Source organism: uncultured Clostridium sp. (assembly GCF_963527835.1).
In the GTDB taxonomy this organism is placed as follows: Bacteria; Bacillota; Clostridia; order Clostridiales; family Clostridiaceae; genus Clostridium.
The window spans coordinates 1-51,111 of the sequence record NZ_CAURTC010000029.1; the positions used below are offsets into that span (position 1 = coordinate 1).

The window sequence follows — 51,111 nt, forward strand, 5'->3', positions numbered from 1 at the left end:
GCCAATCTAAGCCATCTAATTTATCTAATAATTCATCAGCATAATCAGTTATTTTGAAGAACCATTGAGTTAAATCTTTTTTTATAACTTCAGATTCACATCTTTCACATAAGCCGTCAACTACTTGTTCATTAGCTAAAACTGTATTACAAGATGGACACCAATTAACTGGAGCTTTTTTTCTGTAAGCTAATCCTTTTTCATAAAGTTTTAAGAATAACCATTGAGTCCATTTATAGTAATCAGGAGAACAAGTAACAACCTCATTTTCCCAATTAAACATAGCACCCATAGATTTTAATTGTTTTTCCATAGTTTCAATATTTTTAAATGTAGAATCTTTAGGATGTATGCCTGTTTTTATTGCATAGTTTTCAGCCGGTAATCCAAAAGCATCGAAACCCATTGGTTGGAATACGTTATAACCTTGCATTCTTTTAAGTCTTGCCCATGAATCTGTTGGTCCGTAGTTAAACCAATGACCAGCATGTAATTGAGCTCCTGATGGATAAGAGAACATTTCAAGTGTATAAAGTTTCTTATCTAAATTTTCTGGTTTGAATTTATAAGTTTCATTCTCTACCCAAATCTTTTGCCATTTTTCATCGATTTTAGTACTATAATTTTCCATAGTAATCCTCCTATATAAAATGTAAATTTATCAAATTTGAACATTAAAAAAGCTCTCATCTCTAAAATTAAGAGACGAAAGCAAAATTCCGCGGTACCACTCTTATTAGAAGAAAAAATATAATTTAATCTTCTCGCTTGATATTTTTTAACGGATATTTACCCGTACTTGTTTTTAACAAGTAAGCTCCTAGACAAGTTCATAACAATGTAACACTATTTTACACCTAACAATAGCTCTCTAAAAGATACAGTTTATTATTACTACTTCTATTCACAGCAAAATATAAAATTTAGCAATATTATATATTAAAATTTGTAAAAAAGCAAGAAAACATATTAAATTTTGTTTTTATTGAAAGATATTAAGAAAATTCTCGGAATTAATATATTGGTTTTGACGATTTTGTTCTTCTTTATCAAATTATGTTATTAAAGAAATTATGGATAACTGAAATTATAAATTAGATAAAATTTATCCTAAAGAATAAAAAAGTTAGATAAAATTTATCCTAAAGAATAAAAAAGGGAGTATAGTTGGCTACTAGATTTGAAATATAAGGATAATTTAAATGATAATAATAGTATTAAATTTTTTTCATATATTATTAAAAGGATATAGTATTAACACTTTATTTAAGTAAATGTTAATTAATTCATTATGATAAATATATATATCTATGATAAAATAGAGTTTAATTTTTATGGATTTAATTAAATAATCAAAAATATTTTTTAGATATATGAATTAAGCTTTAATCTATAAAATTCTAAGACAGTATTTTATATAACATGATAAAATAGTAAATATAGACTATAAATTCAACGAAGATTTATAATATAATTATTTAATTGAAAATAATAACCTAAACAAAGGAAGTGAGAAAATATGAATATATTATTAGGGATAGGCATGATAGTTTTAATACTAAATATAATCTTTTCATTATCATTGATATTTATAGAAAGAAAAGATCCAACAACAACATGGGCATGGCTTTTAATACTAATTATTTTACCTGGACTTGGATTTATATTATATCTTTTACTTGGACAAAACCTAAGCAGGCAAAAGATTTTCAAAGAAAAAAAACAAATTGATGAAATAAAGAGAAGAAATTTAAGTAGTAGATATGGTAATAAGAGTAATTGTCATGATGGTGGAGATAAATTCTTTGATTTAAGAAAGATGAATTATAATCATTCAGGTTGTCAATATACAACTAATAATGATCTTGAAGTATATGTTAATGGAGAGGATAAATTTAGACAATTAATTAAAGATATAAAGAATGCAAAGGAATATATACATATAGAATATTATATTTTTCGTAATGATTGTTTAGGAAAAAAAATAATAGCAGAATTAACAAAAAAAGCAGAAAGTGGAGTTGAAGTAAGACTTTTAGCAGATAGTATGGGTTCATATACCTTAACAAAAGGTGCATTAAAGAATTATTTAAAAGCAGGAGGAAAATTTGCAATCTTTTTCCCAGGAATATTACCACATATAAATACGCGTATAAATTATAGAAATCATAGAAAAATAGTTGTAATAGATGGAAAATATGGGTATGTTGGAGGATTTAATGTTGGTAAGGAATATATAAATAAAGATCCTAAGGTTGGATTTTGGAGAGATACCCACGTTAGAATAAAAGGTGGGGCAGTAAATGATTTAAATGAAAGATTTTTATTAGATTGGTGCTATGCATCAGAAGAAGAAATACATGATTATAATAAATATTTATCAGATACAAATGAAGAAATAGGGGATGTGGGCATACAAATAGTTACAAGTGGCCCAGATCATGAAGAAGAATATATTAGAAATGCATATATTAAGCTTATAAATAATGCTAAAAATAATTTATATTTGGAGACACCTTATTTAGTTCCAGATTTGCCAATATTAGAAGCATTAAAAATATCTGCGTTGTCAGGTGTTGATGTAAGAATAATAATTCCAGGAAATCCAGATCACTTTTTTATGAAATGGGCCGCTAGTTCTTATATAGGTGAACTTTTAAATACTGGAATAAAAATATATTATTATAAAAATGGATTTATTCATGCTAAGGCTATGGTTGCAGATAGTACTGTAGTATCTATAGGAACAGCTAATATGGATATAAGAAGTTTCAAATTAAATTTTGAAGTTAATGCTTTTATATTTGATGATAGAGTAGCTGTTGATTATGAAAAACAATTCATGAAGGATATTGAATTCTCTGAGGAAATAACAATAAAATCTCACGAAGAGAGAAGTATATATCTTAAAATAAAAGAATCTTTAGCAAGATTAGTTTCACCAATACTTTAATAATTTTAAATTATGGATTATGTATAAAAATTATGTTTTTTACCTTAACTTCGAATAAATCTTTAAATAAAATAATAAGATATAAAAAGAGGAATGAATCATACTTAAGTTAAAGCTTAATTATGATTCATTCCGTGTATTAAATATAATTATCTATTTGTTATTAGGAGTAAAGATGGTTTGTCTACCTATTTCAACAGCATTTTCATGGATACGTTGAGATAATTCTATACTTTGTATAGCAGAAGTGTCTTTTGGTGCAACACTAGTTTTTAATTTAAATGAATAACTCTTCCCAGGAGTTATAGTTCTGCCGTCATAAGTAGTAGAGATATCTACTACAGTGTAACCATCCTCATAGCTAACTGCTCCAGTGGTGTATTCACCAGAAGATAAAGGACCATCAGTACTCTTTATATAAATTTTTGGAGTTTTTATTGTTTCAGCGCATCTTTCTACACCTTTTAAAACTGCATCAGATTCTTCTAGTTTTTCATTATTTGTTATAGTGATGTTATAACCACCACCAGTTCCCCAACTTTCAGCATATGGAGTTACTGTTGCAGTAACATTTAGATTATTATAAACTATATTATATTCAGGAAGTTTGTCATTACCGTACAATTTACTTTTTGTAAATTTAGTTAATTCATCACGCTTGTCTGATGAAGTAGGAGCATCTTGTGATGCCATCCATGCAATCATACCTCCTAAGTTATTTTCCTTTACATAATTGACTTTTTCACCTATAGATTTAGTGTTATCATAAGTGAAAAATGCACCACTGTTTTCATCATATAGATAAGGTGCTTTAGCAATATCATCCCAATATTCTTTAAGACCAGGATATGCTGCCTTTAATTTATCTAAGCTTCTGTAAGACCAAACGCCACCTGCACGTCCACTATCTCCTGATTTTAATGGTGCTTCATTTTTTGCGCCTTTTGCAGGATTACCATCAGCATCTTTTGAAACTACTTCTGCTGTACCATATAATCCAGGTGTCTTAGAATCAGGACCATTAGACACTCTTTGCCATCCACGACTATAATAAGCAGAACCAATGACTATTTTATCTGATTGAGCGCCATTGCTTAAAAGATATTTGACACTTTGATTAATTGATAAACCACTTTCAGTTAGCGGATCATTTGGATTAGCATAAAGAGCTGTTTGATGTCCACTAGTTTCATCCCAAGCACCTCTCATATCATATGTCATGATGTTTGCAAAATCAACTACGTTAAATAATTTTTTAATATCAATACCTGAATCTAATTTTGCTTTTGATGCAGGCAGAGCTACAGAAAGTTCATAGGTTTTTCCTATTTTTTCACCTTGCTTATCTAAGGCGTTTCTTAAATCTTGTAATAAAAGAATGTAATTTTCTTTATCAGCAGCAGTTGAATTTATTGTACCTTCATCATTTTTATTATCTACAAGATCTGGCTCTCTGACAGAACAAGGATATTCCCAGTCCACATCAACAAAATCCATATTAGTATATTGTACAAATTTCATAACGTTTTCAACAAACTTAGCTCTAGTAGAGCTATTAGCAACTACTTTAGAAAAATCTCCAGATTTAGACCAACCACCAAGGGAAATACCTATTTTTAAATTTGGATTTTCAGCTCTCAACTCTTGAAAAGCATTTAATAAACCTGCATTTGCATCATTCCATTGTACAGGCATTCCAACTGGAGCATCAAGTGCAGCTCCGGAATCTGTAAACTGTAAGCTTCCATCTTCATTAAAGTCTAAAAAAGCAAAATTTAAATGAGTTAGTTGATTAGCTGGTATACCTTGAGGATAAAAATTGTCTTGACCACCCCAAATAGACCAATCTCCATAATACATTACATTACGTTTAATCTGTTTAGCTTGAGATTCAGCGTTAAATTTAGTAGCCGCATTGACAGGAATTCCAGGAAAGCCAACCAATGTAGTTCCTAAAATTGATGGAATCACTGTGAATACCAAAATAGATTTTTTTAATTTGTTAAATTTTTGTTTTGACATGTAAACTCCCCCTTGTTATTTTAAAATATATTTTAAAGGATCTACCTTATCTAATAATTATGAAGATATTAAAGTGGACTTTAGAGAAGTGAAGGAAAATCCCTTATTGCAAAATATAAAGAGACTATAAAATAATGATTTTAATTTATAATGATTGTCCAGTTGAAGCTATCTTGAATTTTTTGTGAATTACAGATTAGTTGATATTTTTTCTTTTAATATACTATATAATTACAATAAAAAAAGAAAAAATATGTATTATATTCAATAAATTTACTTATGTTTCTTTAATAATTATTATATCACTTATTTAAATGTTTACAATAAAAATATAATTACAAAATATGATAAAATATTTCATTATTTTTAACAAACAATGGGAATTGAATTTAAGAATATTTGAGAAAAATGAGTTTGATTAACACATATATATAAGTTATTAAGCACAAATAGTTAATACATTAAATTTTGAGAATATAAAATATTGATAAATAATTATTTTATAAGAAATAAATATATTAATATATCAAATAATATTGACAAATCGTAATGATTTGATATAATGTTAAAAAGATTAAATTTACAATGAATGGAGAAAAAACATGAAAAAGGATATTTGTGAATGTATAATGCAAAAATTTTATAGCTTTTTTTATTTTATGTTCTGGGGCTTTTATTTTAGCGCTGGCTATTTCTTTTGCAAAAAACTAAATAATACCTTTTAATGAGTGTTTAGATTATTGGAATATTAAAAAATTATAAATAATATAGATATTTAATAGAACTCATTATAATACAATGGGTTCTATTTTTTTATAAAAAATAATCAATCAAGTTACAGAGTACAACTTTAAATTGTAAGCTGTAAACTAAATGGGGGGCATATAAAATGATCGTAATATTAAAACAAAAAGTTGAACAAGAAAAAATAGAAAAATTAACTTTAATTTTAGAAAATCAAGGTGTTAAAGTAAATCCTGTTATAGGAAGTGACATTAGCATTTTAGGTTTAGTAGGGGATACGAGTAAGATCGATAAAGAGCAAATTGAGGCTAATGAAATAGTTGAAAAAGTTATGCATGTACAAGAACCTTTTAAAAAGGCAAATAGGATGTTTCATCCGGAATCAACAATAATTGATGTGAATGGACAAAAAATAGGTGGAAATAAAATAGCTATGATTGCAGGACCATGTTCAGTTGAAAGCGAAGAGCAAATAACACAAATCGCTAAAGATGTTAAAAAAATAGGGGCAAACTTTTTAAGAGGTGGAGCATTTAAACCTAGAACTTCACCATATGCATTCCAAGGACTAAAGTATGAAGGTTTAGAACTTTTAAAAAAAGCAAAAGCAAATACAGGATTACCTATAGTTACTGAAATTATGTCACCATATGATATAGAATTCTTTAATGATAATGTTGATGTTATACAAGTTGGAGCAAGAAATATGCAAAACTTTGATTTGCTTAAAGAATTGGGAGGATTGAATAAACCAATACTTTTAAAAAGGGGATTATCAGCAACTCTCGAAGAATTATTAATGAGTGCTGAATATATAATGGCAGGTGGTAATGAAAATGTAATTCTTTGTGAAAGAGGAATTAGAACATTTGAGACATATACTAGAAATACATTAGATTTAAGTGCAGTTCCAGCTCTTAAAAAATTAAGTCATTTACCAGTTATTATTGATCCAAGTCATGCTACAGGAAAGTATTGGATGGTAGAACCACTAGCTAAAGCTGCAATTGCAATTGGTGCAGATGGACTTATAATAGAAGTTCATAATGATCCAGCAAATGCTTTGTGTGATGGACCACAATCAATAAAACCAGATAAGTATGCAAAACTTTTTGAAGAATTAAAAGTTATTGCAAAAGCAGTAGGTAGGGAAATGTAGTTTAAATAAAGCTTAATTTATACTGAAAGTGAGATGTAATTATAATATAAAGCTTATGGACTAAAGAATTTGCTTTAAGAGTTCTAAAATAAAGATTAGTCCAATTAATGCATGCTTCCAATGAAACATTGTGACAAGCAATTAATTCAACAAAGCTTTATTAAGAAGCTCGAAAAATCAAATTCCAATGCCATTTCGCAATTATATTATAATAGCAATCTAATATATTCAAGTATAAATCTTAGATCAAAACATATAAGAAGGAGTATTAAAATGAGGGAGTTAGTTGTAGATTTAAAGGAAAAAAGTTATTCAATAATAATTAAAAAGGGACTAATTAATGATTTTAGTAATGAAATAAATAAGGTTTATAAAGGAAAAAAGATTTTTATATTAACCGATGAAAATGTAAATGGTTATTATGGGGATAAGGTAAAGGATTCATTAATTAATCATGGATATGAAGTTAAGAAAATGGTTTTAGAGCCTGGAGAGGAAACTAAGTCCTTTAATACTCTTCCTAAGATATATAATGAATTTTTAGATTTCAAATTAACTAGAAGTGATTTAATTATTACACTTGGAGGAGGCGTTATAGGAGACCTTGGAGGATTTGCAGCATCTACATTTTTAAGAGGAATTGATTTTATTCAAGTACCTACTTCATTGCTTGCACAAGTTGATAGTAGTGTTGGAGGAAAGGTTGCTGTAGATTTAGATAGGGGAAAGAACCTAGTAGGAAGTTTTTATCATCCTAAAGTGGTTTTAATTGATCCAGATGTTTTAATTACATTACAAGATAAATTTTTTAAAGATGGAATGGCTGAAGTAATAAAATATGGCTGTATAAAATATAAAGATTTCTTTTACAAATTAAAAGAGTTTAAAGCTAAAGATGAAGTTATGGATAATATAGAAGATATAATTTATGCATGTTGCAATATTAAAAGAATAGTTGTTGAGAATGATGAAAAAGATAAAGGTGAGAGAATGTTATTAAATTTTGGCCATACATTGGGTCATGCAATAGAGGCATACTATAATTTTAATAAATATACGCACGGTGAAGCTGTAGGAATTGGAATGTATAAAATAACTAAAATGTCTGAAGAAAAAGGAGTTACTCTAAAGGGAAGTGCAGATGAGATAAAAGATATACTAATTCAATATTCACTTCCTTATGATATAGATATTGAAAATTTAGATGAAATACTAGAAATAATTTCTTTAGATAAAAAAAATATTAATAATGTTTTAAAGATAGTATTACTTGAAAGCATTGGAGAATCATTTTTAAAAAATACTAATATAGATTTCTTTAAATAAATTTTTATATTTTAGAATTGAATTATGTTTTGCAAAATCTATATTAAAAAATAAAATTAAATGTACTATCTCAATATTAAACAACTAAAAGGGGGACACAAATGGGAACTTTTAAAATTTATCCTGGTAAATTAAAAGGAGGAGTTAAAATTCCACCATCGAAAAGTATGGCACATAGAGGTGTTATTTGTGCAGCTTTAGGAGATGGAATAAGTAAAATAAGAAATATTAATTATTCAGATGATATTATAGCAACTATTAATGCAATGCGTTCATTAGGAGCTATAATAACAAAGCAAGATGATTACCTTCATGTTATTGGAATAAACTCTGATAAGTGTAAAAAAAACATAGAATTAAATAGAACAATAGATTGTAATGAATCAGGTTCTACATTAAGATTTTTAGTGCCAATTTCTTGTATTTTTGAAGGGAATAATAGATTTGTAGGTAGAGGTAATTTAGGAAAAAGACCTTTAGATACATATTATGAAATTTTTGATAATCAGGGAATTAAGTATTCATATAAAAAGGGGAAGCTTGATTTAAGAACAGAAGGAGTACTAAAAAGTGGAGAGTTTAAATTAAGAGGGGATATAAGTTCTCAATTTATTAGTGGATTATTATTTGCACTTCCTCTTTTAGATGGAGATTCAAAAATAATAATAACAACAGAATTAGAGTCTAAAGGTTATATTGATTTAACATTAAGTGCTATGAGTGATTTTGGAATTGAAATTATAAATAATAATTATAAAGAATTTATAATCAGAGGAAATCAAATATATAAAAGTAGAGACTATAGAATAGAAGGCGATTATTCTCAAGCAGCATTTTTTTTAGTGGCTGATGCATTAGAAAGTGATATTTTGATAACTGACTTAGATCTACAATCTCTTCAAGGTGATAAAGAAGTTATAGAAATACTAGAAAAAATGAATGTCAAAATAAAAATTATTAATGATGACATTATAGCAATACCAAGAGGAATGTTAAAAGCAACTGTTATTGATGGATCTCAGTGTCCAGATATAATTCCAGTTATTTCTCTAGCAGCTAGTTTGTGTAATGGAATAACTGAAATAATAAATGTAGGAAGATTAAGAATTAAAGAATGTGATAGATTAAATGCAGTTGCAAGTGAACTAAATAAATTAGGAGCTAATATAATTGAAAAAGAAGACAGCTTAATAATTGATGGAGTTAAAACTTTAAAAGGTGGAGTAAAAGTTTGGAGTCATAAAGATCATAGAATTGCAATGACTTTAGCAATAGCATCTACAGTCTGTGAAGAACCAATTATTATAGAAGATTATGAATGTGTTTCAAAATCTTATCCAGAGTTTTTTGATGATTTTAAAGCATTAGGAGGAAACTTTCATGAGTGGAATTTGGGGTAATAGATTAAAAATTTCGATATTTGGTGAATCACATGGAAATGCAATAGGCATAACTATAGATGGACTTCCAGCTGGATTTAAAATTAATATGGAAGAAGTCTTAAAAGAAATGTCTAGAAGAGCACCAGGAAAAAGTAATCTTTCTACATCACGAAAAGAAGGAGATAAGCCAGAAATACTTAGTGGATTTTTTGAAGGAAAAACTACTGGTACTCCCCTTTGTGCAATGATTAAAAATAGTGATATGCATTCAAAAGATTATAGTGAATTAAAAAATTTAATGAGACCTGGTCATGCTGATTATAGTGGAAAGATAAAATATAGTGGTTACAATGACTATAGAGGTGGAGGACATTTTTCAGGGAGAATAACAGCACCATTAGTTTTTGCAGGGGCTATATGCAAACAAATATTAGAAAAAGAAAACATATATGTAGGTGCACATATTAAAAGAATAGGAAATGTTGAAGATAAAGAGTTTAGTGAAGTGAATTTAAATAAGGATCTTATTTTTGATTTAATCAATGAAGAATTACCAGTTTTAATAAAAGAGAATGGAGAAAAAATGAAAAGTGAAATTCTTCAGGCTAAAAAAGATGGTGATTCAGTTGGTGGAATTATAGAATGTGGAATTATTGGCGTGAAAGCAGGAGTTGGAAATCCATTTTTTGATTCTATAGAGTCTACATTAGCTCATTTATTATTTTCTGTACCAGCAGTAAAAGGAATTGAATTTGGAAAAGGATTTGAAATGAGTAAACTTAGAGGTTCACAGTGCAATGATGAATATTATTATGATGGAGATGAAGTAAAAGCATATAGTAACAATAATGGAGGTATATTAGGTGGGATATCTAATGGAATGCCAATATTATTTAAAGCAGTTATAAAACCAACTCCATCAATATCTAAAGAGCAACGAAGTATAAATATAAGCGAAAAGAAAAATGGTGTAATTACAGTTAAAGGAAGACATGATCCATGTATAGTACAAAGAGCTATACCAGTAATTGAAAGCGTTGCTGCAATTGGATTGCTTGATTTAATGCTGTAAGTATAAAGAAGCTGAGACGTGATAGTGGAAAGTTGGAGTTAATAAAAAATTTTATAGTGAAATTTTTATATATATATTTTTAGAGAGTTTTTAAGACTTTCAACAAAAATTTTCAACTCGTATCTCTCCACTTTCAACTAAAAGAGCGTGACTTAGCTACTTTTTTAAATATTAAAAATAAGGGGATAACCATATGGCAGAGTTAGATGATTATAGAAATAGTATAGATGAAATAGATCAAAAGATAACTGAATTATTTGAGCAGAGAATGGATGTTGTTCTTAAAGTAGGCGAATATAAGAAAAAAAATAATTTACCTATATTTAATAAAAATAGAGAAGATGAAGTTATTAAGAAGAACTTAGGTTATCTAAAAAATCAAGATTATATTGAAGAAACAGAAAAATTCTTTGAAAAATTAATGGAAGTTTCAAGACAGCTTCAAAGTAGAAAGATGAAAGAAGATTTAGCAGAAGAAAAAAAAAATAATGGTAATATTTGTGTTTGCGAAGATGGAAAAATTGGATTTTATGGTGCACAAGGTTCTTTTACTGAAGAAGCAATGATTAAATATTTTGATGAGGATAGAACTTCTAAATCATATGAGGAATTTGAAGATGTATTTTTAGCAATTAAAAATGATGAAATTAATTATGGAATACTTCCAATAGAAAATTCATCAACAGGAGCAATTTCTAGTGTATATGATCTTTTATATAAATATGGATTTTTTATAAATGGAGAGATATGTATAAAAATAAATCAAAATTTAATTGGGATAAAGGGGAGCAAGTTAAGTGACATTAAAGAAATATACTCACATGCTCAAGGATTTAAACAAAGTTCAGATTTCTTAAAGAAGTATAATGAATGGAAGCTGATACCATTTCATAGTACAGCTAGTAGTGCTAAATTAATAAAAGAATTAGAAGATAAATCAAAAGCCGCTATATGTAGCAAAAGAGTAGCTAATATATATGATTTAGAAATTATTAAAGAAAATATAAACAATCAAACAGAAAATTTCACAAGATTTATAATAATTTCTAAACAATTAGAAGAAAATAAAAATTTTAATAAAATCAGTGTAGTATTTTCACTTGAAGATAAGGCCGGTACATTATATAAGTTATTAAGACATTTTGCAGAAAATAATATAAATATGATTAAAATAGAATCAAGACCAATGAAGAATGGTCCTTGGAATTATTTTTTATATATTGATTTTGAAGGTGATTTATCATCGGAAAAAGTTAAAAAAGCTTTGTATTTAATTGAACAAAGTAGTGCTTACTTTAAATTATTGGGGGCATATGAAAAAAATAAATGTTAAACAAAGAAAAGGGGGCATAAATAGTGAATTTTTATGGAGTACTAGGTGAAAAATTATCACATTCTATATCGCCAATGATTCATAATAAAATTTTTTCATTTTTAGATATTGAAGGGGCATATAAAATATTTGAAGTTGAAAGAGAAGACTTAAAGAAATTTGCAGATTCATTAAGAGTATTAAAAATTAAGGGGTGTAATGTAACCATTCCATACAAAGAAGATATAATGAAATATTTAGATGAAATATCACCTGAAGCAAAAAAAATAAAAGCAATAAATACAATATTATTAAAAGATAATAAATTATATGGATTTAATAGTGATTATTATGGATTTAATAGTATATTACTCAGGAACAACATAGAAGTTAATGATAAAGTAGCTATGGTGTTAGGAACTGGTGGGGCATCAAAAGCTGCAGTAACTTTATTATTAGATAGAGGAATTAAAAAAATATATTTAGTTTCTAGAAGTAAAAGGTTAATTTCTTTAGAAGAGGATAAGAGGATAGAGTATAGAACTTATAGTAATATAAATGATATAAAAGGTGATATATTAATAAATGCTACTCCAGTAGGAATGTATCCTAAGGTAGATTTTAAGCCAGTTTCTGAAGATATAATTAATAATTTTGATACATTAATAGATTTGATATATAATCCAAGAGAAACTCAATTTTTACGAAATGGTAAAATTTTAAATAAAAAAGTTTGTGGTGGATTAGAAATGCTAGTAGGACAAGCGATTAAATCATCAGAGATTTGGCATGACATATCTATAGACAATGATATACAAGAAAAATTATATTCTTATATTGATGAAAAATTTAAATAGGGGAGAGTATATTATGAAAAATAAAGTATTTCTTATAGGAATGCCTGGATGTGGAAAATCTACAATTGGGGAACTTATATCTAAAGAATTATTATTAAAGTTTATAGATATGGATATATATATTGAAGAGAAAACATCAAAAACAATTTCAGAGCTTTTTGAACAAGGTGAAGATTATTTTAGAGATATAGAAAGTGAAACTTGTAAGGAAATAATAAAATATGATAATGTTGTAATAGCAACTGGTGGCGGAGTAGTAAAAAAAGATATAAATATAGAAACTTTAAAGAATAATGGATTAGTAATTTTTATTGATAGGTCAGTTGAAAAAATTATTTCTGATATAGATGTTTCTAGAAGACCTCTTTTAAAAAATGGGAAAGAGAGAATTATAGGGTTATATAAAGAAAGATATGATATTTATAAGAAAGCATGTCATAAGATAGTTGTTAATGATAGTACTATAGATGAAGTTGTAGAAGAAATAAAAAGGATAATTGTTAATAACTAGAATTTAATGTTTATATTTTATGAAGGATAGTAGGATAGTAGAATTTAAAAAAATTTTTGAAGTACAGGAGGAATTTTAAAATGATTATTATTATGAAACCAAAAGCAAGTGAAGAAGAAATAGGAAAGGTTAAGTCTTTTGTTGAAAGTAAGGGATTAGAAACTCATATTTCTAGAGGAAATACTTATTATATTGTTGGTATTGTAGGAGATACAGCAATAATAGATCCTAAAAAATTACAAGTACTTAAGGGTGTAGACAGAGTAATGAAGGTACAAGAACCTTTTAAAAAGGCAAATAGAATTTTTAAACCAAATGACACAATAGTAAATATAGAGGGTTCAATAATTGGAGGGGGAAAGCTTGGTATAATGGCTGGACCATGTTCTGTTGAATCTGAAGAGCAAATAATTGAAGTAGCAAAAAGAGTTAAGGCAGCAGGTGCTAATTTTTTAAGAGGTGGTGCATTTAAGCCAAGAACTTCACCTTATAGTTTCCAAGGATTAGAGCTTGAAGGATTAAAACTTTTAAAAACAGCAAAACAAGAAACAGGTCTTCCAATTGTAACAGAGCTTATGTCAACTGATTATATTGACACATTTGTAGAAGAAGTTGATGTAATTCAAATTGGAGCTAGAAATATGCAAAACTTTGATTTGTTAAAACAAATTGGTAGAACTAATAAACCTATTTTATTAAAAAGAGGTTTATCAGCTACAATTGAGGAATGGTTAATGTCAGCAGAATATATAATGGCAGGTGGAAATGAGAATGTAATACTTTGTGAAAGGGGTATTAGAACATTTGAGACAATAACTAGAAATACGCTAGATTTACAAGCAATACCTGTTGTTAAGAGATTATCACATTTACCTATAATTATAGATCCAAGTCATGCAGGAGGATATGCATATTTAGTTGAGCCAATGGCAAAGGCAGCAATAATTGCAGGGGCTGATGGTTTAATGATAGAAGTTCATAATGATCCAGAAAATGCTTTGAGTGATGGTCAACAATCACTTACTCCAAATCAATTTGATGGACTTATGGGTAAAGTTAAAGCAATAGCAGAAATAGAAGGAAAAGAAATATAATTCTTGGAGGGCTATATATGAATGTAGTAATAGTAGGTCTTGGAGTAATAGGTGGATCTTTTGCTATGGCATTAAAAGATGCTGGTTATAAAGATGTTTATGGAATAGATAATAATGAAGATACATTATTAAAAGCTGAAAAACTAAACTTAATAAGAAGAGGATATACTGATGGAAATGAAATTTTAAAAGATGCGGATTTAATTATAATATCAATATATCCTAAGCTTGTTAAAGATTTTATTAAAAATAATATAGATAATTTTAAATATGGGGCAGTAATAACTGATGCAACTGGAATAAAAAAAATGTTTATTAATGATATAGTGAATATATTACCTTCAAATATAGATTTTGTATTTGGACATCCAATGGCTGGAAGAGAAAAAAAAGGAATAGATTTTGCTAGTAATGATGTTTTTAAAGGTGCTAACTATATTTTGACTCCAACTTCAAAAAATAAAGAAGAGAATTTGAAGTTAGTAGAAAACTTAGCATATGAGATAGGTTTTAAAAGAGTTAAAAGAATAAGTCCAGAATTTCATGATGAAATGATAGGATTTACTAGTCAGTTACCTCATTCCCTAGCAGTAGCTTTAGTAAATAGTGATTTAGAGGGAAGAGATACTGGAAGTTTTATTGGTGATAGTTATAGAGATTTAACTAGAATTGCCAATATAAACGAAGATTTATGGAGTGAACTTTTTCTTGGAAACAAAGAAAATCTATTAAAATCTATAGAATCATTTGAATGTGAATTAGATAAAATAAAAGATGCAATAAAAGATGATGATAAAGAATCTCTAAAAAAATTATTTATAAAATCAACTAAGAGACGTGAAAAATTATAATTAAAGGCTGTGTTTTAGTAACATGTTTATATATGCATAAGTAAAGGTGGACTGAGTAATTGAATTTAGGAATGCTAAAATGAGTATAGTCCCATTTTAGCTTGTTCCCAATATAAAATTGGAGACAAGCAGTAAATATGACAATACTCATTAAGAATTCTCAAAATCCAATTACAATGCCACCTTACATATTGCATATATCAACATATAGTTAAAACATAGCCTTTAATTTCTTTTAAATAAAATACCTTTTAATAAAATTCTTTTCCTGAAATAAAGACTCTTTTTATGTTAATATTATCATCGAATAATATTAAATCAGCATCGTAACCTTCTTTAATTAGTCCTTTATGATTATCTACCTTACAATGTTTAGCTGGATTATACGAAGCCATTTTTACAATTTCATTTAATGGTAAATCTGAATTATTGTAGATATTATTAACAACTTTATCAAGAGTTAAAACAGAACCAGCCAGAGAGCCAGACTTAATTCTTGCTGCACCATTTTTAACAATAACGTCTTGTCCACCTAATTTGTATTTCCCATCAGGCATGCAACATGCCATCATGGCATCAGTTATTAACAAAACATTATCTGTACCTTTTTGTTTATAAGCAATTCTCAATGCAGGATACGATATATGAATTCCATCTGAAATAGTTTCAGTTGTTATATTACTATCAAATATAGCACCTACAATTCCAGGATTTCTATGATTAAAAGGTGGCATTGCATTATAAAGGTGAGTTGAATGACTAGCACCACATTTAATTGCATCTATTGTTTCTTCATAAGTAGCTTTAGTATGCCCTAATGAACATACAATTCCATTGCCAGAAAGATATTTAATTAAATCATTAGAACCAGAAAGTTCTGGTGCTAATGTAAGTGAGATAACAGAGTCTTCACAGTCTTTAACCATAGATTCATAAGTGGATATTGATGGTGGCAAAATGTAATCAGAATTTTGAGCACCAATTGCATTTGGATTTATGAAAGGCCCTTCTAAATGAGCTCCTAAAACATGAGCACCTTCTGAACCTTTTTCTTTTAATATTTTAATAACTCTCATAGACTTATTAATATCACTAATTGAAACAGTCATAGTAGTAGGCACAAAAGAGGTAGTACCATGCTTAGCTATTGTTTTTGCAATAGTATTAATAGATTTTGTTGTACCGTCCATAGTGTCGCATCCACCAGCACCATGTATGTGAACATCTATAAATCCAGGTGAAAGGTATAACCCTTTCGCATCTATAATCTGATTAATGTCATTATTAGTAAAATTAGAGGGATTGATTTTTTTTATCTTACCATCTTGAATAATAACAGATCCTTTTTCTATTTTATCTAAATAAATAATGTTGCAATTTGTAATTAACATTTTTAAAACCTCCTAAATACTTAAAGATATTATTGAAAAAAATCTAATATGTATGTAATAAGAATTTAAAAAAGATAAAAATTCATTTAAATATTTCTCTATTTCACATAAATTGTAAGAGTGGTCATAATTCTTTAAAAATAAAATATAATTAATTTAAAAGGAGGAACATTTTTATGCAATATTTTAATTTTATTTTATTAGGAATAGTTTTATCATTCTCAACAGTATATGTATATAATATATTTGCTTTAAAAAGTGCTGGAAAGGAAAACTTAAAGGTCTCTTTATTATTAATGTTATTTAGTGCTCCTATAGCTATATGCATACTTATAGTTATGAGTTTATTCTTAAAATTGGCAAACTGGACATTACCAGTTGAAATTTCTAACTATAAAATATTTATTGTATCTTTTGCAAGTGTGTTTGTAATTTTTATTGGGGAATTTGTTATAAAGACATTTTTATCTGGTACAATAAGTAGCCATTTTACTAGAAAATATAAAAATGAAAATTTATCAGAAAAACAAATGCTTAACATAATTAGAGAGAAACATAGAATTATAGAGATAATAAAATTTATTTTAATGTTTTTAATAAGCTGCGTAATATATGGAGCATTATTAAGTATTTTAAATGTTATAGGCATTATATTTATAGTTATAGCTTCATCTTTAATTACGAGTATATTATATTTTTTTATGTTTAAAAGTAAGTAAAAAAATTTAAAACATAAGTTTATTTTAATTAAATAATATAATTAAACATGTTGACACAAAGTTTGTAAGGGTTTAATATTTAAGTATGGTAATTACCAATTATTAGAAAATTAGCTGGTATTTATAGGAGGGGTGAGAAATGCCAAACATATTAATGACTAGAATTGACAATAGACTAGTACATGGACAAGTAGGCGTTACTTGGGTAAATCACCTAGGAGCAAATTTACTTGTAGTAGCAAATGATGAGGTGGCCAAAGATCCTGTTCAACAAAATTTAATGGAGATGGTCATTCCAGATACTATAGGGATAAGGTTTTTCTCAATACAAAAGACTGTAAATATAATAAACAAAGCAGCACCAAGACAATTAATTTTCTTGGTATGCAGAACTCCACAAGATGCAGTAAGGTTAGTTGAGGGAGGAGTTCCTATAAAAAAGATAAATATAGGTAATTTACATTTCAGTGAAGGAAAGAAACAAATTTCTTCTACTGTTTTTATAGACGAAAGTGATAAACAAGCTTTTAGAAGACTCAAAGAATTAGGAGTTCAACTAGAAATAAGAAGAGTACCTGATGAAGCAATAGATGAAGATATTTATAAACACATATAAATCCATAAAATTAAAAATATTTTTATTATCAAAAAATATATTAATGAAGGAGGAATATTATGTTTGTTAAAGCTTTATTAATTGCTATTTGGGCAGGTATTGCAGGTATAGATTTATATGATGGATTACTTCATATACACAGGCCGATAGTAACAGGACTTGTAGTTGGTTTAATTTTAGGAGATGTAAAAACAGGGCTTATAGTTGGAGCTGCATTAGAACTTGTATTTATGGGTATGGTTCCACTTGCAGGAGCACAGCCTCCTAATGTAGTTATTGGAGGTATTATTGGAACAAGCATAGCTATTTTAGGTAAATTAGAACCACAAGCAGCTGTAGGTGTAGCAATACCATTTGCTGTAGCTGTACAAGCTGCTATAACATTTATTTTTACAGCATTTTCATTCTTTATGCATAAGGCAGATACTTATGCAGAAAGTGCAGATACAAAAGGAATTGACAGAATTAATTACATGGGAATGCTTTTCCTATTTATATTCTATTTTGTTATTGCATTTTTACCAATATTCTTTGGTGCAGACAAGGCAGCAGCAATTGTAAGTGCAGTACCAGAATGGATTATTAATGGATTAAAGGTTGCAGGTGGAGTAATGCCAGCAATCGGATTTGCAATGTTATTAAAAATTATGTTAAAGAAAGAATATATGGCATTTCTTATTATTGGTTTCTTATTTGTAACATACGGTCATATTTCAATTTTAGGATTAGCTTTAGTTGGATTAAGTATAGCATTATATGACTATTATTCAGCTAGTAATAAGCAAGTAGTAAAAGTTGCAGAGGAGGAATATGAAGATGGAATCTAATGTAGCATATAAAGAACCTACCCCTAAAAAGGTAATTACCAATAAAGATTTAAATCATATGGTTTGGCGTTCACTTTTTTTACAAGCATCATTTAACTATGAAAGAATGCAAGGCTGTGGATGGCTTTATGGATTAATACCAGGATTAAAGAAAATTCATACCAATAAAGAAGACCTTTCTCAAGCAATGAAAGATCATATGGAATTTTTCAATACTCATCCATTCTTAGTAACTTTCATTATGGGATTAGTACTAGCAATGGAAGAAAATAAAGAAGATAGAAGCACAATAAGAGCAATAAAGGTTGCAACAATGGGACCTTTAGGTGGTATTGGAGATGCATTATTTTGGTTGACAGCATTACCAATTTGTGTTGGTATAGGTGCTTCAATGGCTATGGAAGGAAATGTAGCCGGACCAATAGTTTTCCTAGTAATGTTTAATGCACTACATTTCTTCTTAAGATTTTTCTTAATGAAATATGGATATAAAACAGGTGTTAAGGCACTATCTTCATTAAAAGAACAAACAAAGAAAATATCTCATGCAGCTTCAATATTAGGTTTAACAGTTGTTGGTGGATTAATAGCATCAATGGTTAATTTAAAGACAACAATGGTAATTCCATTAGGTTCAGTTACTGGTGGTTCATCAATAAAATTACAAGAAGGCGTTTTAGATCAAGTAATGCCTAATATGTTAGCTTTAGGATATACATTTTTAATGTATAAGTTATTGAAGAAAGGATATTCACCAATTAAATTAATAACAGTTACAATTTGTTTAGGTTTAATTGCAAAATTTATAGAACACATTACAAAGTTCCCAATATTATAATAGATAAGTTTTAATAGATAAATTTCTGAATTTTGGATGGAGTATTAGCTCCATCTGAAATTTAGAAGTTCTTAATTTACTGCATAAACAACAATAGAACTTTCAATTCTTATATTTCAACTGAAAACTATGATATAGACATGTTATTCTCTAAAGAAATATTATATACAATTTTTAAAATATACTTAATAAATTCATATAATTAATAAGAATATGTTATAATTAGAAAAAATTAGCTTTAACTAGAAAGAGGTATATTTAAATGAATAAGATTGATAAAAGTTCTAAAATTCCATTATATGCACAATTAATGGATATTCTTATTAATCAAATAGAAAATTATATGGAAGAAAATGATCAATTAGATTCAGAAAGAGAAATTTGTGAGAAATATGGTGTTAGTAGAACAACTGTAAGACAGGCATTAGATGAATTAGAAAAGCAAAAATATATATATAAAGTTCATGGAAAAGGAAATTTTATATCATCAAGAAGAGTGGAACAGGATTTAATAAAAGTTTATTCATTTACTGATGAAATGAGAAAACTTGGGAAAAAACCAATTTCAAGATTGCTAAACTTTGAAATTGCAGAACCTGATAGTAAAATATTAAGAAAATTAAAGCTAAAAGAAAATGAGCTTGTATATAAAATAACAAGAATAAGAATAGCTGACGATATTCCAATGATATATGAGGTTACTTATTTACCATATGATAAGTTTAATGGTATGACTAAAAAAGATTTAGAAGAAAATCCTATGTATGAAATTTTTAAGAATGATTTTAAAGTTCATATAACATCAGCTGAAGAAGTGCTTGAAAGTGTTTCAATAAATAAATTAGAAAGCATTTATTTAGATGTATCACAAGGAGAACCAGGATTAAAAATTGAGAGAACAACATATGAAAATAAGCAAGTTATTGAATATACAGTAAGTATAGCAAGAGGAGATAAATTTAAATATAGAGTATGTTTGAAAAATTAGTAAAAATTTATACACACTGGTAATTACAATATAGCCAGTAAGGGAGGGTATTATGATTTTTGGAAAAACTATTGAAGAGTTAGAAAAATTAAAAGCAATAAACACATTAAAAGAAATAATGCAACAACCTGATTTATGGAAAGAAACATATAATATAATTTATAATAAAAGAGATGAAATTAAATCATTTTTAAAGAAAAATATATCAAAGAGTACAAGAATAATATTAACAGGTGCTGGGACTTCAGATTATGTAGGGCAAACAGCTTTATTGGAGATTAGAAGCAAAGTAGATGCACGAGTTGAAGCTATTGCTACTACTGATTTAGTATCAAATCCTAAGGAATATATAGAAAAAGATACTAATACTATTTTAGTATCTTTTGCAAGATCAGGAAATTCACCAGAAAGTGTTGGTGCATATGATTTATTTGAAAAAAATATTATTAACATATCACAAGTGGTAATTACCTGTAATGAGGGCGGAGAATTAGCTAAGAAGGCTAATAAAAATAACAATAATTTAGTATTGCTTATGCCAGCAGAATCAAATGATAAAGGATTTGCTATGACAAGTTCTTTTAGTTGTATGTTGTTAGCAACAATATCAATGTTTGATATAGATAATATAGAAAATAATAAAACTTTTGTAGATTTAGTGTCAGAGCAAGGAGAAGACATTCTAGAAAATAACTGGAATGATGTTTGTGATTTAGTTAATTATGAATGTAACAGAGTTGTTTATTTAGGATCAGGAATACTAAAAGCTTTGTCTCAAGAAATGGCATTAAAAAGTTTAGAACTCACAAGTGGAAAGATAGTAACAATATTTGAATCTGTTATGGGATTTAGACATGGTCCTAAGTCAATAATTAATGATAATACTTTAATTATTATTATGAATTCTACAGATAAATATACTAATCTTTATGATTTAGATTTAATAAATGAGATATATAATGATTCGGGAAATCATAAACTTGCAGTAATAAGCTATGAAAATAATGAAAAATTAAAAGATATATGTGATAAATGCATTGAAATAAATGGAGCAAGTGTACCAGAAATTTATACAGTATTTAATTATATTTTATTTGGACAAATGTTTGGGTTATTTAACTCAATAAAACTAAAAATATCTCCAGACAATCCAAGACCAGATGGGACTGTTAATAGGGTTGTTAAAGGGGTACACATTCATAAACAAAACTTTTAGTTTTTAAGATTTTAATTTATATAATTTTTGCATATATCTTAAGTGAATGTTGATATTATAGATGAAGCTCATGGACAGAGGAATTTACTTTAAGAATTGTAGAACGAACATTAGTCCAATTAATGCATGTTCCCAATCAAAGATTGCTGACAAGCAATTAATTTGACAAATCTTCATTAACAATTCTAAAAAGCAAATTCCAATGCCAGTTCGCTCTATACTACATATCAACATTGTTTTAAAACATAGACTGATTTTAAATATATGAATTAGACAAATATGGTAATAAGGAGGATAGCAATGATAGGATTGATTATTGTTGGACATGGATTTTTTCCAGAAGGAATACTTAGTTCGGTGAAAGTAATTGCTGGAGAACAAAAAGAAGTTATAGGCGTGAATTTTGAATGTGGACAAGGATCGGATATTTTAAAGGGAAATATTGAAAATGCAATTGATAATCTTAATACAGATGAAGTATTAATTTTAGCAGACTTAGCAGGGGGTTCTCCTTTTAATGTATCTGTTATTATTAGTGAAAAAAGAAAAGATAAGAATATTAAAGTTATATCTGGTATGAATTTACCGATGGCATTGGAGGCATCTTTATCAAGAAGTAATTATACTATGGAAGAATTAGTTGAATCGGTGAAAAATGCTGCCACTATAGGAATTAAAGAGTATAAGAGAAATAAAATTAAAGAAACAGTTGAAAATGATGATGAAATATAATTGCTAAAAAGTTGAATTAAGATTATATGAGAGGAGATAGGTTTATGCATAAAATACTTTCAACAAAGCAAATGTTATTAAAAGCTCAAAAGGAAGGTTATGCAGTGCCAGCTTTTAATATACACAACTTAGAGACATTACAAGTAGTTGTTGATACAGCAATGAAGATGAGATCACCTGTAATTATAGCAGGAACACCATCAACCATAGAGTATGCAGGGGCAGCTTATATAGAGGCGATGGCAGAAGTAGCAGCTAGAAAATACGATATACCGATAGCTATTCATCTGGATCATTTTGAGGATATAGATGAAATAAAAAAGAATATTGATATTGGATTTAGATCATGTATGATAGATGCATCTAAAGAAGAATTTGAAGTTAATATTACAAAGGTAAAAGAAGTCGTGGAATATGCACATGAATATGATGCAACTGTTGAAGCAGAGCTTGGAAAACTCGGTGGAAAAGAAGATGACTTAATAGTATCTGAAAAAGATTCAATGTATACAAATCCAGATGATGCAGCAGAATTTATTAAAAGAACAGGGGTAGATTCTTTAGCTGTAGCAATAGGAACAGCACATGGATTATATAAAGGAAAAGCGAAATTAGATTTTGAAAGATTAAAAGAGATAAGAAGTAAAGTTGATGTGCCTTTAGTATTGCATGGTGCATCAGATGTTCCAGATGAGTTAGTTAAAAAGGCAATTTCACTTGGAATATGTAAGGTAAATATAGCTACAGATTTGAAAATACCATTTTCAGATGCAGTAAAGGATTATTTTAAAAATAATCCTAATGCAAATGATCCAAGAAAGTATATGACTCCAGGAAAAGAAGCTATGGCAAAAATAGTAGAAAATAAAATAAAAGTTTGTGGAAGTGCCAATAGATATTGAGGTGGATACTATGTTTTAAGTGAAATGTTGATATATACATAAACAAAGATGGACAGAGTAATTTAACTTAGGAATACTAAAATGAGTATAGTCCCATTTCAGCTTGTTCCAAATATAAAATTAGGACAAGCAACAAATGTGACAATACTCATTAAGAATTCTCAAAGTCAAATTACAATGCCACTTTGCCTATTGTATATATCAACTTATATTTAAAATATAGAGCAATAAATAAATTTTATTTAAAAAGGAGCAAAATAATATGATATTAGTTATTAATCTTAATGCTTCTGTAGATAAAAGATATGAGATATCGGATATACAAAAGGGAGAGGTAATGAGGGCAAGGCATGTAGAGAATACTCCAGGTGGGAAAGGTCTCCATGTTGCGAATGTAGCTACTATTTTAAAGGAAGAATGTGCAGTTACAGGCTTTATTGGTGGAAAGAGTGGAGAATTTATTGAAGAAAAACTTAAGGATTATGGGATAAAGAATGATTTTGTAAAGATAAGTGGAGAGACAAGAGAATGTTTAGCATTTATCACAGATGATTTTGTTCAAACAGAAATACTGGAACCAGGTCCAGAGGTGACTGAAGAAGAACAAAAATGTTTTTTAAATAAATATAATAAATTGCTTGAAGAAGCTAATATAGTTGTAGCATCAGGTAGTATTCCAAGGAATGTACCTAAAAATTTTTATAGAAAATTAATAGAAGATGCTAATCAAAAAGGCAAGAAATTTTTATTAGATGCTAGTGAAGAGGCTTTAAAGGAAGGTATAGAAGGTAAACCTTATTTTATTAAACCTAATAAAGATGAGGTAGAAGCTTTAACTGGTAGAAAGATTTTATCTGCACAAGATGCTATAAATGAAATAAAACTTTTGAGTGAAAAAGGAATAAAGTTTATTACAATTTCATTGGGGTCAGAAGGATCAATTGTTGGATTTGAAGATAAAATTTATAAGATAAATATTCCAAAAGTAAAAGTTGTAAATCCTGTAGGTTCAGGTGATGCTTATGTTGGAGGTATAGCTGTAGCAATTGAAAGAGGATATGATGTTATAAATACTTTAAGATTAGCATCAGCTTGTGGAACTGCAAACGCAATGGAAAAAGAAACAGGTTTTATAAATAAGGATGTAGTAGAGAAATTATTTAATAAAATTATTGTTAAAGAATTATAGTGTAATACTAAATTATTGATTTACTACGCCAAATAAGGTTGTCTTTATAGACAACCTTATTTTATTAAATCTGTTAATAATTCTAATGAATAATAATTTACATTATTCATTGATTATTATTTTAAATTAAATTTTATATTTTTAAATATAGAATTTTTATTATATTATAGTTAGTATATAATATAATTTATAATGATTAGAAATACTAATACTAATATATTTACTAGGAGGGCAATATGTATCCAATTAAATTTAAAAATTTATACTATGATAGAATATGGGGCGGAGATGCCTTGAAAAAATTTAGAAATAATATTCCAGAAGGAGTAATAGGGGAGAGCTGGGATGTTGCATGTCATCAAAATGGGATTAGTGAAGTAGAAAATGGAAATTTAAAAGGCAAGAAGTTTGATGAGATAATTAATGAATATAAGGAAAAACTTATTGGGGAAAAAATTGATATAGAAAAATTTCCATTATTAATTAAATTAATTACATCTGGAGATAAACTATCAGTTCAAGTTCATCCTAATGATGAATATGCAAGTAGAGTGGAAAATGAATTCGGAAAAACTGAAGCATGGTATGTTATCGATGCAGAAGAAAATGCAAGTCTAATAGTTGGTACCAAAGATTGCGATAAAGAGATTTTTAAAAAAGCAATTGAAGATGGAAATTTAGATAAGTATTTAAATAAAATACCTGTTAAAAAAGGAGACTTTTTCTATGTACAAAGTGGATTAGTGCATGCTATATGTGAAGGTGTCTTAATAGCAGAAATTCAACAAAGTAGTGATATTACATATAGAGTTTATGATTATAATAGAGGCAGAGAAATACATATAGAAAAAGCTTTAGATGTTATTAATTTTTCTTTAGAAGGAAAAAATTCAAAAGGAATTTTAATAGAAAAAGAAAATTATAAAAAAACTTATCTTTGCTTAAGCGATTATTTCACAATTCAAAAATATGAAATAAATAATTATGTTAAAGAAGAAAGTGATATAAATAGATTTTATTTATTTACATGCGTAGATGGCTGTGGAACTATAAAATATAAAAATGGTGAAGAAAAGATAGCTATGGGAGATAGTATATTCATACCTGCAACTATGGGAGAATATGAATTAATAGGAAACTTCACATTATTAAAGAGTTATGTACCAGATGTAAAAAAAGAAGAGAATGAAATTTTAAATGTAGTAAAAAGATAAGGCTGTGTTTTAGTAAGGTTTTGATATATATTTAAAACAGAGCCAAAAATAAGTCCAAGATGATGATATTTAACATCTTGGACTTATTTTTTAAATTCCTTTAGGAGAATTTGGTGTGAAGCCTCTTTCTGCTAAAATATCGTAAATTGTTTGTGATGTAGTATCTTCTAGAGTGTAACCTAGTAATTTAACTACTTTATATAAATTTTCTTCAGAAGTTGTTTCTATTTCTAAATATGGAAAAGGACAAAATTTCTTTTCATTTATATCTATTTCAACTAATGAATCAAATATTTTATAGCTTTCTCTATATTTTTTATTAGATTCTTTTAATTTTAATCCTAAAGATTTAAAAATACCTTCAGCCATTTTTTTATCATTAACGATAACTTCATTTTCTTCCATAACTTTAAAGCGTTCTTGTGAAAGCATTTTTTTTGTTGTCATATAATAAACTACTTTATTATTTATGTTATCAGTTACTGTTCTTATGCGAGCATATCCTTTATTGCGTAAAAGCTTTCCATCCTCAAAGTCATAAATATCATTAATTTGATCTTCTTTTTTTATATTTTCTGCACCATTTTCTATAAGAATTTTTCTGATATTTTCTATATCTATATCCATAATTCTAGTTTCAATTTCTTGCATATATACTCCTCCTATATTAAAATTTTAATGCAAATTAAAATTTATGTTTTAAAAACCTAGTTTTATAATTTAATGTTATAATATAATTCTGAGGAATGCTAGTATCATAGGAATTATTTTGATATTTATGCGAATAATTAATTATATAGGGAGTAGATAATTATGGAATATATAAATGAAATTAATATAAATGAAGCTGTAATACATATATTAGATAGAAATGCGTCAGAACCTGTTCTAAATGAGTTTACATTGGAATTAAATGATGAGATATATAAATACTTATATAAGCATTTGGAAAAATGTTTTAAGGATGAAGAGTTAAAATCAGGTGTATTTATTCAAGGAACTAATAGTGTTAGAGAATCTGTACAAGATTATTTAAATGGAATAGATGATGACTTTATTAGTTTATCAAAAAAATTGGCAAGACAGCTATTTGTAATTATGCAAATGGATGAAAATATAGAATCATGTGATTTGATAATAGTATCAATAACTACAGATAAAGGCCCTATGATAGGTGTTCTTAAATTGGATTACATAAAGAATTTCACCCATGAAATTCAGTTTATAGATGAAAAAATAGGAATAGGAATAGTGCCTCAAAGTGCTGGACTTCCAGGTGGAGGTCAAAAAATACAAAAAGCGGCCTTCATAAAACCTTTTAGAGATGATGATAGATTCAACTTAATGATATTAGACAAACAAAGAAAAAGTAAGGAAGATAATGAACTTGGAATAAATTATTTTGTTAATGATTTTTTATATGCTAAAGTTATCACTAATGAAAGAGATATGACAAAGACATTTTTAAAAGCTACAGAAGACTGGACTAGAAAAAATATATCCAATGATGCATCAAAAGCAGAGGAAATTAGAACAACAGTTAAAAGTAAATTAAAAGAAGAAGATAGTATTAATATAGATGAATTATCAAAAGAACTTTTTAAGGAGAACTCAGAAGAAAAAGTGAATTTTTCTAGTTTTGTTAAAGGAAAGGGCTTAGATGAAGAAGTAGTAGTAGATAAGACTTGGGTAGAAAAAAAATTAAAAAGAGTTAGATTAAATATAGATAAACAAATTGATATATATTTAAATGAAGAAGTATATCATGATGATAGCAAATTTGAAATCCAAAGAAATGGTGATGGAACAATAAATTTAGTTGTAAAAAATGTTATGAATTATATAGAAAAGTAATATTAGTTTTATATATAATAGGAAATTGGATATGGAGCTGCAGAACTTTTTGAACTTAGAATATTAATAAAATATAAGGGTATAGGTTATTTTAGATAAAAATTAAAAGTAGAAAGTAGATAGTTAGAATTTATTTTTAATTATCCACTTTTTATTTTTTAAAATAATATAAATATTTTATTATTACACAATATACTAAAATAAATATTTATTATGTAGAATTTTTTTTGTCTCTTTTTTATCTTTATACATTAATTTATCAGCTCTTGTTATTAAATCGGTTATTTTATTATCTTCATTAATTTTAAAATTATCATGTCCTAAAGCTACACTTATTTTTAAAGTGGAATTTAAATTGAATTTATTAATAGAATTATATAAATCAGTAATTTTACTTTCCAAGGAACTTTGAGAAATATTCTTTACAATAACAATAAATTCATCTCCACCTATACGATATGAATTACCAATACTATTAAAAGTATCTTTTAAAATTTTAGCAAATGAAGTTATAACTGTATCTCCACTAGCGTGACCTAAGTTATCATTTACAAACTTTAAATTATTTAAATCCATTGATACACACCAAATTGAAGAAAAATCCTTTATATTATTGTCTATAAAAGTAATCTTTTTTTCAAAAGCAGCTCTATTTTCAAGTGTTGTAATTGTGTCTGTAAAAGCCATTTTTTCATAAATATTAGATTTAATAGATAACTTATAATAATAAAAGTACTTGTTGATAACATACCATAATTGTATTACTATGAATACTAACACGCCTGCTTGGAATAATATACCGTAATAATGAGGTATATAAAGATAAAATAATATTATATCTATTGATGTACCTATTATCATAGGGACTATTGAAATAGTAAAACATTTACTACTAAAAGATCTATCATGCCAAGATAAAATCATAATATAAAGTGATAATATTCCACTTAGCATTATTAATATATGAGAAATAATTAGCATACTTCTTAAATCTAATATACCAAATAAAGTTAGCGATGATTGTACGATGAAGTTAATAATCATAGAATAAGTAGTTATTAATAATGGTTTTGTGTATTTTATATTTGTAGTTTCTATCATTATCATGACTATTGGAATTCCAACTAACATTAAAGACATAAATATTAGATTATTAAGCAAATAAGTATTTGGAATTAATATCTGTATAATGTTTGTTTCTGAAATTGCATATATAGAAGATAGCAGTGAAAATATTCCTATATATAGTAAGTGAAATATATTTTTATGACTTTTATAAAATGCAATTGCCGCTATAACGAATATTGATAAAGTAAAAGTTATAAGCAAAAAAATAATCACATAATTCAGTACTTGAGAAGAAATTAAAGCATGAATTATAGAAGTTTTATTACCTATTATTGGAGCTTTAATATCGTAAGGTAATGAAAAATTTGATTTCATTTCAACCACAAATTTAAGTTCTTTACCTTTAAGATTAGGGGTTAAAGGTATCATATATAATGTATTTTTGCCTTTATTTGATAATCTTTCATAATCTTCAAAATTAGATATATAAATTAAATCATTATCTAAATATACATTTAAATTAGAAAAGCCTATAGGCAGGCATAGAGTATCAAAATTTTCATCTAAATCTTGAGTTAATACTTTAGAAAAAGAATAAGTAGTACTGTGATGATATTTAAGGTTCATAGGAAATTTAACAATATTTTTAGTATTATTAAGCGAGTCTTCTAAAGTCCAATTATCTGATAAAGTTATTGAATTATCATCAATACATTTATTTTTATAATCTGTTTCAAAACGTAATGATGATGCAATTGATAAAAAAAATATAATTAAACAAAAAATAATTATATTCAAAGTTACTTTTTTGTTTAGAATATTCCTATTAATGAATTTTTTCATTTAATCACCACCTAACACCACATTAATTTAATTAATATAAACTTATGTGGTTCATTATAAAGTATATAAATTTAGTATGAATTTTTTAACATATTATTAGTGTGTTATGCTTTGCTTAGATTCTCATATGAATTATTTATATAGCAAATTATATCATATTTAGTAATATACATGTATACACAAATGTACATAATAATCTGATTAAATTGTAAAATTATATATATTAGAAAAATAAAAAAGGATAGTTAGCTTATAATAGCGAACTATCCTTTTTAGTAAAAATAATTTTAATAATTATTTCATAAATTTAACAAGTACAGCTTTTTGTGCATGTAATCTATTTTCAGATTCATCAAATATTTCTGCTGAATGTTCTTCTAAAACTTTTGCTGTAATTTCCTCTTCTCTATGAGCAGGCAAACAATGTAGAACAATTGCATTATTCTTAGCGAAACTCATTAATTTATCATTAATTTGAAATCCATCAAATGCCTTTATCCTTAAAGTTTGTTCATCTTCTTGTCCCATACTTGCCCAAACATCTGTAATTATTACATCAGCATCTTTTGCAGCTTCAAAAGGAGAAGTAGTAATATTTAAATTAACACGTTCTTTTTTTGCCATGTCTTTAGCTCTAGATAAGTAATTATCATTTACTGTATAATCTTTTGGTGAAGCAATTGAAAAATTCATTCCAACTTTTAAACAGCCAATCATTAATGAATTAGCCATATTATTTCCATCACCAATAAATGCAACATTTAAACCTTCAAGAATATTTTTATATTCTCTAATTGTCATTAAATCAGCTAATACTTGGCATGGGTGTTCATCATCAGTTAAGCCGTTTATTATAGGAATTGAGGAATATTTAGCTAAAGTTTCAATGCCATCTTGAGAAAAAGTTCTGATCATTATTCCGTTTAGAAATCTTGATAAAACTCTTGCAGTATCTTCAATAGGTTCTCCACGTCCTATTTGTAAATCTCTATTACTTAAAAATAATGCATTTCCTCCTAGTTGATACATACCAACCTCAAAAGAAACTCTAGTTCTAGTTGAAGATTTTTCAAATATCATACCTAAGCTTTTCCCTTTTAAATGTTTATGTTCTATTCCGTGCTTTTGTTCGTATTTTAATTGATCTGCTAAATTTAAAATTTCTAAAATGTCATCTTTAGATAAGTCATCCATTTTTAATAAATCTTTTTTCATAATACAGCCCCCTAATTATTTTAGATTTGAAATTACTTCTAGTAGAATGTCTAATCCTTCTTTTAATTCACTTTTAGAAATTGTTAAAGGTGGTAGTAATCTAATTACATCTTTTCCAGCAGTTAATACAAGGAGTCCTTTTTTTAGAGCTTCCTTTTGAATTAAAGAAGGGGAGATATCTGTTTGAATTCCAATCATTAACCCAATACCCCTAATTGATAAAATATGAGGATTATTAGATTTTTTTAATATATCTTTAACAAGTTCTCCTTTTTTATATATTTCATTAAATGAATTTTCATTACAAAGTTTATCTAACACAACTAATGCGCCAGAGCATACAACTGGATTTCCACCAAAAGTTGAACCATGATCACCTGGAGTAAAGACATTATCAACTTTTTTAGAACAAAGAACAGCACCGATTGGTAATCCGCCACCTAGACCTTTAGCTACAGTAACTATATCTCCTTTAACATGAAAATTATTAAATCCAAACATTTTACCAGTTCTAGCAATTCCACATTGAACTTCATCAAATATAACTAAAATATCATTATCATTACATATTTTCACTATTTCTTGTACAAAACTTTTATTAAGTGGAAGAACACCGCCTTCACCTTGAATGGCTTCAAGCATTACAGCACAAACATCAGAAGTAAGTTTATCTTTAAAATCATTTATATCATTCGCTTTTACATAGCCAAAGCCTTCTGTAAAAGGGTAGAAATACTGATGAAATTTTTCTTGTCCAGTAGCTTTTAAAGTTGTTATAGTTCTTCCATGGAATGATTGAACTAACGAAAGAATTTTATTTCTGCTATTTCCATATTTATCATAGCTATACTTTCTAGCAAGTTTAATTGCTCCTTCATTAGCTTCAGCACCAGAATTTGCCAAGAATACTTTGCTCATATTAGATATTTTAGTTAATTTTTTTGCTAGTTTAACAGTAGTATTGTTACAAAATATATTTGAATTATGTTGAAGAGTTTTTAATTGATTACAAGTTGCGTTAACCCAATCTTCATCATTATATCCTAAACTGTTTACACCAATTCCACTTGTAAAATCTAAATATTTATTATTGTTTGTATCATAAAGATAAACACCATCCCCATAAGACATTACGGGTTCTAAAAAGTTATAAGAGTTTACCAAATAATTTCTTGCTTCATTAAAATCATAATTCATAATAATAGCCCCCTTAAAAATTAAGTTGAGAGTTGAAAGATGAGAGTGGAGAGTTAATAAATCATTGTCCCGATACCTTCATTTGAAAATAATTCTAGAATAAGTGAGTGGGGAACACGCCCATCAATTATATGCGTTCTTTCAACACCCATTCGTATTGCCTCAACGCAGCAATCAATCTTAGGAATCATTCCACCGTGAATGATTCCTTCTAAATAAAGCTTAGGAATTTGATGTAATCTAAGTACATTAAGTAGGGAAGTGATATCTCCTGGATTAGTAAGTACACCAGGAACATCTGTAAGTAATATTAATTTTTCAGCATTTAATGCAGAAGAAATTTTTGAAGCACATATATCAGCATTTATGTTATATGCTTTATTGTCATCTTCACCTAAAGCAACACTTCCTACAACAGGGATATATCCAGCATTTAATGCTGTTTTTAATATATTAGTATCTACCCTTGTTATTTCACCAACATATCCTAAGTCAATATCTTTTTCTATTTTTTTAGCTCTTATAAGAGATCCGTCCATACCACAAAGTCCAATAGCTTTGCCGCCAAACGTTTCAATTAAAGAAACTAGATTTTTGTTTACCTTACCGCCTAATACCATTTGAACTATTTCCATTGTATTTTCATCCGTATATCTCAAGCCATTTATAAATTTACTTTTTTTACCCAACTTATCTAAGAAATCTGAAATATCAGGGCCACCCCCATGAACTATAACTGGATCTATACCAACGCATTTCATTAAAATTATATCGTTTATAACAGTTTCTCTTAACTCATCACTTATCATTGCATTTCCACCATATTTAACAACTATTGTTTTACCATAATATTTTTGAATATAAGGTAATGCATTTACCAATATTTTAGCTCTTTCATTATGATTCACTTAGAATCGCCCCCTAATAGCAATATCTTAAATTAACTTCTATATTCACCATTTATTTTTACATAATCATAACTTAGGTCACATCCCCAAACACATGCATTAAATTCACCTAAAAATAAATCTACTTTAATGATAATTTCATCTTGTAATAAAATTTCTCGTGCTTTTCCTTCATCAAAAGGTAAAGAAGAGCCATTTTCACAAACCTTTATAGCCCCAGATGAACTTTCAAAATAAACATCTACTTCTTCAGGATTGAAATCGACTTTTGCATATCCAAGAGAACATAAAATTCTTCCCCAATTAGCGTCGCTACCGAAAATAGCTGTTTTAACTAAATTAGAATTAATTACACTTTTACCAAGCTTTACAGCATCTTCTTCAGTAGATGCACCTAATATTCTACACTCTATTAATTTAGTAGCACCTTCACCATCTTTAGCTATTTTTTTTGCAAGTTTTATGTTTAAGTCATTTAATGCTTTTAAAAAAAGAGTATAGTTCTCATCTTTCTCTTTAATAATTTTATTTTCAGATAGACCATTAGCTAAAATAAGAACCATATCATTAGTACTAGTGTCACCATCAACGCTTACTCTGTTATAACTTAAATTAACACTAGTTTTTAATGCTTCATCTAATAATTTAGGAGAAATATTTAAATCAGTAGTTATAAATGAAAGCATAGTACCCATGTTAGGTTCAATCATTCCAGAACCTTTCGCCATAGCAGCTAGAGTTACTTTTTTATCGTCAATATAAAATTCTAAAGCTAATTGTTTTTGAAAAGTATCAGTTGTCATGATTGCAGAAGCAGCATCATGATATCCTTCTTTAGATAAATTTTTTGTAAGAATAGGTATACCAGACTTTATTGCATCTATATTTAGTGGAACTCCAATTACGCCAGTAGAAGCAACTAAAACTTCAGTAGCTTTTATTTTTAATTCTTTTGCTTGAATAGTAGCAGTTTTTCTTGCTTTTTTTAATCCATCTTCACCATTGCATGTATTAGCATTACTACTATTAATTACAATTGCTCTTGCTTTTTTATTAGATAAATGTTCTTTAGTTATATAAAGTGGTGCCCCTTTTACTTTATTTTTTGTATAAACCCCAGCTCCGTTAGCTTCAACTTCTGAATAAATTAAAGCCAAATCTTTTTTCATGGTACTTTTTTTTAATCCACAATGTATTCCAGAAGACCAAAACCCCTTAGGAGAAGTGACCCCTCCATCAATATAATTAAATTCCAATTTTATAACCCCCTTTTTTATTTGAACATGTTAAATGCTTATAAGATTTTATTATTAGTCTATGATTTAGCATAGTGTTGATATATGCATAAGCAAAGTGGACTGAGTAATTGAACTTAGGAATACTAAAATGTCTATAGTCCCATTTTAGCTTGCTCTTAATATAAAATTAAGACAAGCAGTAAATGTGACAATAGGCATTAAGAATTCTCAAAGCCCAATTACAATGCCACTTTACCTATTGCATATATAAACATATAATTAAAACAAATATTATATTAAATCATAATTAATTTATTAAAATGCTGGTGAAATTAAGTTTAATCCTTCATTTTCTTTAAAGCTTAAAACAATATTCATGTTTTGAATGGCTTGTCCAGCAGCCCCTTTGATCATATTATCTATTGCGCTTACAATTATTATTTGATCTTTTCTATGATTTAAATGAAGTGAAATATGACAATTGTTCGATAACCTGACGTTTTTTATTGAAGCAATTTCGCCTAAAGGTAAAACTTTAACGAATTGTTCATTTTCATAAAAACTAGTATATGTTTCATAAATTTCATTAAGGTCTATTTTTTCTTTAGGAGTACAATATATTGTAGATATTATTCCACGATTTATTGGAAGTAGGTGAGGTGTAAAGGTAACAGTGACTTTAGTTTGAGCAATAGTTGAAAGTATTTCTTCTATTTCAGGAGTGTGTCTGTGCTCTCCAATTTTATAGGGTGAAAAATTCTCATTTTCTTCAGGGAAATGTGTATTTAAACTTAGCGATCTTCCAGATCCTGTAGTACCAGATTTTGAATCACAAATTATTCTTTTGGGTTCAATTAGAGAACTTTTTAATAAAGGCATTAAGCCAAGTTCTATACTTGTTGGATAGCACCCAGGATTAGCAATTAATGAAGAAGTTCTGATTTTTTCTTTATTTAATTCAGGAAGTCCATAAACACTTTTTTTATGAAGCTCAGGATTAGAAAATTTTTTTCCATACCAATATTTATATTCATCTTCATTACTTAATCTAAAATCTGCCCCCATATCAATACAAATCTTATTCTTTTCTATTATTATTTTTGCTATATTTTCACTTAATCCATGAGGTAATGCTGTAAATATAACATCACTTATTCCAATAACTTCATCCATATTTGTACATACTAAATTAGTTTTACCTAAAAAATTTTTATATATTGTATCAATTTCTTGTCCATCAAAAGAAACGGAGCTTATAGCTCCAATTTCTATTTTTGAATGATTCAATAATAATCTTAACAATTCAACACCAACGTACCCAGTTGCCCCAATTATTCCAACTTTAATCATAGATTTCGTTCACTTTAAATTGGTGTATAAATTTTTCTAGTTCTTTTATTTGAAATTTTACTGATTCGCTAGAGGGGCCACCTATAACTTTTCTCTCTTCAACACAAGTATATAAATCTATAGCTTTATATACATCTTCTTCAAAAATAGGAGAGTAGTCTTTTAATTCATTAAGAGTTAAGTCTTCAATCATTTTATTATCTTTTATGCATTGAAGAACTATTTGTCCTACTATTCCATGAGCATCTCTAAAAGCAGATCCTTTTTTAACAAGATAATCAGCTAAATCAGTTGCATTAGTAAAACCGAGTGCTGAACTTTTTCTCATATTATCTTTATTTACTTTCATTGTTTTAATCATTCCAGCAAAGGTTTTTAGTGATAAAGTAACTGTATCTAAAGCATCAAATAATGCTTCTTTATCTTCTTGCATATCTTTGTTATAAGCTAAAGGAATACCTTTCATTACAGTTAAAAGTGTTATAAGATCACCATAAACTCTCCCAGTTTTACCTCTTATTAATTCAGCAACATCTGGATTCTTTTTTTGAGGCATTATACTACTTCCAGTACTATAACCATCATCAAGTTCAATAAAATTAAATTCACCTGTACACCAAAGAATAATTTCTTCAGAAAATCTAGATAAATGCATCATAATCAAGGAAAGTGCAGATAAAGTTTCAATTACATAATCTCTATCTGAAACAGAGTCTAAACTATTTAATGTAATTTTAGAAAACCCAAGATTTTTTGCAACCATGTTTCTATCAATCGGATAAGTAGAAGTAGCCAAAGCTCCGCTACCTAAAGGCATTTCATCAGTTCTTTTATAGGCGTCACTTATTCTACCAATATCTCTTTTAAACATTTCAGCATATGCTAAAAGATGATGAGATAGTGTGACTGGTTGTGCCTTTTGCATGTGAGTATATCCTGGCATGATAGTTTTTATATGTTCCTCAGATTTTTCTAATAAAACTTCTTCTAAATATAAAATATCTTTTTTTAAGTTTACTAATGCTTTTTTTAGATATAATCTTAAATCTAATGTCACTTGATCATTTCTACTTCTTGCAGTGTGAAGCATTTTTCCATATTCACCAATATAATATGTTAAAGTACTTTCTACAAAGCTATGAATATCTTCAGAGGTTAAATCTACAGAAATAACATCGTTATCCATTCTTTTTAAAATTTCTAAAAGTCCTGATGTAATCTTCAAGCTAGCTTCTTCTGAGATTATTTTTTGTTCTCCAAGCATTGCAGCATGAGCTAAACTTCCCTCAATATCTTCTTTATACATTCTTGAATCTATATTTATAGACGAATTAAAATCATTAACTAATTTATTAGTACCTTTTTTAAATCGTCCACCCCAAAGCTTCATAATTAATTATCTTCTTTCTTTAATGATTGAATCATTTTTGCATTAACAACACTAGGAAGACCATACAATGTTATAAATCCTGCTGCATCATTTTGATTATAAACTGCATCTTCACCGAAAGTAGCATATTCTTCACTGTATAAAGAGTAAGGAGAAGTCATACCTGCATTAACAATATTTCCTTTATATAGCTTTAATTTAATTTCTCCAGTTACTGTTTCTTGTGTTTTTTTAACAAATTCAGATAATGCTTCTCTAAGAGGAGTAAACCAAAGACCGTTATAAACTAAATCTGCAAATTTTAATGAAATTTGTTCTTTATAATGAGAAGTTTCTTTATCTAAACAAAGTTCCTCTAAATCTTTATGTGCTTTATAAAGAATAGTACCACCAGGAGTTTCATATACACCCCTTGATTTCATACCAACAAGTCTATTTTCAACCATATCTGTTATACCAATAGCATTTTTTCCACCAATTTTGTTTAACTCTTCTAATAAAGCAACAGCATTCATTTTTTCTCCATTTAATGCAACTGCATTACCTTTTTCAAAGGTTAAGGTAATATATGTTGGTTGATTAGGTGCTTTTTCTAAAGAATTAGAAAGCTCTAAAATTTCATCATATTTAGGTTCATTTTTTGGGTCTTCTAAATCTAATCCTTCATGACTTAAGTGCCATATGTTTTTATCTTTACTGTAATTAGTTTCATGATTTATTTTTATAGGAACATTTTTTGCTTCTGCATAAGCAATTTCCTCTTCTCTTGACTTAATATCCCAAGTTCTCCAAGGTGCAATTATTTTCATATTTGGATCAAAGGCCTTAACAGCCAATTCAAATCTTACTTGATCATTTCCTTTTCCTGTACAACCGTGGCATATTGCATCTGCACCTTCAGCTTTTGCTATTTCTACTAATCTCTTTCCTATTAGTGGTCTAGCGAAAGAAGTACCAAGAAGATATTTTCCTTCATATATAGCTCCAGCTTGAATAGTAGGGAAGATATAATCTTCAACAAATTCTTTAGTTAAATCTTCTATATATAATTTTGATGCCCCAGTTTTTATTGCTTTTTCTTCTAATCCATCTAATTCATCTTTTTGCCCAACATTTCCGCAGACTGCGATAACTTCACAGTTATAATTTTCCTTAAGCCAAGGAATAATTATAGAAGTATCTAATCCTCCAGAATATGCTAAAACAACTTTATTTAATTTACTCATTTTAAAGCCCCCTTATATTTACTATATTATGATTTAAAATAGATGTGGTGTTATGTTTAAAATATTAATAATTACAAAAAATATTTTGTGTTCAATATTTAAATATCAGCAGGTATTTAAATCATAACTAAATTAATTTAATATATATTTAAAATATTATTTATAATTATACAATTATATGAATAAATAATCAATACAAAATTAATATAATTTGTATATTAAATGAAAAAATAGATTTTAGATGATTATGTTAATAGTAAAAAAATAAAAAATAATTATTTAAAACATATATTAATAGTGATAAAATTGATTAAATGATAAAAAATAAGCAAAATCAGATAAGAATTTACTATAAAATATTTAATTCAACAGAATTGTACAAGAAAAAATATACATTATAATATGCATAAATATTATTCGGATATGAAAATTTAATAAACTAAAATATGATATATTAAATAGAAAAATAGAATTATAAGTGAACGTAAAAAAGGAATGTCAAAAAGTGAATGTCCAAATTTTATATTTGGAAACATGAACTTTCACACAGTGCATTTTATATTTAGAAATACGAACTTTCACACAGCACATTTTATATTTGGAAATACGAACATTACTTTTAGATATTTTATATTTAGAAGTATGGAATTTTTATGCACTCATTTTATATAAAAAAGGCTATGTTTTAAGATTATATCTATATATGCAATAGGCAAAGGGAAATTGTAATTGAAGTAATTCATTTCAGTGTTATTAAATCCAATTACTCTAACGAGATTTACTTATGCAAATATTAACATCTGTCTCTAAAACATAGCTGATTTTTAAATGATAAAAAAGAGAATAAAAAAAAGCGAGGTAATTAACCTCGCTTAAGATTTCTATTTCATAGAATCAGCAGATCCTAAGATATTATCAATCTTTGATTCAACAACTTCTTGAATTGCAGTTCTTGCAGCACCAAGATAAGCTCTTGGATCGAAAACTTCTGGTTTTTCTCCGAAAGTTTTTCTTATAGCAGCAGTCATAGCTAATCTTAAGTCTGTATCCATATTGATTTTACATACAGCCATTGAAGAAGCTTTTCTTAACATATCAACTGGAATACCTTTAGCGTTTGCTATTTTTCCACCGAATTCATTACAAGTTGCAACTGTGTTAGCATCAACAGCTGATGCACCATGAAGAACGATTGGGTAACCAGGTAATTTAGCTTGGATTTCTTCTAATATGTTGAACTTTAATTCTGGTTTAGCATCTGGTGGGAATTTAACAGCTCCGTGTGAAGTTCCGATAGCGATAGCTAATGAATCAACACCTGTTCTGTTAACGAAATCAACAGCTTGCTCTGGATCAGTATAAACATGAGAATCAGCAACAACGTCATCTTCAACTCCTGCTAATACTCCAAGTTCAGCTTCAACAACAACTCCTCTAGCGTGAGCGTAGTCTACAACTTCCTTTGTTTTTTTAACATTTTCTTCATAATCAAAATGAGATCCGTCAAACATTACTGATGTGAAACCAGCATCTATAACTTCCTTAACAGCTTCAAAACTTGGACCGTGATCTAAGTGAAGAGCAACGTCTACTCCAGTTTCAGCTATAGCAGCATCTACCATTGCTTTTAAGTATTTAGCTCCAGCATATTTAATTGCTCCAGTTGAACATTGAAGAATTACTGCTGAATTTCTAGCTTTTGCTCCATTAACAACACCTTGAATTATTTCCATATCGTTGATGTTGAAAGCACCGATAGAATATCCACCTTCGTAAGCTTTTTTAAACATTTCTTTTGTAGTAACTAATGCCATATTAATTGTACCACCTTTCAAATTTTCAAATTATGGTTTACGATTAAAGTTAATCGTACAAAACAATTATAAACTATACTGCTTGTATTTTCTACATTTAACGAGTTAAAATTAAAAAAAACATCATATATATAGTGTTTTATGGAATATATTTTAATTACTATAATTAATTTACATAATAATTATAACTTTATAAAACATTTTTTAGATTAGGAATCTGTAATTTTCTCATGTTTCTAGAATTATATTTTAATGCATGCAAGATAGCATTTGCTTCAGATACATCATTGTGAGATAAATATACTGAAAGTTTTGCTGAATCAATAACAAGTATATCTACTTCTTGATGACTAACATATACAGAAGTTATAAAATTTTTGTTTTGAATCATATCCATTAATTCTATTGATTTTATATAGGCATCTTCATTTTTGCCTTCAATAATGTTAAGTTCTATTTCTTGTGTAACATTTTCAATGTTATCGCATAACTTTAATATTGAGACATTAGCAAAATAAACAAATATCATTATAAAAAGAAAAAGTAGTATTGAAGCTCTAACATTCTTCATTAGTTACCCTCCTCATCATAATCATTATAAAGTTGATATTTAAAATTGCCTTCAGTATCATACATAGCTATAAGAACATCCTTAATTGAATTTATATTATGATTTTTAAGGACATTAAGGATCCATTCTTTATCTTTTTTCATGCTTGTTAAAGCATTATTATTTATTTTTCCATCTGATACCAATATTTTGGGTAATTTTACATCTTTTGTTTTAGCAGTGTTGTCACTAGATTTTGATTGAGACTGTGAATTGTAATCCTTAGGCAATATTGATAATTGCCCACCATTTTCTAAAATAGCACATTGTATTTCGTCAAGATTAAAATAATTTGCAATTCGTAATTCTTCTAATAATTCGTCTATATTTAATTGTTGCTTTTTTAGTGCAAGATAGTTTATTTTCCCGTTATATATTAATATGGTTGGTTCACCATCAATAATTTTTCTAGCACGTTGGGATTTTAAGTCTATTACACTAAGCATAGTTTTTAAAAATAGCAGTGTAACAATAGGAATTATACCAAGCAATAATGGAAGCCTAGAATCTTGCATTGGTAAAGCTGCTAAATCAGAAATCATAATAGTTATTACAAATTCATAAGGTTCAAGTTCACCAATTTGACGCTTTCCCATTAAACGCATTACGACAACTACTAAAGAATATAAAATTGCAGTTCTAATAAAAACAATAAACATATTAAATACACCTCGCATAAATAATATTTGTAATATTTCGTTAGAATATGCAAAATAAAAAATAAATTTATCTTTTTATGGGAAGTTAGATATAATATAATATAGAAATTAACATTCTGGGGAGGATATAATTAATGAATTCAATAGTTTATAATATTAATAATAAAGAACAAAATTCTACGAATACTTTTTATGATATATTATCTAAAAATATAGTAGAGATTAAGAATATAGCATTATGTAAACTAAATGGGAAATATCATGAATTAAGAGATATTATTAATGAATGTGGGAAGATAGAAATAATAACATTTAACACAGAAATGGGCTTAAATATATATACAAGAACTTTACAATTCATATTTATTAAAGCTACGTTAGATTTATTTCCAAATTCAAAAATTAAGATAGAGCATTCAATTAGTAAAGGGTTATTTGGAGAGATAATTAAAGATGAGCCTTTAAATGAAAAAGATATAAAATTAATTAAAGAAAAAATGAAAGAAATTATAACTAAAAATGTGCTAATAAATAGTATAAGAATTTCTAAAGATGAGGCTATTAACATATTCGACAAATATGAAATGGAAGATAAAGTTCTGCTTTTGGAAAATTCTAATCTTAATGAAGTAAGATTATATGAATTAGAAGGTAGGTATGATTATTTTTATGGTCAAATGGCATATTCAACAGGTGTTATAAAAGCTTTTGACTTAATCTATTATGAATCAGGATTTATATTAAGAAGTCCTGAAAAAGAAAATTTAAATGAATTACCACAACATAAAGAAGAAAGAAAATTAAGAAATATATTTTTAGAAACAGAAAAATGGCTTAGCATATTAGATATTGGAGAAGTAGGAACTTTGAATGAAAAACTTTCTAGTAATGAAGCGCAAAGTTTAATTTTAACTTCAGAAGCTCTACATGAAAAGAAGATAGCTAATATAGCAGATCAAATAGCTAGCAAAAAGGATGTAAAAATAGTTCTTATTGCAGGCCCATCATCTTCAGGAAAAACTACATTTGCAAATAGACTTGCAATACAACTTAAAGTTAATGGATTAGTACCTCAATCTCTGTCATTAGATGATTATTTTGTGGAAAGAGTAAATACACCTAGGGATGAAAATGGTGATTATGATTATGAATCTATTTATGCACTAGATTTAGAACTAATTAATAAATCACTTACAGCTTTAATGAATGGCGAAGTTGTTGATATTCCTACTTATAATTTCTTCACAGGAAAGAGAGAATGGAATGGAAACAAAATAAGATTACATGAAAATGGAGTATTAATATTAGAAGGAATCCATGGATTAAATCCCATATTAACATCAAGAATTGATCAGAGCAAAATTTTTAAAGTATATATTTCAGCATTAACTCAATTAAATTTAGATAATCATAATAGAATATCAACAACAGATGTTAGAAAAATTAGAAGAATAGTTAGAGATTCATTAAGTAGAGGTCATGATGCAGAAGCAACACTTAAAATGTGGCCATCAATAAAAAAAGGTGAAAAAAATAATATATTTGTTTATCAAGATCAAGCTGATGCAATGTTTAATTCAACATTGGTATATGAATTAGGATTATTAAAACCACATGCATTAAAAGAATTAAACAAAATTAAAGAAGATAGTCCAGTATATGCAGAAGCCGCAAGACTAAAATCAATATTAAATTTTTTTAAAGAAGTAGATTCATCTTATGTACCTATGAATTCAATACTTAGAGAATTTATAGGTGGAAGTTGCTTCTATGAATATTAAATATAATATTTCTATAAGATATGTTTTAAAGTTTAAAACATATCTTTTTTCTTACCCCTTGACTATGTTACTTAAATTATGCATTCTATATAAGGACAATAAAATGAATTTTAATATTTACAAATAAATTTTTAAATAAAAGTATCTGTTTTTAATATGTGTTGATATGTTTTATCCACCCAGCTTTACTTATACATATATCAACATTATGTCACACAACAGTGGAATAAAAGTTTAATGAAAGGGGGCATTTAGCTAAGATTTATTATATTTAGCTAGATAATGTTTATGAAAAGTTTAGGAGTTTTTGATATTTTAGGCCCAATAATGATAGGACCATCTAGTTCCCATACAGCTGGAGCTGCAAGACTTGGAAAGATTGCAAGAATAATAGCGGGTAATGAAATAAAGAAAGTAACATTTTTATTACATGGCTCTTTTGGTAAAACATATAAAGGGCATGGAACGGATAGAGCTTTAGTCGCTGGAATTTTAGGTATGGAACCAAGTGATGAAAGACTTAGAGAGTCTATGGAAATAGCAAGAGAAAGAGGAATGAATTTTTTATTTAAGGAGGCTGATTTGGGGGGTGTACATCCTAATACAGTTAAATTTTTAATGAACACAGCAAATGGTGATTATTGTGAAGTAGTTGGATCATCTATTGGTGGTGGAAATATTCAAATTTCTGAAGTTAACGGTAATCCAGTTGAGTTTACTGGAAATTATGAAACTTTAATAGTTTCTCAAAGAGATTTACCAGGAGTTATACATAGTGTAACTAGTATTTTATCAAAGGAAAATATAAATGTAGCTTTCATGAAAGTTTTTAGAAATCACAAAGGTAAAGATGCTACAATGATTTTTGAAATGGATAATAAAGTTAGTGAAAAAGCTATAAAAGAAATAGAAAAGCTAGAGTCAGTACATAGAGTTATTTCAATAAGTCCAGCAAAGGAAGGTGAGTAAAAAATGCTTGCAAGAACAGGAGAAGAATTATTAAAAATTTGTAAGGAAAATAATATATCTTTAAGTGAATATGCAATAAGATGTGAAGTTGAAGAAAAAGGTTTAACAAGAGAAGAAGTAATGGAAAAAATGAGAAAAAATTTAAATGTTATGATGGCTGCAGCAAAGGAAGGAACAGAAAAAGAAGTATATTCTGTTAGTGGTCTTATTGGTGGAGATGGACATAAGTTATATGAGTATTCAAAATCAAAAAAAACATTGACTGGTAGAGCAACTACAATAGCTATGGCAATGGCACTTGCTTCATCAGAAGTAAATGCATCTATGGGGAAAGTAGTAGCGTGTCCTACAGCTGGATCATGTGGAATACTTCCAGCAGTTATTTTAGCAGCAGGGGAAGTCCTTGAATTAAATGAAGATGAACTTATAAAAGGATTATTAGCAGCAGCAGCAGTGGGAATTATTATAGGACTTAATGCAACGTTATCTGGAGCAGAAGGAGGTTGTCAAGCTGAGTGTGGTTCAGCATCAGCCATGGGAGCGGCAGCTGTTGTAGAAATGATGGGGGGAACTCCAAAGATGAGCCTAGATGCAGGCTCTATAATACTTCAAAATATATTAGGACTAGTATGTGATCCTGTTGCAGGATTAGTTGAAATACCGTGTGCAAAAAGAAATGCTCAAGGAGCAATAACGGCACTTTGTACTGCAGATATGGTTATGGCAGGTATTGAAGCTAAAATACCATTTGATGAAGCTGTAATTGCTATGTACAAAGTTGGAAAAAGCTTACCATCAGCATTAAGAGAAACTGCAATGGGCGGAATAGCAACAACACCTACTGGATTAAGACTTAAAAAGCAAGTTTTTGGTGAAGAGTAGACGGTGTAATATTACATATATAAATTAAAAAAACTAAATGAGGCAATTGAAAGATTAAACAATTTAGATGGATTTTCTTGATTTTTTTACATCAATGGTATAATCTAAATGTTATAGAAAACAAAATATTGAATTAATAACTAGGGGTGCTGATATATCAGCTGAGATTGGAAAAAATGATTTCCTAGACCCTTATAACCTGATTTGGCTAGTACCAACGGAGGGAAGGATAAATATAAGATAAAATAGTTTATATTATGTAGCCCTTGGGCTACATTTTTTTGGTTAAATATAGGTAATGAAGAGAGGATGAAGAAAAATGTTTAAAGCATTAACTATAGCAGGATCAGATAGTTGTGGAGGAGCTGGTATTCAAGCTGATTTAAAATCTTTTTCAGCTAATGGAGTATATGGAATGAGCGTTATTACAGCTATAACAGCGCAAAATACAATGGGGGTTTTTGGAATACAAGATATAAATCCAAAAATTATTGAATCACAAATAGATGTTATTTTTGATGATATTATTGTTGATGCAGTAAAGATAGGTATGGTTTCAAAAATTGAGTCTATAAAAGCTATATCAAAAAGTTTAAAAAAATTTTTAAATTTACCTAAGGTAGTTTTAGATCCTGTTATGATTTCTAAAAGTGGATTTAATTTATTATCTCCAGATGCTAAGGAAGCATTAATTGAAGAATTGTTTCCGTTAGCAACTTTAATAACTCCAAATCTTCCTGAAGCAGAAGAAATACTAGGAATGAAAATAAGTAATTTAGATGAAATGAAAGAAGCAGCTAAAAAATTACAGGAATTAGGTCCAAAGTATGTATTGGTTAAAGGGGGACATTTAAAAGATGATGCAACTGATTTACTACTTTATGAAGATGAATTTATTTGTCTTCCACAAAAAAGAATAAATACAGTTCATACTCATGGGACAGGTTGTACATTATCATCAGCAATTGCAGCAAATTTAGCTAAAGGATTAGATATTAAAGAGTCTGTCATAAATGCAAAGGAATATATAACAGGTGCAATAGAAAATGGATTTCCAATTGGAAAGGGTGTAGGACCAACTCATCATTTTTATAAATTCTATTAAAAGATATATTTTATTAGAGTGTTGATATATACATGAGCAAAGTTTAGTGAGCAATTGAAGTTAGGAATACTAAAATGACTATAGCACCATTATGATAACACTTTGCCTATTACATATATAAACACATATTTAGAATAAAATTTTATATTAAAATTTAAAGAATAATTTTAAGAAATATAATGTGATTAAGAAATGGAGATGTAAAATTAATGAGAAATAAAATATTAAATAATGTTGGAAGTTTATTAGAAGAGGTTAGAATTAAAAAACCATTAGTACATAGTATAACTAATTATATTACAGCTACAGATTGTGCAAATGTGATTTTAGCTGTTGGTGGTTCTCCTACTATGGCCGATTATGTTAAAGAAGTTGGGGAGATTGCAAGTATATCATCAGCTGTAGTTTTAAATATGGGAGTTATAAATGATGATATGTTAGATGTAATGATTATTGCAGGAAAGAGTGCCAACAAAAATAATATACCAGTTATTTTTGATCCAGTTGGAGCTGGTGTTGCTAATTTTAGGAATGAAACTGCAGCAAAGATATTAAGTGAAGTAAAGTTAGATATAATACGTGGTAATATTTCTGAAATTAAATTCATAAGTGGATTAAGCGCTGAAACAAAAGGCGTTGATGCTTCAGAAAGTGATATGAATATGAGTAATGATGAAAAAGTAATAGTAGCACAAGAATTAGCTAAAAAATTAAATTGTACTGTAGCAATTACAGGAGTGGATGATGTTATTTCAGATGGACAAAGAAATGTAATTTTATCAAATGGACACAAAATGCTTGCCAATGTTACAGGAACAGGATGCATGAGTAGTGCATTATGTGGGGCTTTTGCTGGAGCTAGTGAAGATTATTTTATAGCGGCGATATGCGCAGTTCTAACAATGAGTATAAGCGGTGAAATTGCATATGAAAAAGCTAGGGATATTGGAATTGGAACTTTCCATGTTTCTCTTATTGATGCTATTAGTATGATGAACGAAAATATTATAAAGGAAAAGGCTAAGGTAATAACAATTAATAACTAGTTATTAATACTTAATTATTCACAAAAATATTTTTAATAATTAGTTGTAGAATTGTATGTATTTTAGATAAAAACATTGAAAAGAACGATGTTATATTAAGAATTTAATTAAGAAATATAAAATAACTATTGCTAATTATAATATATATTAAACTTTACAAAGTATATTATTATTGAAATGAGGAGAGTTTATGAAAAATAAAATAGATTATAGCATTTATCTTGTTACAGATAGAGATTTAATGAGTACTAGTACTTTAGAAGAAGCAGTAGAAAAAGCGATACTTAGAGGAGCTACATTAGTTCAACTAAGAGAAAAAGAATGTTCATCACATGATTTTTATGAAACAGCATTAAAGATAAAAAAAATAACACAAAAACACAATATACCATTAATAATAAACGATAGAGTTGATATTGCTCTAGCAGTTGATGCAGATGGTATTCATATTGGACAAAGTGATTTGCCAGCAACTATTGTTAGAAAGATAATAGGAGAAGATAAAATAGTTGGAGTTTCAGCTGGTGATTTAGATGAAGCTTTAAAGGCACAAAAAGATGGTGCAGATTATATAGGGGTTGGAGCAATGTATTCAACTGGAACGAAGAAAGATGCAACATCAACAACTATGGATGAATTAAAAGAAATAATAAAAACAGTATCAATACCTGTAGTTGCAATAGGTGGAATAAATAAAGAACGAGTTAAAGATTTTAGAGAAATAAATATAGATGGACTAGCTATAGTGTCGGCGATTATAGCACAAAAAGATATTGAAAAAGCAACAAGAGAATTAAAAGAAGAATTTTCTAAAATTAAATAGTTTAAAACAATTCTCTATTGTTATTTTTATATATAAATTTTTATTATTACACAAGTAAAGAATAATTATTTTTAATATTCAAATAATAAAAATAAATAGGAGGTATGTATTGTATGAACAATTTTAACGAAAGTCAAACTAAAGAAAATTTAATGAGAGCATTTGCGGGAGAAAGTCAGGCAAGAAATAGGTATAACATTGCTGCATCAGTGGCTAAAAAAGAAGGATATTCTATTTTACAAGATTTATTTAACTATACAGCAAATCAAGAAAAAGCTCATGCAAAAGAATTTATGAAGAGATTAAAAGAATTTTCAGGAGAAGACATTACCATAACAGCAGCGTATCCAGCAGAAGTAGAAACAAGTACATTAGTTCTTTTAAGAGCAGCAGAAAAGCATGAAGCAGCTGAACATGATCATATTTATAGTGGTTTTGCAAAAATTGCACGAGAAGAAGGATTTGATGAGATTGGAACATTATTTGATAAAATAGCTTCAATCGAAAAAGTTCATTCTAATAGATTCAAAAAATATGCTGATGAATTAGAAAACGGTAATTTATTTAAGAAAATTAATAATGAACAATGGATGTGTACTAATTGTGGATATATTTATGAAGGAACAGAAGCACCAGATGTATGTCCTGTTTGTGTGCATCCTAAAGGATTTTTTATTCCATTCAAAAATTCACCTTTTGAATAAAGATTATTAAACTAAAGTAAAAGACTATTACATATTTACTGTTAATTGTAAAATGGTAATAGTCTTTTTTATTTGCAGAACAAGACAATTAAGATGAAGTTTTATTACATCCTAAAGAAATTAGAACAAAAGAATTTTTAGCAAATGTAGTATTAAACTAAGAGTTAATAGTAGTAACTTAAAAGTGCCTAATTGCTAAAAGAAAATTTAGAATATATAATAAATACAAGTTAAAAATAATAAAATTATTTGGAGGTATTACACATGGTAAAATATTAAGAAAGTTATAAATGAGTTGAATTAAGTTAAGCTGAAACTATAAGTAGCAGCAATATTTTATAATAAATTAACAATTAAGTAAGTTCTTATTCATTAGCATACTTTATAGAAGGAGATCGTGAGTGAAAAAGAAAAAAATTATAATTTATACTTTAATTATATTTATTGTAGGAGTATTAGGAGGAGTTTTAATTAACTCAAATCAAGGAGAAGTATTTAATATTCAAAATATATTTAAAAGTAATGATAAAAATCATAAAGAGATTGTATCAGGATATTCATTTGAAATAACAGAAAAAAATGTTATTAATAAAGAATTTGATGGTGATTATTTAAATAGTTTTGTAACTGTAGCTTTGCAACAAGAATACTTCTCAGTTAATCTAGAGGGAATAGATAGTGATAGTGAAGCATTTATAATTAATCCTAATACTGGAGATATGATGCCAATGGAATATAACAATAATACATTTTCTACTAATGTTAGTCTTGAAAATAATATAACTTATGGAATTATACTAGACTATAAGTTAGTAGGTGCTATTACAGTTGTTAATGATTTAAATAATATAGATAAAGATAAGTTGTTTAGAGACATATTAATAACATTAGGCTGTGGTTTATAGGAGGATTTTTTACAATGGAAAATATAAATTTTTTTATTGTCTTTATAGAAGGCATATTATCAATTTTTTCCCCATGTATATTACCAATATTACCTATATATTTAAGTATACTATCTAATAGTAGTATAGATGATATAAAGAAATCTAATTTTAGAAGTAGTGTTCTATTAAAAAATACCATATTCTTCACATTGGGGATTTCTACTACATTTTTTATATTAGGTTCATCTATAAAAGTGTTAAGTTCATTTTTTAATACTAATAAAAATACGATAATGATTGTTGGCGGATTAATAATAATAATTATGGGATTATTTTATTTAGGTATTATTAAATCAGAGCTTTTAAGTAGAGAAAAAAGATTTAATGTTAAGTCTAAAACTATGTCTCCAATTTCAGCATTTTTATTAGGGTTTACATTTAGCTTTGGGTGGACACCTTGTATTGGTCCAATATTAGCATCTGTACTTATTATGGCTTCGAGTTCAGAAAGCATTGTTACATCTAATTTACTTATATTAGTTTATACAATAGGATTTATTCTGCCATTCATAATAGCATCTCTATTTTATAAAAAACTATTTAAGAAATTTGATAATATGAAACAATATATGGAAATAATTAAAAAAATTAGTGGAGTTATTATTATTGCATCAGGTATAATAATGCTTATATCTGGATTTACTAATATAAATAAAGCTTTAGATATTAAAAATCAAAATTCATCTAAAAATAATGCAATTGTAAATCAAGAAAAAGAAGAGATTCAACAAGAAGAAAAAGAGGAAATTAAACAAGAAGATAAAGAAGAAGATAAAGATAAAATGATTCCAATAAACTTTACTTTGTATGATCAATATGGAAATAAACATACGTTGAGTGAATATAAAGGTAAAACTGTATTCTTAAACTTTTGGGCAACATGGTGCCCACCTTGTAGAGCTGAGATGCCTCATATGGAAGAGCTATACAATGAATATAATAAAAATCAAGATGATGTGGTAATACTTGGAGTTGCATCACCTAATTTGGGACGAGAAGGTTCAAAAGAACATATAGAAGAATTTTTAAAAGATGAAGGCCATACCTTCCCAGTTGTTTTTGATGAAAATGGAGATATGGTTTATGAGTATGGTATAAATGCTTTTCCAACAACATTCATCATAGATAAAGATGGATATATATCAAAGTATATACCAGGAGCGATGAATAAAAGTACTATGAAGAATATAATTGAAAGTGAAAGATAAAAATAACATTATCAAGTTAATATGATAGGTATAGATACATTAGGTTTAGGTGTCGGAAGAAATCATGGAATTATAGACGTTTATTTAGGAAAAAATAAAACGTATGCTATGGAAAATTTGGCTAATTTAGATAAGATACCTAAATAAAATTTTAAAGTATACTGTTTTCCAATGAAAATAGAAGGGCTACATGCATTTCCAGCAAGAATAGTAGTAGAATTTCAATTTAAATTGAGAAAAATAAATCAATGATAATTATGGGGCCGTTGCAAAAAAAAAAAAAAAAATATTTTTAATTAAAACACAAATATAAATTATTATTAAATGATATTAATAAATAATAGATAAATAAATTATAT

The 51,111-nt window shown here is 27.5% G+C and carries 46 protein-coding genes, 1 riboswitch and 1 other annotated feature; of the genes, 31 read left to right on the forward strand and 15 right to left on the reverse strand.

All coding sequences use genetic code 11. The annotated features are described in order from the left end of the window. Window positions 1–631: class I tRNA ligase family protein (locus tag RYM86_RS13265; RefSeq protein ID WP_315081051.1), on the reverse strand; the 631-nt coding region annotated here is incomplete at its 3' end. A gap of 67 nt (window positions 632–698) precedes the next feature. Then, window positions 699–917: a binding site (T-box leader), on the reverse strand. Window positions 918–1,519: 602 nt separating this feature from the next. Here RYM86_RS13265 and cls point away from each other — a divergent pair. After that, complete coding sequence (cls, locus tag RYM86_RS13270; protein ID WP_315081054.1) at window positions 1,520–2,953, forward strand: cardiolipin synthase; 1,434 nt, start codon at window positions 1,520–1,522, stop codon at window positions 2,951–2,953. Between the two features lie 153 nt (window positions 2,954–3,106). On the opposite strand, the gene RYM86_RS13275 is transcribed toward cls, so the two are convergent. Next, a complete protein-coding gene (locus tag RYM86_RS13275; RefSeq protein ID WP_315081055.1) occupies window positions 3,107–4,975 on the reverse strand; it encodes a glycoside hydrolase family 18 protein in 1,869 nt (622 codons plus the stop codon). A gap of 889 nt (window positions 4,976–5,864) precedes the next feature. Here RYM86_RS13275 and aroF (RYM86_RS13280) point away from each other — a divergent pair. The 9 genes from aroF (RYM86_RS13280) to RYM86_RS13320 all read left to right on the forward strand — a co-directional run bounded on the left by aroF (RYM86_RS13280) (window position 5,865) and on the right by RYM86_RS13320 (window position 15,283). Next, the gene (aroF, locus tag RYM86_RS13280; RefSeq protein WP_315081056.1) at window positions 5,865–6,878 is read left to right on the forward strand and encodes a 3-deoxy-7-phosphoheptulonate synthase; all 1,014 of its coding nucleotides are present in this window, start codon (window positions 5,865–5,867) and stop codon (window positions 6,876–6,878) included. Window positions 6,879–7,151: 273 nt separating this feature from the next. Beyond that, the gene (gene aroB / locus RYM86_RS13285; protein WP_315081057.1) at window positions 7,152–8,204 is read left to right on the forward strand and encodes a 3-dehydroquinate synthase; all 1,053 of its coding nucleotides are present in this window, start codon (window positions 7,152–7,154) and stop codon (window positions 8,202–8,204) included. A gap of 101 nt (window positions 8,205–8,305) precedes the next feature. Then, entirely contained in the window at window positions 8,306–9,604 is a 1,299-nt protein-coding gene (gene aroA, locus RYM86_RS13290) for a 3-phosphoshikimate 1-carboxyvinyltransferase (protein WP_315081058.1), read from the forward strand. After that, window positions 9,585–10,658 carry a chorismate synthase gene (gene aroC, locus RYM86_RS13295; RefSeq protein ID WP_315081059.1) on the forward strand — a complete coding sequence of 358 codons (1,074 nt, stop codon included), beginning with the start codon at window positions 9,585–9,587 and terminating at the stop codon, window positions 10,656–10,658. Before aroA ends, aroC begins: the two co-directional genes overlap by 20 nt. A 193-nt stretch (window positions 10,659–10,851) precedes the next feature. Beyond that, entirely contained in the window at window positions 10,852–11,991 is a 1,140-nt protein-coding gene (gene pheA, locus RYM86_RS13300; protein ID WP_315081060.1) for a prephenate dehydratase, read from the forward strand. A gap of 23 nt (window positions 11,992–12,014) precedes the next feature. After that, window positions 12,015–12,827 (forward strand): shikimate dehydrogenase, encoded by an 813-nt coding sequence (gene aroE / locus RYM86_RS13305; protein ID WP_315081061.1) that lies wholly within the window; start codon window positions 12,015–12,017, stop codon window positions 12,825–12,827. 13 nt (window positions 12,828–12,840) lie between these two features. Continuing rightward, the gene (locus tag RYM86_RS13310; RefSeq protein WP_315081062.1) at window positions 12,841–13,338 is read left to right on the forward strand and encodes a shikimate kinase; all 498 of its coding nucleotides are present in this window, start codon (window positions 12,841–12,843) and stop codon (window positions 13,336–13,338) included. Between the two features lie 80 nt (window positions 13,339–13,418). Further along, entirely contained in the window at window positions 13,419–14,432 is a 1,014-nt protein-coding gene (aroF, locus tag RYM86_RS13315; protein WP_315081063.1) for a 3-deoxy-7-phosphoheptulonate synthase, read from the forward strand. A 17-nt stretch (window positions 14,433–14,449) separates the two neighbouring features. Continuing rightward, window positions 14,450–15,283 carry a prephenate dehydrogenase gene (locus RYM86_RS13320; RefSeq protein ID WP_315081064.1) on the forward strand — a complete coding sequence of 278 codons (834 nt, stop codon included), beginning with the start codon at window positions 14,450–14,452 and terminating at the stop codon, window positions 15,281–15,283. Window positions 15,284–15,534: 251 nt separating this feature from the next. Here the strand turns inward: RYM86_RS13320 and nagA are convergent, their stop codons facing one another. After that, window positions 15,535–16,674 (reverse strand): N-acetylglucosamine-6-phosphate deacetylase, encoded by a 1,140-nt coding sequence (gene nagA, locus RYM86_RS13325; protein ID WP_315081065.1) that lies wholly within the window; start codon window positions 16,672–16,674, stop codon window positions 15,535–15,537. A 176-nt stretch (window positions 16,675–16,850) separates the two neighbouring features. On the opposite strand from nagA, the gene RYM86_RS13330 reads away from it, so the two are divergent. From RYM86_RS13330 to RYM86_RS13375, 10 genes are all read left to right on the forward strand, one after another. Beyond that, window positions 16,851–17,393 (forward strand): hypothetical protein, encoded by a 543-nt coding sequence (locus RYM86_RS13330; RefSeq protein WP_315081066.1) that lies wholly within the window; start codon window positions 16,851–16,853, stop codon window positions 17,391–17,393. 139 nt (window positions 17,394–17,532) lie between these two features. Next, window positions 17,533–18,009, forward strand: a complete 477-nt coding sequence (gene agaV / locus RYM86_RS13335; RefSeq protein ID WP_035785076.1) for a PTS N-acetylgalactosamine transporter subunit IIB — start codon at window positions 17,533–17,535, stop codon at window positions 18,007–18,009. Between the two features lie 59 nt (window positions 18,010–18,068). Further along, on the forward strand, window positions 18,069–18,836 hold the full coding sequence (gene agaW / locus RYM86_RS13340) for a PTS N-acetylgalactosamine transporter subunit IIC (RefSeq protein ID WP_315081068.1): 768 nt from the start codon (window positions 18,069–18,071) through the stop codon (window positions 18,834–18,836). Further along, window positions 18,826–19,674: a PTS system mannose/fructose/sorbose family transporter subunit IID gene (locus RYM86_RS13345; RefSeq protein WP_315081069.1), complete on the forward strand. Its 849-nt coding sequence runs from the start codon at window positions 18,826–18,828 to the stop codon at window positions 19,672–19,674. The genes agaW and RYM86_RS13345 overlap by 11 nt, the downstream gene beginning before the upstream one ends. A gap of 262 nt (window positions 19,675–19,936) precedes the next feature. After that, complete coding sequence (locus RYM86_RS13350; protein WP_315081070.1) at window positions 19,937–20,662, forward strand: GntR family transcriptional regulator; 726 nt, start codon at window positions 19,937–19,939, stop codon at window positions 20,660–20,662. A gap of 52 nt (window positions 20,663–20,714) precedes the next feature. Next, window positions 20,715–21,878 carry an SIS domain-containing protein gene (locus tag RYM86_RS13355; protein WP_315081071.1) on the forward strand — a complete coding sequence of 388 codons (1,164 nt, stop codon included), beginning with the start codon at window positions 20,715–20,717 and terminating at the stop codon, window positions 21,876–21,878. A gap of 300 nt (window positions 21,879–22,178) precedes the next feature. Further along, window positions 22,179–22,610, forward strand: a complete 432-nt coding sequence (locus RYM86_RS13360; RefSeq protein WP_315081072.1) for a PTS sugar transporter subunit IIA — start codon at window positions 22,179–22,181, stop codon at window positions 22,608–22,610. A 44-nt stretch (window positions 22,611–22,654) separates the two neighbouring features. Then, the gene (locus RYM86_RS13365; RefSeq protein WP_315081073.1) at window positions 22,655–23,512 is read left to right on the forward strand and encodes a tagatose bisphosphate family class II aldolase; all 858 of its coding nucleotides are present in this window, start codon (window positions 22,655–22,657) and stop codon (window positions 23,510–23,512) included. A gap of 262 nt (window positions 23,513–23,774) precedes the next feature. Further along, window positions 23,775–24,701, forward strand: coding sequence for a 1-phosphofructokinase family hexose kinase (locus RYM86_RS13370; RefSeq protein ID WP_315081075.1), 927 nt, complete (start codon window positions 23,775–23,777; stop codon window positions 24,699–24,701). A gap of 236 nt (window positions 24,702–24,937) precedes the next feature. Beyond that, window positions 24,938–25,915, forward strand: coding sequence for a type I phosphomannose isomerase catalytic subunit (locus tag RYM86_RS13375; protein WP_315081077.1), 978 nt, complete (start codon window positions 24,938–24,940; stop codon window positions 25,913–25,915). Window positions 25,916–26,005: 90 nt separating this feature from the next. Here RYM86_RS13375 and RYM86_RS13380 read toward each other — a convergent pair whose 3' ends face one another. After that, complete coding sequence (locus RYM86_RS13380) at window positions 26,006–26,566, reverse strand: CYTH domain-containing protein (RefSeq protein WP_315081078.1); 561 nt, start codon at window positions 26,564–26,566, stop codon at window positions 26,006–26,008. 162 nt (window positions 26,567–26,728) lie between these two features. Here RYM86_RS13380 and RYM86_RS13385 point away from each other — a divergent pair, with 162 nt between their 5' ends. Next, window positions 26,729–27,769 (forward strand): nucleoid-associated protein, encoded by a 1,041-nt coding sequence (locus RYM86_RS13385; protein WP_315081079.1) that lies wholly within the window; start codon window positions 26,729–26,731, stop codon window positions 27,767–27,769. A 195-nt stretch (window positions 27,770–27,964) separates the two neighbouring features. Here RYM86_RS13385 and RYM86_RS13390 read toward each other — a convergent pair whose 3' ends face one another. From RYM86_RS13390 to RYM86_RS13440, 11 genes are all read right to left on the reverse strand, one after another. Beyond that, window positions 27,965–29,680, reverse strand: coding sequence for a diguanylate cyclase (locus RYM86_RS13390; protein WP_315081080.1), 1,716 nt, complete (start codon window positions 29,678–29,680; stop codon window positions 27,965–27,967). Between the two features lie 294 nt (window positions 29,681–29,974). Then, complete coding sequence (gene argF, locus RYM86_RS13395; RefSeq protein WP_315081081.1) at window positions 29,975–30,895, reverse strand: ornithine carbamoyltransferase; 921 nt, start codon at window positions 30,893–30,895, stop codon at window positions 29,975–29,977. Window positions 30,896–30,910: 15 nt separating this feature from the next. Continuing rightward, window positions 30,911–32,092, reverse strand: a complete 1,182-nt coding sequence (locus tag RYM86_RS13400) for an aspartate aminotransferase family protein (RefSeq protein WP_315081082.1) — start codon at window positions 32,090–32,092, stop codon at window positions 30,911–30,913. 53 nt (window positions 32,093–32,145) lie between these two features. Next, on the reverse strand, window positions 32,146–33,000 hold the full coding sequence (gene argB, locus RYM86_RS13405; protein WP_315081083.1) for an acetylglutamate kinase: 855 nt from the start codon (window positions 32,998–33,000) through the stop codon (window positions 32,146–32,148). Window positions 33,001–33,032: 32 nt separating this feature from the next. After that, a complete protein-coding gene (argJ, locus tag RYM86_RS13410; protein ID WP_315081085.1) occupies window positions 33,033–34,256 on the reverse strand; it encodes a bifunctional glutamate N-acetyltransferase/amino-acid acetyltransferase ArgJ in 1,224 nt (407 codons plus the stop codon). Between the two features lie 297 nt (window positions 34,257–34,553). Further along, on the reverse strand, window positions 34,554–35,588 hold the full coding sequence (gene argC / locus RYM86_RS13415; RefSeq protein WP_315081086.1) for an N-acetyl-gamma-glutamyl-phosphate reductase: 1,035 nt from the start codon (window positions 35,586–35,588) through the stop codon (window positions 34,554–34,556). Beyond that, window positions 35,581–36,978, reverse strand: a complete 1,398-nt coding sequence (argH, locus tag RYM86_RS13420) for an argininosuccinate lyase (protein ID WP_315081087.1) — start codon at window positions 36,976–36,978, stop codon at window positions 35,581–35,583. Before argH ends, argC begins: the two co-directional genes overlap by 8 nt. 2 nt (window positions 36,979–36,980) lie before the next feature. Continuing rightward, window positions 36,981–38,204 carry an argininosuccinate synthase gene (locus RYM86_RS13425; protein WP_315081088.1) on the reverse strand — a complete coding sequence of 408 codons (1,224 nt, stop codon included), beginning with the start codon at window positions 38,202–38,204 and terminating at the stop codon, window positions 36,981–36,983. A gap of 881 nt (window positions 38,205–39,085) precedes the next feature. After that, a complete protein-coding gene (fba, locus tag RYM86_RS13430; RefSeq protein WP_315081089.1) occupies window positions 39,086–40,018 on the reverse strand; it encodes a class II fructose-1,6-bisphosphate aldolase in 933 nt (310 codons plus the stop codon). Between the two features lie 190 nt (window positions 40,019–40,208). Then, on the reverse strand, window positions 40,209–40,589 hold the full coding sequence (locus RYM86_RS13435; protein ID WP_315081090.1) for a DUF4363 family protein: 381 nt from the start codon (window positions 40,587–40,589) through the stop codon (window positions 40,209–40,211). Then, window positions 40,589–41,287, reverse strand: a complete 699-nt coding sequence (locus RYM86_RS13440) for a DUF421 domain-containing protein (protein ID WP_315081091.1) — start codon at window positions 41,285–41,287, stop codon at window positions 40,589–40,591. Before RYM86_RS13440 ends, RYM86_RS13435 begins: the two co-directional genes overlap by 1 nt. 134 nt (window positions 41,288–41,421) lie before the next feature. On the opposite strand from RYM86_RS13440, the gene RYM86_RS13445 reads away from it, so the two are divergent. From RYM86_RS13445 to RYM86_RS13490, 10 genes are all read left to right on the forward strand, one after another. Beyond that, window positions 41,422–43,068: a nucleoside kinase gene (locus RYM86_RS13445; protein ID WP_315081092.1), complete on the forward strand. Its 1,647-nt coding sequence runs from the start codon at window positions 41,422–41,424 to the stop codon at window positions 43,066–43,068. Window positions 43,069–43,356: 288 nt separating this feature from the next. Then, window positions 43,357–44,037, forward strand: a complete 681-nt coding sequence (gene sdaAB / locus RYM86_RS13450) for an L-serine ammonia-lyase, iron-sulfur-dependent subunit beta (protein ID WP_315081094.1) — start codon at window positions 43,357–43,359, stop codon at window positions 44,035–44,037. Window positions 44,038–44,040: 3 nt separating this feature from the next. Next, a complete protein-coding gene (gene sdaAA, locus RYM86_RS13455; RefSeq protein WP_315081096.1) occupies window positions 44,041–44,919 on the forward strand; it encodes an L-serine ammonia-lyase, iron-sulfur-dependent, subunit alpha in 879 nt (292 codons plus the stop codon). 132 nt (window positions 44,920–45,051) lie between these two features. Next, window positions 45,052–45,163, forward strand: a riboswitch (TPP riboswitch). Between the two features lie 75 nt (window positions 45,164–45,238). Beyond that, window positions 45,239–46,024 carry a bifunctional hydroxymethylpyrimidine kinase/phosphomethylpyrimidine kinase gene (thiD, locus tag RYM86_RS13460; protein WP_315081097.1) on the forward strand — a complete coding sequence of 262 codons (786 nt, stop codon included), beginning with the start codon at window positions 45,239–45,241 and terminating at the stop codon, window positions 46,022–46,024. Between the two features lie 209 nt (window positions 46,025–46,233). Continuing rightward, entirely contained in the window at window positions 46,234–47,070 is an 837-nt protein-coding gene (gene thiM / locus RYM86_RS13465) for a hydroxyethylthiazole kinase (RefSeq protein WP_315081098.1), read from the forward strand. Between the two features lie 190 nt (window positions 47,071–47,260). Beyond that, the gene (gene thiE, locus RYM86_RS13470) at window positions 47,261–47,893 is read left to right on the forward strand and encodes a thiamine phosphate synthase (RefSeq protein ID WP_315081099.1); all 633 of its coding nucleotides are present in this window, start codon (window positions 47,261–47,263) and stop codon (window positions 47,891–47,893) included. Between the two features lie 113 nt (window positions 47,894–48,006). Next, complete coding sequence (rbr, locus tag RYM86_RS13475) at window positions 48,007–48,597, forward strand: rubrerythrin (RefSeq protein ID WP_315081101.1); 591 nt, start codon at window positions 48,007–48,009, stop codon at window positions 48,595–48,597. A 401-nt stretch (window positions 48,598–48,998) separates the two neighbouring features. Continuing rightward, complete coding sequence (locus RYM86_RS13480; RefSeq protein ID WP_315081102.1) at window positions 48,999–49,502, forward strand: hypothetical protein; 504 nt, start codon at window positions 48,999–49,001, stop codon at window positions 49,500–49,502. A gap of 14 nt (window positions 49,503–49,516) precedes the next feature. Continuing rightward, complete coding sequence (locus RYM86_RS13485) at window positions 49,517–50,752, forward strand: cytochrome c biogenesis protein/redoxin (RefSeq protein ID WP_315081103.1); 1,236 nt, start codon at window positions 49,517–49,519, stop codon at window positions 50,750–50,752. A gap of 21 nt (window positions 50,753–50,773) precedes the next feature. Beyond that, window positions 50,774–50,899, forward strand: coding sequence for a hypothetical protein (locus RYM86_RS13490; protein WP_315081105.1), 126 nt, complete (start codon window positions 50,774–50,776; stop codon window positions 50,897–50,899). Window positions 50,900–51,111: the final 212 nt, after the last annotated feature.

Bases quoted from the DNA above. Each gene is read 5' to 3' on its own strand.
- aroF (WP_315081063.1), top strand. From the start codon at position 13,419: ATGATTATTATTATGAAACCAAAAGCAAGTGAAGAAGAAATAGGAAAG.
- argF (WP_315081081.1), bottom strand. From the start codon at position 30,895: ATGAAAAAAGATTTATTAAAAATGGATGACTTATCTAAAGATGACATT.
- thiE (WP_315081099.1), top strand. From the start codon at position 47,261: ATGAAAAATAAAATAGATTATAGCATTTATCTTGTTACAGATAGAGAT.
- sdaAA (WP_315081096.1), top strand. From the start codon at position 44,041: ATGCTTGCAAGAACAGGAGAAGAATTATTAAAAATTTGTAAGGAAAAT.
- fba (WP_315081089.1), bottom strand. From the start codon at position 40,018: ATGGCATTAGTTACTACAAAAGAAATGTTTAAAAAAGCTTACGAAGGT.
- RYM86_RS13485 (WP_315081103.1), top strand. From the start codon at position 49,517: ATGGAAAATATAAATTTTTTTATTGTCTTTATAGAAGGCATATTATCA.
- RYM86_RS13400 (WP_315081082.1), bottom strand. From the start codon at position 32,092: ATGAATTATGATTTTAATGAAGCAAGAAATTATTTGGTAAACTCTTAT.
- agaW (WP_315081068.1), top strand. From the start codon at position 18,069: ATGTTTGTTAAAGCTTTATTAATTGCTATTTGGGCAGGTATTGCAGGT.
- cls (WP_315081054.1), top strand. From the start codon at position 1,520: ATGAATATATTATTAGGGATAGGCATGATAGTTTTAATACTAAATATA.
- RYM86_RS13380 (WP_315081078.1), bottom strand. From the start codon at position 26,566: ATGCAAGAAATTGAAACTAGAATTATGGATATAGATATAGAAAATATC.
- RYM86_RS13425 (WP_315081088.1), bottom strand. From the start codon at position 38,204: ATGAGTAAATTAAATAAAGTTGTTTTAGCATATTCTGGAGGATTAGAT.
- RYM86_RS13435 (WP_315081090.1), bottom strand. From the start codon at position 40,589: ATGAAGAATGTTAGAGCTTCAATACTACTTTTTCTTTTTATAATGATA.
- rbr (WP_315081101.1), top strand. From the start codon at position 48,007: ATGAACAATTTTAACGAAAGTCAAACTAAAGAAAATTTAATGAGAGCA.
- RYM86_RS13440 (WP_315081091.1), bottom strand. From the start codon at position 41,287: ATGTTTATTGTTTTTATTAGAACTGCAATTTTATATTCTTTAGTAGTT.
- RYM86_RS13375 (WP_315081077.1), top strand. From the start codon at position 24,938: ATGTATCCAATTAAATTTAAAAATTTATACTATGATAGAATATGGGGC.
- RYM86_RS13445 (WP_315081092.1), top strand. From the start codon at position 41,422: ATGAATTCAATAGTTTATAATATTAATAATAAAGAACAAAATTCTACG.
- aroB (WP_315081057.1), top strand. From the start codon at position 7,152: ATGAGGGAGTTAGTTGTAGATTTAAAGGAAAAAAGTTATTCAATAATA.
- RYM86_RS13345 (WP_315081069.1), top strand. From the start codon at position 18,826: ATGGAATCTAATGTAGCATATAAAGAACCTACCCCTAAAAAGGTAATT.
- RYM86_RS13310 (WP_315081062.1), top strand. From the start codon at position 12,841: ATGAAAAATAAAGTATTTCTTATAGGAATGCCTGGATGTGGAAAATCT.
- RYM86_RS13350 (WP_315081070.1), top strand. From the start codon at position 19,937: ATGAATAAGATTGATAAAAGTTCTAAAATTCCATTATATGCACAATTA.
- sdaAB (WP_315081094.1), top strand. From the start codon at position 43,357: ATGAAAAGTTTAGGAGTTTTTGATATTTTAGGCCCAATAATGATAGGA.
- pheA (WP_315081060.1), top strand. From the start codon at position 10,852: ATGGCAGAGTTAGATGATTATAGAAATAGTATAGATGAAATAGATCAA.
- RYM86_RS13390 (WP_315081080.1), bottom strand. From the start codon at position 29,680: ATGAAAAAATTCATTAATAGGAATATTCTAAACAAAAAAGTAACTTTG.
- RYM86_RS13385 (WP_315081079.1), top strand. From the start codon at position 26,729: ATGGAATATATAAATGAAATTAATATAAATGAAGCTGTAATACATATA.
- RYM86_RS13490 (WP_315081105.1), top strand. From the start codon at position 50,774: ATGATAGGTATAGATACATTAGGTTTAGGTGTCGGAAGAAATCATGGA.
- RYM86_RS13330 (WP_315081066.1), top strand. From the start codon at position 16,851: ATGCAATATTTTAATTTTATTTTATTAGGAATAGTTTTATCATTCTCA.
- RYM86_RS13355 (WP_315081071.1), top strand. From the start codon at position 20,715: ATGATTTTTGGAAAAACTATTGAAGAGTTAGAAAAATTAAAAGCAATA.
- thiD (WP_315081097.1), top strand. From the start codon at position 45,239: ATGTTTAAAGCATTAACTATAGCAGGATCAGATAGTTGTGGAGGAGCT.
- aroF (WP_315081056.1), top strand. From the start codon at position 5,865: ATGATCGTAATATTAAAACAAAAAGTTGAACAAGAAAAAATAGAAAAA.
- argC (WP_315081086.1), bottom strand. From the start codon at position 35,588: ATGATTAAAGTTGGAATAATTGGGGCAACTGGGTACGTTGGTGTTGAA.
- argH (WP_315081087.1), bottom strand. From the start codon at position 36,978: ATGAAGCTTTGGGGTGGACGATTTAAAAAAGGTACTAATAAATTAGTT.
- agaV (WP_035785076.1), top strand. From the start codon at position 17,533: ATGCCAAACATATTAATGACTAGAATTGACAATAGACTAGTACATGGA.
- aroC (WP_315081059.1), top strand. From the start codon at position 9,585: ATGAGTGGAATTTGGGGTAATAGATTAAAAATTTCGATATTTGGTGAA.
- aroA (WP_315081058.1), top strand. From the start codon at position 8,306: ATGGGAACTTTTAAAATTTATCCTGGTAAATTAAAAGGAGGAGTTAAA.
- RYM86_RS13365 (WP_315081073.1), top strand. From the start codon at position 22,655: ATGCATAAAATACTTTCAACAAAGCAAATGTTATTAAAAGCTCAAAAG.
- nagA (WP_315081065.1), bottom strand. From the start codon at position 16,674: ATGTTAATTACAAATTGCAACATTATTTATTTAGATAAAATAGAAAAA.
- RYM86_RS13370 (WP_315081075.1), top strand. From the start codon at position 23,775: ATGATATTAGTTATTAATCTTAATGCTTCTGTAGATAAAAGATATGAG.
- RYM86_RS13360 (WP_315081072.1), top strand. From the start codon at position 22,179: ATGATAGGATTGATTATTGTTGGACATGGATTTTTTCCAGAAGGAATA.
- RYM86_RS13275 (WP_315081055.1), bottom strand. From the start codon at position 4,975: ATGTCAAAACAAAAATTTAACAAATTAAAAAAATCTATTTTGGTATTC.
- RYM86_RS13320 (WP_315081064.1), top strand. From the start codon at position 14,450: ATGAATGTAGTAATAGTAGGTCTTGGAGTAATAGGTGGATCTTTTGCT.
- thiM (WP_315081098.1), top strand. From the start codon at position 46,234: ATGAGAAATAAAATATTAAATAATGTTGGAAGTTTATTAGAAGAGGTT.